The 55,865-nt window shown below is 65.4% G+C and carries 53 protein-coding genes and 1 pseudogene (2 of these 54 only partly in view); 36 read left to right on the top strand and 18 right to left on the bottom strand.

Annotated features, from left to right (window positions below; all coding sequences use genetic code 11):
• Positions 1-631, top strand: partial view of a bifunctional diguanylate cyclase/phosphodiesterase gene (locus ACVJ19_RS36950; RefSeq protein WP_453953958.1) — the 3' portion only. The gene continues 1,769 nt to the left of window position 1, outside the view; 631 of the gene's 2,400 nt are visible here — the last part of the coding sequence; its start codon lies beyond the left edge, outside the window; its stop codon occupies positions 629-631.
• 4 nt (positions 632-635) lie between these two features.
• Here ACVJ19_RS36950 and ACVJ19_RS36945 read toward each other — a convergent pair whose 3' ends face one another.
• Entirely contained in the window at positions 636-1,070 is a 435-nt protein-coding gene (locus ACVJ19_RS36945; protein WP_018642849.1) for a hypothetical protein, read from the bottom strand.
• Between the two features lie 64 nt (positions 1,071-1,134).
• On the opposite strand from ACVJ19_RS36945, the gene ACVJ19_RS36940 reads away from it, so the two are divergent.
• Complete coding sequence (locus ACVJ19_RS36940; RefSeq protein ID WP_453953957.1) at positions 1,135-1,716, top strand: hypothetical protein; 582 nt, start codon at positions 1,135-1,137, stop codon at positions 1,714-1,716.
• A 13-nt stretch (positions 1,717-1,729) separates the two neighbouring features.
• On the opposite strand, the gene ACVJ19_RS36935 is transcribed toward ACVJ19_RS36940, so the two are convergent.
• Positions 1,730-3,073 carry an aminotransferase-like domain-containing protein gene (locus tag ACVJ19_RS36935; protein ID WP_453953956.1) on the bottom strand — a complete coding sequence of 448 codons (1,344 nt, stop codon included), beginning with the start codon at positions 3,071-3,073 and terminating at the stop codon, positions 1,730-1,732.
• Positions 3,074-3,259: 186 nt separating this feature from the next.
• On the opposite strand from ACVJ19_RS36935, the gene ACVJ19_RS36930 reads away from it, so the two are divergent.
• On the top strand, positions 3,260-3,496 hold the full coding sequence (locus ACVJ19_RS36930; RefSeq protein ID WP_183240111.1) for a DUF1127 domain-containing protein: 237 nt from the start codon (positions 3,260-3,262) through the stop codon (positions 3,494-3,496).
• Between the two features lie 1,245 nt (positions 3,497-4,741).
• On the opposite strand, the gene ACVJ19_RS36925 is transcribed toward ACVJ19_RS36930, so the two are convergent.
• Together ACVJ19_RS36925 and ACVJ19_RS36920 are read right to left on the bottom strand one after the other, a co-directional pair.
• Positions 4,742-5,167: a universal stress protein gene (locus ACVJ19_RS36925; protein WP_453953955.1), complete on the bottom strand. Its 426-nt coding sequence runs from the start codon at positions 5,165-5,167 to the stop codon at positions 4,742-4,744.
• A gap of 174 nt (positions 5,168-5,341) precedes the next feature.
• Complete coding sequence (locus ACVJ19_RS36920; protein ID WP_453953954.1) at positions 5,342-5,878, bottom strand: SixA phosphatase family protein; 537 nt, start codon at positions 5,876-5,878, stop codon at positions 5,342-5,344.
• Positions 5,879-6,074: 196 nt separating this feature from the next.
• Here ACVJ19_RS36920 and ACVJ19_RS36915 point away from each other — a divergent pair, with 196 nt between their 5' ends.
• From ACVJ19_RS36915 to ACVJ19_RS36875, 9 genes are all read left to right on the top strand, one after another.
• Positions 6,075-7,544, top strand: a complete 1,470-nt coding sequence (locus ACVJ19_RS36915) for an NAD(P)/FAD-dependent oxidoreductase (RefSeq protein ID WP_453953953.1) — start codon at positions 6,075-6,077, stop codon at positions 7,542-7,544.
• An 87-nt stretch (positions 7,545-7,631) separates the two neighbouring features.
• Complete coding sequence (msrB, locus tag ACVJ19_RS36910; RefSeq protein ID WP_453953952.1) at positions 7,632-8,144, top strand: peptide-methionine (R)-S-oxide reductase MsrB; 513 nt, start codon at positions 7,632-7,634, stop codon at positions 8,142-8,144.
• A 289-nt stretch (positions 8,145-8,433) separates the two neighbouring features.
• The gene (locus tag ACVJ19_RS36905; RefSeq protein WP_453953950.1) at positions 8,434-10,695 is read left to right on the top strand and encodes a flagellar hook-basal body complex protein; all 2,262 of its coding nucleotides are present in this window, start codon (positions 8,434-8,436) and stop codon (positions 10,693-10,695) included.
• Positions 10,696-10,731: 36 nt separating this feature from the next.
• Complete coding sequence (gene flgK, locus ACVJ19_RS36900; protein ID WP_453953949.1) at positions 10,732-12,615, top strand: flagellar hook-associated protein FlgK; 1,884 nt, start codon at positions 10,732-10,734, stop codon at positions 12,613-12,615.
• Between the two features lie 21 nt (positions 12,616-12,636).
• A complete protein-coding gene (locus ACVJ19_RS36895; protein WP_453953947.1) occupies positions 12,637-14,511 on the top strand; it encodes a flagellar protein in 1,875 nt (624 codons plus the stop codon).
• A 73-nt stretch (positions 14,512-14,584) separates the two neighbouring features.
• Positions 14,585-15,367 carry a hypothetical protein gene (locus ACVJ19_RS36890; RefSeq protein WP_453953945.1) on the top strand — a complete coding sequence of 261 codons (783 nt, stop codon included), beginning with the start codon at positions 14,585-14,587 and terminating at the stop codon, positions 15,365-15,367.
• A 10-nt stretch (positions 15,368-15,377) separates the two neighbouring features.
• Positions 15,378-17,000, top strand: coding sequence for a hypothetical protein (locus tag ACVJ19_RS36885; RefSeq protein WP_453953944.1), 1,623 nt, complete (start codon positions 15,378-15,380; stop codon positions 16,998-17,000).
• Between the two features lies 1 nt (position 17,001).
• A complete protein-coding gene (locus tag ACVJ19_RS36880; protein ID WP_453953943.1) occupies positions 17,002-18,255 on the top strand; it encodes an ATP-grasp domain-containing protein in 1,254 nt (417 codons plus the stop codon).
• Entirely contained in the window at positions 18,252-19,748 is a 1,497-nt protein-coding gene (locus tag ACVJ19_RS36875) for a pyridoxal phosphate-dependent decarboxylase family protein (protein WP_453953942.1), read from the top strand. The genes ACVJ19_RS36880 and ACVJ19_RS36875 overlap by 4 nt, the downstream gene beginning before the upstream one ends.
• A 91-nt stretch (positions 19,749-19,839) precedes the next feature.
• Here ACVJ19_RS36875 and flbT read toward each other — a convergent pair whose 3' ends face one another.
• Positions 19,840-20,280: a flagellar biosynthesis repressor FlbT gene (flbT, locus tag ACVJ19_RS36870; RefSeq protein ID WP_453953941.1), complete on the bottom strand. Its 441-nt coding sequence runs from the start codon at positions 20,278-20,280 to the stop codon at positions 19,840-19,842.
• A gap of 324 nt (positions 20,281-20,604) precedes the next feature.
• On the opposite strand from flbT, the gene ACVJ19_RS36865 reads away from it, so the two are divergent.
• From ACVJ19_RS36865 to ACVJ19_RS36850, 4 genes are all read left to right on the top strand, one after another.
• Complete coding sequence (locus ACVJ19_RS36865) at positions 20,605-22,209, top strand: flagellin N-terminal helical domain-containing protein (RefSeq protein ID WP_453953939.1); 1,605 nt, start codon at positions 20,605-20,607, stop codon at positions 22,207-22,209.
• Positions 22,210-22,446: 237 nt separating this feature from the next.
• Positions 22,447-24,057 carry a flagellin N-terminal helical domain-containing protein gene (locus ACVJ19_RS36860; protein WP_453953938.1) on the top strand — a complete coding sequence of 537 codons (1,611 nt, stop codon included), beginning with the start codon at positions 22,447-22,449 and terminating at the stop codon, positions 24,055-24,057.
• 286 nt (positions 24,058-24,343) lie between these two features.
• Positions 24,344-24,712 carry a flagellar biosynthesis regulator FlaF gene (flaF, locus tag ACVJ19_RS36855; RefSeq protein WP_183240137.1) on the top strand — a complete coding sequence of 123 codons (369 nt, stop codon included), beginning with the start codon at positions 24,344-24,346 and terminating at the stop codon, positions 24,710-24,712.
• A gap of 13 nt (positions 24,713-24,725) precedes the next feature.
• Positions 24,726-25,091 carry a hypothetical protein gene (locus ACVJ19_RS36850; RefSeq protein WP_453953937.1) on the top strand — a complete coding sequence of 122 codons (366 nt, stop codon included), beginning with the start codon at positions 24,726-24,728 and terminating at the stop codon, positions 25,089-25,091.
• Here ACVJ19_RS36850 and ACVJ19_RS36845 read toward each other — a convergent pair.
• From ACVJ19_RS36845 to ACVJ19_RS36830, 4 genes and pseudogenes are all read right to left on the bottom strand, one after another.
• Positions 25,092-25,452: pseudogene (locus ACVJ19_RS36845) on the bottom strand (hypothetical protein). It lies immediately after the preceding gene.
• A gap of 159 nt (positions 25,453-25,611) precedes the next feature.
• Positions 25,612-26,109: a hypothetical protein gene (locus tag ACVJ19_RS36840; RefSeq protein ID WP_453953935.1), complete on the bottom strand. Its 498-nt coding sequence runs from the start codon at positions 26,107-26,109 to the stop codon at positions 25,612-25,614.
• Positions 26,110-26,120: 11 nt separating this feature from the next.
• Positions 26,121-26,495: a flagellar assembly peptidoglycan hydrolase FlgJ gene (gene flgJ / locus ACVJ19_RS36835; protein ID WP_453953933.1), complete on the bottom strand. Its 375-nt coding sequence runs from the start codon at positions 26,493-26,495 to the stop codon at positions 26,121-26,123.
• On the bottom strand, positions 26,495-27,619 hold the full coding sequence (locus ACVJ19_RS36830; RefSeq protein ID WP_271584776.1) for a flagellar basal body P-ring protein FlgI: 1,125 nt from the start codon (positions 27,617-27,619) through the stop codon (positions 26,495-26,497). Before ACVJ19_RS36830 ends, flgJ begins: the two co-directional genes overlap by 1 nt.
• 283 nt (positions 27,620-27,902) lie before the next feature.
• Here ACVJ19_RS36830 and ACVJ19_RS36825 point away from each other — a divergent pair, with 283 nt between their 5' ends.
• Entirely contained in the window at positions 27,903-28,316 is a 414-nt protein-coding gene (locus tag ACVJ19_RS36825; protein WP_453953932.1) for a flagellar assembly protein FliX, read from the top strand.
• A 152-nt stretch (positions 28,317-28,468) separates the two neighbouring features.
• On the opposite strand, the gene ACVJ19_RS36820 is transcribed toward ACVJ19_RS36825, so the two are convergent.
• Entirely contained in the window at positions 28,469-28,840 is a 372-nt protein-coding gene (locus ACVJ19_RS36820) for a winged helix-turn-helix transcriptional regulator (protein ID WP_453953931.1), read from the bottom strand.
• A gap of 153 nt (positions 28,841-28,993) precedes the next feature.
• On the opposite strand from ACVJ19_RS36820, the gene ACVJ19_RS36815 reads away from it, so the two are divergent.
• Together ACVJ19_RS36815 and dksA are read left to right on the top strand one after the other, a co-directional pair.
• Positions 28,994-29,605 (top strand): NAD(P)-dependent oxidoreductase, encoded by a 612-nt coding sequence (locus ACVJ19_RS36815; RefSeq protein WP_453953930.1) that lies wholly within the window; start codon positions 28,994-28,996, stop codon positions 29,603-29,605.
• Between the two features lie 215 nt (positions 29,606-29,820).
• Entirely contained in the window at positions 29,821-30,186 is a 366-nt protein-coding gene (dksA, locus tag ACVJ19_RS36810; protein ID WP_008554760.1) for an RNA polymerase-binding protein DksA, read from the top strand.
• A gap of 282 nt (positions 30,187-30,468) precedes the next feature.
• Here dksA and ACVJ19_RS36805 read toward each other — a convergent pair whose 3' ends face one another.
• The gene (locus tag ACVJ19_RS36805) at positions 30,469-30,867 is read right to left on the bottom strand and encodes a winged helix-turn-helix transcriptional regulator (protein ID WP_453953929.1); all 399 of its coding nucleotides are present in this window, start codon (positions 30,865-30,867) and stop codon (positions 30,469-30,471) included.
• A 95-nt stretch (positions 30,868-30,962) separates the two neighbouring features.
• Here ACVJ19_RS36805 and ACVJ19_RS36800 point away from each other — a divergent pair, with 95 nt between their 5' ends.
• The 3 genes from ACVJ19_RS36800 to ACVJ19_RS36790 all read left to right on the top strand — a co-directional run bounded on the left by ACVJ19_RS36800 (position 30,963) and on the right by ACVJ19_RS36790 (position 34,441).
• Complete coding sequence (locus tag ACVJ19_RS36800) at positions 30,963-31,991, top strand: SDR family oxidoreductase (protein WP_453955277.1); 1,029 nt, start codon at positions 30,963-30,965, stop codon at positions 31,989-31,991.
• Between the two features lie 85 nt (positions 31,992-32,076).
• Complete coding sequence (locus tag ACVJ19_RS36795; protein ID WP_453953928.1) at positions 32,077-32,856, top strand: 2-keto-4-pentenoate hydratase; 780 nt, start codon at positions 32,077-32,079, stop codon at positions 32,854-32,856.
• Positions 32,857-33,280: 424 nt separating this feature from the next.
• Positions 33,281-34,441, top strand: coding sequence for a PcfJ domain-containing protein (locus ACVJ19_RS36790; protein ID WP_453953927.1), 1,161 nt, complete (start codon positions 33,281-33,283; stop codon positions 34,439-34,441).
• Between the two features lie 133 nt (positions 34,442-34,574).
• Here the strand turns inward: ACVJ19_RS36790 and flgH are convergent, their stop codons facing one another.
• From flgH to flgF, 4 genes are read right to left on the bottom strand one after another with little or no spacing between them, the layout of a single operon-like run.
• Complete coding sequence (gene flgH, locus ACVJ19_RS36785; RefSeq protein ID WP_453953926.1) at positions 34,575-35,336, bottom strand: flagellar basal body L-ring protein FlgH; 762 nt, start codon at positions 35,334-35,336, stop codon at positions 34,575-34,577.
• 3 nt (positions 35,337-35,339) lie between these two features.
• Positions 35,340-36,494, bottom strand: a complete 1,155-nt coding sequence (flgA, locus tag ACVJ19_RS36780) for a flagellar basal body P-ring formation chaperone FlgA (RefSeq protein ID WP_453953925.1) — start codon at positions 36,492-36,494, stop codon at positions 35,340-35,342.
• Positions 36,495-36,504: 10 nt separating this feature from the next.
• Positions 36,505-37,293: a flagellar basal-body rod protein FlgG gene (gene flgG, locus ACVJ19_RS36775; protein WP_453953924.1), complete on the bottom strand. Its 789-nt coding sequence runs from the start codon at positions 37,291-37,293 to the stop codon at positions 36,505-36,507.
• Between the two features lie 16 nt (positions 37,294-37,309).
• Positions 37,310-38,071, bottom strand: coding sequence for a flagellar basal-body rod protein FlgF (gene flgF / locus ACVJ19_RS36770; protein ID WP_453953922.1), 762 nt, complete (start codon positions 38,069-38,071; stop codon positions 37,310-37,312).
• A gap of 385 nt (positions 38,072-38,456) precedes the next feature.
• Here flgF and fliL point away from each other — a divergent pair, with 385 nt between their 5' ends.
• From fliL to ACVJ19_RS36740, 6 genes are all read left to right on the top strand, one after another.
• On the top strand, positions 38,457-38,954 hold the full coding sequence (gene fliL, locus ACVJ19_RS36765; RefSeq protein ID WP_453953920.1) for a flagellar basal body-associated protein FliL: 498 nt from the start codon (positions 38,457-38,459) through the stop codon (positions 38,952-38,954).
• A 30-nt stretch (positions 38,955-38,984) separates the two neighbouring features.
• A complete protein-coding gene (gene fliM, locus ACVJ19_RS36760) occupies positions 38,985-40,187 on the top strand; it encodes a flagellar motor switch protein FliM (RefSeq protein ID WP_453953919.1) in 1,203 nt (400 codons plus the stop codon).
• The gene (locus ACVJ19_RS36755; protein WP_453953917.1) at positions 40,184-40,630 is read left to right on the top strand and encodes a DUF6468 domain-containing protein; all 447 of its coding nucleotides are present in this window, start codon (positions 40,184-40,186) and stop codon (positions 40,628-40,630) included. The genes fliM and ACVJ19_RS36755 overlap by 4 nt, the downstream gene beginning before the upstream one ends.
• A gap of 9 nt (positions 40,631-40,639) precedes the next feature.
• A complete protein-coding gene (locus ACVJ19_RS36750; RefSeq protein WP_453953916.1) occupies positions 40,640-41,401 on the top strand; it encodes a MotE family protein in 762 nt (253 codons plus the stop codon).
• Between the two features lie 103 nt (positions 41,402-41,504).
• Positions 41,505-45,236, top strand: a complete 3,732-nt coding sequence (locus tag ACVJ19_RS36745) for a tetratricopeptide repeat protein (protein WP_453953915.1) — start codon at positions 41,505-41,507, stop codon at positions 45,234-45,236.
• A gap of 82 nt (positions 45,237-45,318) precedes the next feature.
• The gene (locus tag ACVJ19_RS36740) at positions 45,319-45,555 is read left to right on the top strand and encodes a hypothetical protein (RefSeq protein ID WP_453953914.1); all 237 of its coding nucleotides are present in this window, start codon (positions 45,319-45,321) and stop codon (positions 45,553-45,555) included.
• A 23-nt stretch (positions 45,556-45,578) separates the two neighbouring features.
• Here the strand turns inward: ACVJ19_RS36740 and fliP are convergent, their stop codons facing one another.
• Together fliP and ACVJ19_RS36730 are read right to left on the bottom strand one after the other, a co-directional pair.
• A complete protein-coding gene (fliP, locus tag ACVJ19_RS36735) occupies positions 45,579-46,331 on the bottom strand; it encodes a flagellar type III secretion system pore protein FliP (RefSeq protein WP_453953913.1) in 753 nt (250 codons plus the stop codon).
• The gene (locus ACVJ19_RS36730; RefSeq protein ID WP_453953912.1) at positions 46,328-47,305 is read right to left on the bottom strand and encodes a flagellar biosynthetic protein FliO; all 978 of its coding nucleotides are present in this window, start codon (positions 47,303-47,305) and stop codon (positions 46,328-46,330) included. The genes fliP and ACVJ19_RS36730 overlap by 4 nt, the downstream gene beginning before the upstream one ends.
• Positions 47,306-47,651: 346 nt before the next feature.
• Here ACVJ19_RS36730 and flgB point away from each other — a divergent pair, with 346 nt between their 5' ends.
• From flgB to cckA, 7 genes are all read left to right on the top strand, one after another.
• Positions 47,652-48,056, top strand: a complete 405-nt coding sequence (gene flgB / locus ACVJ19_RS36725) for a flagellar basal body rod protein FlgB (protein ID WP_018642807.1) — start codon at positions 47,652-47,654, stop codon at positions 48,054-48,056.
• Between the two features lie 19 nt (positions 48,057-48,075).
• Complete coding sequence (gene flgC, locus ACVJ19_RS36720; RefSeq protein WP_212343005.1) at positions 48,076-48,501, top strand: flagellar basal body rod protein FlgC; 426 nt, start codon at positions 48,076-48,078, stop codon at positions 48,499-48,501.
• A gap of 16 nt (positions 48,502-48,517) precedes the next feature.
• Positions 48,518-48,829 (top strand): flagellar hook-basal body complex protein FliE, encoded by a 312-nt coding sequence (gene fliE / locus ACVJ19_RS36715; protein ID WP_453953910.1) that lies wholly within the window; start codon positions 48,518-48,520, stop codon positions 48,827-48,829.
• Positions 48,830-48,941: 112 nt separating this feature from the next.
• On the top strand, positions 48,942-49,205 hold the full coding sequence (fliQ, locus tag ACVJ19_RS36710; RefSeq protein ID WP_011088555.1) for a flagellar biosynthesis protein FliQ: 264 nt from the start codon (positions 48,942-48,944) through the stop codon (positions 49,203-49,205).
• A 17-nt stretch (positions 49,206-49,222) separates the two neighbouring features.
• Entirely contained in the window at positions 49,223-49,993 is a 771-nt protein-coding gene (gene fliR / locus ACVJ19_RS36705; RefSeq protein WP_122402439.1) for a flagellar biosynthetic protein FliR, read from the top strand.
• 7 nt (positions 49,994-50,000) lie between these two features.
• On the top strand, positions 50,001-51,080 hold the full coding sequence (flhB, locus tag ACVJ19_RS36700) for a flagellar biosynthesis protein FlhB (protein ID WP_453953909.1): 1,080 nt from the start codon (positions 50,001-50,003) through the stop codon (positions 51,078-51,080).
• Positions 51,081-51,234: 154 nt separating this feature from the next.
• Positions 51,235-53,814, top strand: a complete 2,580-nt coding sequence (gene cckA, locus ACVJ19_RS36695; RefSeq protein WP_453953908.1) for a cell cycle histidine kinase CckA — start codon at positions 51,235-51,237, stop codon at positions 53,812-53,814.
• A gap of 226 nt (positions 53,815-54,040) precedes the next feature.
• Here cckA and ACVJ19_RS36690 read toward each other — a convergent pair whose 3' ends face one another.
• Positions 54,041-55,144 (bottom strand): IS4 family transposase, encoded by a 1,104-nt coding sequence (locus ACVJ19_RS36690; RefSeq protein WP_453947895.1) that lies wholly within the window; start codon positions 55,142-55,144, stop codon positions 54,041-54,043.
• Between the two features lie 438 nt (positions 55,145-55,582).
• Here ACVJ19_RS36690 and ACVJ19_RS36685 point away from each other — a divergent pair, with 438 nt between their 5' ends.
• Positions 55,583-55,865, top strand: the start of a protein-coding gene (locus ACVJ19_RS36685; RefSeq protein WP_453953907.1) for a Tim44 domain-containing protein. The gene runs 722 nt beyond the window's last position; the window shows 283 of its 1,005 coding nt (coding positions 1-283); its start codon is at positions 55,583-55,585; its stop codon lies beyond the right edge, outside the window.

Genomic DNA, 55,865 nt, shown 5'->3' with positions numbered 1-55,865 from the left:
CCTGATCGCTCCCATCAGCTTCATTCCGCTGGCCGAGGAAACCGGACTCATCGTTCAGCTCGGCGAATTCGTGCTGCGCTCCGCCTGCACCGATGCGGCCAGCTGGCCCGACGATATCGACGTCGCCGTCAATTTGTCGCCGGTGCAGTTCAAGAGCCCGAACCTGATCGCATCCGTGACGGCGGCGCTGGCCGCCTCGGGACTTGAGGCGCACCGCCTCGAGCTCGAGATCACCGAATCCGTGCTGCTCCAGAACAGCGAGGCGACGCTGACGACGCTGCACGAGCTGCGCGCCATGGGCGTGCGGATCTCGCTTGACGATTTCGGCACCGGCTATTCGTCGCTGAGCTATCTGCGCAGCTTCCCGTTCGACAAGATCAAGATCGACCGCTCCTTCGTGTCGGAGCTTGCGACGCGCGAGGATTCCATGGCGATCATCCGCGCCGTGACCGGCCTTGGCCGCAGCCTCGGCATCGTCACCACGGCGGAAGGCGTCGAGAACGATGCACAGCTCGAACTGCTCCGGCGCGAGGGCTGCACCCAGGCGCAGGGCTATCTGTTCAGCAAGCCGCGACCGGCTTCCGATGTGGCGATGATGCTGGACCGCCCGCGACTGCGCGTCTCGGCCTAAAGGATCAGCCGCGGCGCAACGCGAAATGCGCGCCGCAGAATGCCATCACGGCGCCGAGGCACAGCGCGGCAAGCCCGGCCAGCACGCCCGAGACGGTCGGGATCGGGCTCGGTGCCGAGGCCACCTGGCCGGCACCGGCAAGCAGGAGCACGCCGACCGCGATCAGGAATTGGCGCATGCGCTGCGGGATCTGGCCGGAGACGGCGCTCTGCATCAGGCTGGCGGTGAAATAGCCGCCGGAGAAGCCGACCGTTGCGATCAGCCACCACGCGATCGCTGCGCCGGCCGGAATGAACTCATGCGTGTCGGAGCGCCAGAGGCCGCCGAGGTCCAGCCCATAGCGCGCGCCCAGCATGTGCACCGCGAGCGCGAGCAGCACGCCGGAGATCATTGCGGCACCGAGAATCAGGCGGCGCGGAAAAAAGGTCGTCTCAGCCATGCCTCGCTTGTAGGATGGGCGAGGGCGATCGCGCAAGCGGATCGCAGACGGGATTGATTTCGAGATGCAGGTTTCGGGAGCCGAGGCGGTCACGAGCTACGCCTACAAGGCCTCGCTGATCGGCTCGGCGCATCGCTTCGAGCTGACGGCGGAGGGGCTGTCCTGGCACATCGGCGGCCGTTCTGGCCTGTGGCGCTATGACGAGATCTCGGCGATCCGGCTGTCGTTCCGCCCGGTGTCGATGCAGCAGCACCGCTTTCGCGCGGATGTCAGCCACAATGGTGGCGGCCGCATCGCGATCCTGTCGACGAGCTGGCAGACCGCGGCCCTGATGGCGCCGCAGGACAACGGTTTTCGCGATTTTCTGATCGAGCTCCATGCGCGGATGGCGAAAGCGGGCAGCCGCGCGGAATTGACCGCAGGACTCGGCCGCAAGACCTATGCGGCGGTGCTGGCGTTCCTGGCGGTGCTCGCCGTGGCTATGGCCGGGCTGTTGATCCGCGCCCTCATGATCGGCGAATTCGCCGGCGTGCTGTTCATCCTCGGCTTCGCGGCGCTGTTCGCCTGGCAGGTCGGCGGCTTCGTGCGGCGCAACCAGCCGCAGAGCTACAGTTTCGATCGCGTTCCGAGGGCCCTGCTGCCTTAGTCCTCACAGCGCGCTACTCCGTCGAGTCGAAATCCTCTTCCTTGGTGCCGAGCAGCGACACGATCGTGCGCAGGCCGGCATCGAGCTGTTCGGGCGTCGGCGGAGCGAGCGCAAGCCGCACCGCATTCGGTGCGTGTCCATGCGCGATCGCGAAGGTCGAGGACGGCGTCAGCGCGATGCCGCGCCTCGCTGCGGCCGCGACGAAGGTCTGCGAGCGCCAGTGCGGCGGCAACGTCAACCACAGATGATATGCGCGTGTGTCGGCCGCAATCTGGTAGCCGGCGAGCAGCCTTGCCGCGGTCTGCTGGCGGCGTGCGGCGTCGATGCGCTTCAGCCGCGTCAGCTCGGCGACGGTGCCGTCGGCCATCAGCCGCTGGCCGGACGCGAGCGCGTGGCCCGAGGCGATCCAGCCGCCGGTGCGGACCGCGCTCATCACGCTCTCGCGCAAGTGAGGCGGGGTGACGAGGATGCCGAGTGCAAGGCCCGGCGCGACCTTCTTGGACAGGCTGTCGATCACGATGCAGCGGTCCGGCCCGAGCGCGGCCAGCGGCGTGTCGTCGGCGAGGAAGCCGTAGACGGCGTCCTCGATGATGGTGAGATCGAGCTTCTCGGCGACGCGCATGATGTCGGCGCGCCGCGTCGCGTTCATGGTGACGCCGAGCGGGTTCTGGATGATCGGCTGGAGGTACAGCGCCGACAGATGCGCCTCGCGATGCGCTTTCTGAATCGCATCGGGACGCGCGCCGAATTCGTCCATCGGTATAGGCACCAGCGTAATGCCGAGCCGCGCCGCGATGCTCTTGACGTAAGGATAGGTCAGCGCCTCGACGCCGCAGCGTCCGCCGGTAGGGACGAGGGCGGCGAGCGCGGCTGCGAGAGATTGCTTGCCGTTGGCGGTGAAGACGATCTGCTCGGCCTGCGGCGTGAAATCCTTGCGCGCGAGATAGGCGGCGGCCGCATTGCGCGCGCTCTTGGTGCCGGTGCTGGTCGAGACCCGCAGTGCGGATTCGAGCGCGTCGACACGCTCCAGTCCCGCAAGGCTCTTGGCGATCATCGCCCATTGCTGCGGCAGTAACGGATAATTGACCTCGAAGTCGATCCGCGCGTCGCGCGGCTCGCTCAGCGCCTCGACCTCGCGCTTGATGGCGCCGGAGATGAAGGTGCCGCGGCCGACCTCGCCGACCACGAGGCCGCGGCGGAGCAACTCCGTATAAACCCGGCTCGCGGTCGAGACGGCAATGCCGCGATCATAGGCAAAATTGCGCTGCGGCGGCAGCCGGTCGCCGGGCCTTAACGTGCCATTAGAGATATCCGAGGCAATGGCATCGGCAAGCTTCACGTACTCGAACTTGGACATTATTGCACCGAGAGCAATGTTTTACTTGCTCCGAGGAGTGTACTGGAGCATTTAAGTTCCATCAAGTTCCGCGATTGAGCCGAGGGGAGCGAGAGCAATCCGATGGCAAATGAGGTGCAGGCGCTGACAGCGTCCGCGCCAACGGCACCTGCTTCGCCGCGCGGAACAGCACGCCGGAGAAGAAGAATGACCACGATCTCGCAAACTGCCGGGCGGAGTTTACGCCCATCCTCCTCGAGCGGATTTTTTGGCACGCTCGTCACCGCCGCCTATGCCCTGTTCGATCGCCTGGAGCGCCGCTCCGCCGTCAAGACCCTGAACGAGCTCGACGACCGCGCCCTGCGCGACATCGGCATCAATCGCAGCCAGATCGAGGACGCCGTCTACGGGCAGTTCAAGACCGAGCTGTCGCGGTATCTGTGAGCTTCCTCTGTTGCTACGCCCGGCAGGTCCGGGCGTGGTGAAGCTCGTCCCGCTCGTGTCCCGGACGCGACGCAGCGCGTAGCGGTGTGGCGCAGAGCCGGGATCCAGGAAGCCAAGGCGCTCGGTGCTGCATGGGCCCCGGCTCAGCAGCGCACCGTCGAAGAGACGCTGCGCTGCGTCCGGGGCACGAGACCCAGTTTTCGCGCACACTTGCCTCAACATCGTCGTTGCGAGCGCAGCGACTTGTCCGCCGAAGCTTGAGCGAGGGCGGAAGCAATCCGGAATCCCGCCGCGGAGACAGTACCCATTCCGTCATCCTGAGGTGCGAGGCTTGTGATGCAAACGCATCGCAAGCCGAGCCTCGAAGGATGAACGGCCGAGATGCAGCCGGGCCGTCGCCCTTCGAGGCCCGACTTGCGGCGCAGGCGCGCCGCAAGTCGAGCACCTCAGGGTGACGGTGTTGGATTGGTGTTCGCGGCATCGTCTGGCATCGCTTTTCAAATAACAGACACACCTTCGCATCCTCGCGGCTCATATCGCCCGAGCTTTGCCTCAATGCCTTGCCCTCAATGAAAGAGGGCGCAGGGAAGGCCGGGAGCCGGCTGGCACCCGCGGTCCACTGTGCGAAGTTTGGTAGTCGAAAAATCTGCACAGCGGCATACAGGTGAAGCCCGGACATCCCGGCCTTCCCTGCGCAGTGGTTTTACGGCTTATGTCGTGCTCTCCCCGGGGAGCGATGCACTATTGCCCCCGTCGCCTCGTGGATGGCTGATGCGCGGACCCGGTCGGGCCGCCACATCACCGCAAGACTTGGCGCACAGACCCCGGGCGCCAGGACCACACGATTTGGCCGTACGCTGATGGCACCGGTCGTATGCGCGAGGTCTTTGCTCACGGTCTCCCGCCCTGCAAACCCGTTCGCGCCAACGCCATCTGCGTCCACCGCCGCCCGGCCCGCGTTCGTGACGATCGCGATACGCCCCTCTTCCTTGGGCCGGGTTGCGGCGACACATATGCCGTTTCCGAATTTCGGTAAAGTGGAATATTTTTGACTGGGCGTCTTGACCGATCGTTTGGGTGTTTTGCCCGTCGAGCAACACAAGGACTTGTAAGTGCGTAGGGTGGATTGGCCGAAGGCGTAATCCACCTCTTCTGCTTCCGCGGAGAGAGACAGTGGAGGATTACGCAGCGGACTGCGCTTCGCGCAGCCGCGCGCTAACTACCCTACGAGACCGGGTGCAACGCTCAGTGCCTGACCACCAGCACGGAGCACTTGGCATAGCGCACGACGTGCCCGGCATTCGAGCCGAGGAAATAGGTGCGCATCGCCGGCCGGTGCGAGGTCATCACGATCAGGTCGGCCTTCATGTGCACGGCTTCTTCCAGGATCTCGTGGTAGATGCCGCCCTGGCGCACCACGCTGGAGATGCGGGAAGCGTCGATGCCGGATTCGCGTGCGACGATGGCGAGGGCTTCTTCCGAGGTCTGGCGCTGCTGCTCGTCGAAATCGGCCGGCACGTATTCGGCCAGCATCACCGGCGTCATCGGCAGCACGTTGAGCAGGCGCACCGTGCCGCTCCAGGTCTCCGATAGCGTTGCCGCGGTCGCGATCGCCGGCTTGGCGAGATCGGTGTCGGCGAGGTCGATGGGCACGAGGATGGACTTGAACATCTGCGCCTCCAGTCTTCCAGACAGGAAGTCTAGAGCCTTTTCCGTTCCGATGGAATCGGAACGGAGTTCTGGCTTCTTGTTTGGACGCGTTTTCTTCGCGAACCGGTGTCCACTTCGCTCGAAAACGCTCATGTGACCAGGCTGGTCAACCGGTCGAGCCAGCGCCCGCGCGTCTCAGGCCGATCGAAGCAGCTTGGGGCTGACGAACAGCACCAGCTTGCCGCGGCGGTAGGCCACGTCCCCCCAATCCTTGACGTCAAAGTCGAAGATCGCAAGCCCCGCCGTGGGCAGGTTGTGGGCAAGCGCCTTGGCGCCGGCATGATCGCCGCCGCCGATCAGCATCAGGGCGATCTCGTGCATGCCGGGATTGTGGCCGACCAGCAGCAATCGCTTCGGATCGGCGGGAATCGTTGCAGTGCGAATGGCCTCCAGGATCTGCGCGGGATGGGCGCCATAGAGCTCCGGCAGGACCTCGACCTGCGGCGCCGGGACGCGGTCCTTCATCGTGCCCCAGGCGATGTCCCAGGTCTGCCGGGCGCGGACGGCATGCGACACCAGCACGGCATTGGGGAAGGGCGGATGGTCGGCAATCCAGTCGCCCATCTGGGCGGCATCCTTGTGGCCGCGGTCGTCGAGGCGGCGATCCTGGTCACGGCCGCTTGGCGCGTCCGTCTCTGTCTTGGCGTGACGCAGCAGCATCAAACGGCGCATGGCATTCTCGAATCGTTCCACGTCCAGGATAATCTACAGGCGCCGGTTGAGGACAAGGTGACAGGCGCCCGATCGGTTCTTTAAAGCGGCGATGGGATTAGAACAAATCGTCATCGCGATTTAAGTTGTTGTTTTGAGCATGATCTTTTCGGAAAACCGCTGCACACTTTTCCGGATCATGCTCTAAGAAAACGACATGAGCGAGACTTTCACAAGCGTGCCCCAGGAAGAAGCCGGCTTTCGCGAGCGCGCGCGGCTGTCGTTCGAACTCGACGCCGACATCTGCGTGATCGGGGCCGGGCTTGCGGGGCTCTCCATCGCGCTGGAAGCAGCCCGGCTCGGGGCCAGCGTCGCGGTGCTCGAGGGGCGCCATATCGGCTGGAACGCCTCCGGCAACCAGCTCGGCACCGTGATGCCGGGCTTTGCGCTGCCGCTCACCGAGCTGATCGAGCGCATCGGCTTCGAGGACGCCCGCGAATTGTGGGCACTGTCGAAGGAGGGTACCGAATTCGTCCGCGCCAACGCCACCGAGGAGAACATGCCGGGGATCGCCCCCAGCGACGGTGTGCTGGAAGTCTCCAACGTCGATGCCGGCGACCGGCTGATCAGCCGGCTGCAGATGCTGAACGAGGATTTCGACACCGAGGTCGAGGGCTGGCAAGTCGATCGCGTCCGCGAGATGCTGAAGACGGATCGTTACTTCCACGGCGTGTATTACCCAAGGGCGTTCCAGGTCGACGGCCGCAAATACGTGCACGGCCTTGCGGCGCTGGCGCGGCGGGCGGGCGCTCGCATCTTCGAGGAGACGCCGGTCGTCAGCATCGATCATTCCGGCATCCGCAAGCGCATCGTCACACCCTCGGCGCGGCTGCGCGCCACCCACATCGTGCTCGCCGGCAACATCCATCTCGGCGCGCCCTTGCGGCGCCTGTCGGAGACGCTGCTGCCGGTCTGGCGTTATGCCGGGATCACCGCGCCGCTCGGCGACCGCGTGCATGAGTTCATCGCCTTCAAGGGATCGGTGATGGATTCCGATGGCGTCGACCATTTTCGCATCGTCGATGGCGACCGCCTGATGTGGGAGAGTCCGGAGACCACCTGGGCCGCGCGACCGCAGCGTTTTGCAGGCAGCGTCAAGCGGCGGATCCGCACGATCTTCCCTGAGCTCGGCAACGTCGAGATCACCGAGACGTTCGGCGGCGCCACCGGACAGACCGTGCACGGCATGCCGCAAATCGGCCAGTTGCGCAAAGGCCTGTGGGTGGCGAGCGGGTTCGGCCGCCAGGGCATGAACACCTCGGCCATGGCCGGACAGCTGATCGTGCGCAGCATCCTGTGGGGCGATGACCGCTGGAAGCTGTTCTCGCCGTTCGAGCTGGTCTGGGCGGGCGGGGCGACCGGCCGCGTCGCCGGCCAGTTGGTCGGGATCTGGGGCAGGGCGAGCTCCGCCGCCGCGGGCTCGCTGGCCCGCTACCGCGAACGTGCCAGGGTCAAGGACAGGGAGCGCGAGGCCCGTCTCGCCGAGGCCAACCGCGCCGCCGGCACCGGTCCGCGCCGTCTGCCGCCGGGTGTGCGGCCGCGGCTGGCGCCTGCACCGGAACATGCCGCCCAAAGCGTGAAACAGGTTGCGGAACCTGCCTCGCAGGACGCCAGCGTCCCGCAATAAGCGCGAGAAAAATTCCGCCCGGAAGTGTAACGTCGGCCGTTAGAGCCCGTATCTCAGGGCGTGGACTTCCCGCGCACGGAGAATGAGATGTTTGACCGCCGCATCCTGCTGACGACTGTCGCCGGCCTGTTCGGCCTTTCGGCCTTGCCCTGGCTGAGAGGATCACCTGCCGAGGCTGGCGAGAAGGCCGCGGAAAAGTTCGAGATCACGAAGACGGAGGCCGAATGGCGTGCCCAGCTCACGCCGCAGCAATATGAGATCCTGCGCAATCACGGCACCGAGCGGCCCGGCTCCAGCCCACTCCTGAAGGAGCACCGCAAGGGCATTTTCGCATGCGCCGGCTGCGACCTGCCGCTGTTCTCGTCCGAGACCAAGTTCGAGAGCGGCACGGGCTGGCCGAGCTTCTACCAGCCGATCGAGGGCAATGTCGGCAAGACCGAGGACCGCACCTACGGCATGGTGCGCACCGAGGTGCATTGCCGGCGCTGCGGCGGCCATCTCGGCCACGTCTTCGACGACGGTCCAAAGCCGACCGGATTGCGATACTGCATCGACGGCTTCGGGCTGGTTTTCCACCCGGCTGCGGCCTCGGCGACGTAAGTAGTTGAGGTGTCATTCCGGAGCGATGCGTGAGCATCGAATCCGGAATCTCGAGATTCTCAGGTGCGCAATTGCGCACCAGAGTTCGGTCCTGCGGACCGCCCCGGAACGACAATCGTCCCGGCAATAGTTGCCGGCCGGCAATTGTGCCCCGGTCATTCGACCGGGGGCTTCCTGTTTAAGTCATTGATTTCCTGAGGATACCCGCATTGGCATAGCCCTTGCGACTGTCTCTTCCGACTGCGGCCATGGTCGACCGGCCGCCGGGATCGGATTTGGAGACAAAGTTATGGGTATCTTCGATGCAATGAACACCTCGGTGGGTGGCCTGCAGGCGCAGTCCTACGCGCTGCAGAACATTTCAGGCAACATCGCGAACTCATCCACCACCGGTTACAAGGGCATCGGCACCAGCTTCGTCGATCTCATTCCCGACGCCTCGGTGCCCAGCAAGCAGGTCGCGGGCGGCGTGACGGCCAACGCCAAGGCGACCATCACCACCCAGGGCACGATCTCGTCCTCCACCGTCGCCACCAACATGGCCATCACCGGCGACGGCTTCTTCTCGATCCAGAAGGCGACCGGCGTCGTCGACAACGTTCCGGTGTTCAGCGGCGTCACCTACTACACCCGCCGAGGCGACTTCCAGCTCAATGCCAACGGCAACCTGGTCAACGGCGCCGGCTATTATCTGATGGGCACCACGGTCGACCCCAAGACCGGCAACCCGACCGGCAACGTGGCGACGGTCCTGAAATTCCAGAACAACTTCATCCCGGCCCAGGCGACCACCTCGATCCAGTACGCCGCGAACCTGCCGTCCCAGCCGAACACGGCGGCGAGCTCGACCGCGGCGAGCAAGACGCTGCTGGCGGCCGGCGGCCTGAACCCGTCCGACTTCCAGGCCAACCCGCTGCCGGTGGGCACGCCGCCTGCACCCTATACCAACGCGACGGTCTCCGGCGCGGCCGCCACCGGCAACATTCGCTCGGCCTATTCCTCGACGACCGGGACGGGCACGGTTGCGCTCCAGAACAATTCGTCCGCGGTGGCCTCGACCACCACGTCTCTCGACAACACCGTGGGCACGCATCTCGCCTCCAGCATTCTCACCGCGCTGAGCGGCCAGACGCTGACCATCAACGGCAACACGATCACCTTCAACGCCGGCACCACGGTGACGATCGGCACCAACTCCACGATTGGTCTTGGCGCAGGTACCACCGCAACGGTTGCCGACATCCTGAACGCGATTCAGTCGGCGGGCGGTGCCGGTGTCACGGCCTCTCTCTCTGCCAGCGGCAACATCCAGATCTCGAGCGGCACCGGCACCGACGTGGCGGTCAACAGCGGCACGGCAGCGACGGCCCTCGGCATCAGCAGCGTGACGCGCGGCGGCAACGTGCTGTCCTCGCCCGCCATCTCGGGCTCCACGGTGCTGAGCGGCACCGCGACCGCCGGCGGCGCCCAGGTGCTGTCGTCGGGCTTTTCGGCAGGCCCGCCCGCGGACACGATCACCGTGAACGGTCAGACGCTCACCTTCGTCGCGTCGGGTGCTTCGGGTCCGAACCAGATCAACGTCACCGACAACATCACGACACTGCTCGGCAAGATCGACGCTCTTGCCGGCGCGTCAGGCTCGTCGGTCAGCAGCAGCGGCGTGATCACGCTCAACACCGGCACCGCTTCCAACCTGCAGGTGTCCAGCTCCAACAGTGCGGCCTTCGCCGCGCTCGGCTTCACCTCGACCATCACCAAGAACCGCGACGGCGGCGGCACGGCCGGTACGGGCGCTGTGATGGGCGCCGATGTCGCTACCTTCACCAAGGAATCGATCAGCGGCGGTGCAGTGACCGCGTACAATGCAGCCGGCACGCCGGTGAACCTGCAATTGCGCTGGGCCAAGACCGACAGCGCTTCGCTGGGCCCCGGACACACTGATAGCTGGAACCTGTTCTACCAAACCGATCCGGCCGCAACGGGTGCGGCGCAGCCGGCCTGGGTCAACACCGGCCAGACCTTCACCTTCGCCGCCGACGGCTCGCTGACCTCGCCGAGCGGCTCGGGCATCACCATCAACAACGTCTCCGTCAGCGGCCAGCAGCTCGGCTCGGTCGCCTTTAACATCTCCTCGGGCGGCCTGACGCAATACGCCAGCACCAGCGGCGCGGTGACCATCAACACCATCACCCAGAACGGCTACGCCGCCGGTCAGCTCCGCTCGGTCTCCGTCAACAACAACGGCCTCGTGGTCGGCACCTTCTCCAACGGCCAGAACCTCGACCTCGCACAGGTCTCGTTGTCGCACTTCAACGGCACCAACTACCTGAAGGCCCTCGATGGCGGCGCCTATGCCGCGACCGAACAGTCGGGCCCTGCCATCGACGGCGCTTCGGGCACCATCAGCGGCTCGTCGCTGGAGGGATCCAACACCGACATCGCCGACGAGTTCACCAAGCTGATCGTGACCCAGCAGGCCTATTCGGCCAACACCAAGGTGATCACGACAGCGAATTCAATGGTGCAGGACCTCCTGAACGTGTTGCGCTGATCGACGCGTGACGTAACCAAAGGCGGGTAAGTACACATGGGTTTGAGTTCAGCCCTTGCCAGCGCGATGAGCGGTCTGCGTGCCAACCAGGCCGCGCTCTCGATCGTCTCCTCCAACGTGGCCAACTCGCAGACGCCGGGTTACGTCGTCCAGACGGCGAACCAGATCGAGGTCACCACCGGCGACTTCGGCTCGACGGCGATGACGACCGGCGTCAGCCGGGAGCTCGACACCTTTGTGTTGAACCAGCTGCGCACCGAGACCGGCGGCAGCGGTTACGCCGACCAGATGGCCAACATCCTGAAGCAGCTTCAGAGTGTCTATGGCACGCCCGGCAATAACGGCACGCTCGAAACCGCGCTGAACAATTTCACCAAGGCGCTGCAGGCGCTGTCGACGAGCTCGGGCTCGTCGTCGGCGCAGACCGTTGCGCTGGGCGCGGCGCAGGCGCTGGCGCAGCAGCTCAACGTCACCACCAAGGGCATCCAGTCGCTGCGCTCCAACGTGGAGCAGGATCTCGGCACCTCGGCGCAAGCCGCCAACGCGGCGATGCAGCAGATCGCCGACATCAACACCAAGCTCCAGGGCCTGTCAGCCAACGATCCCTCGGCCGCGACGCTGATGGACCAGCGCGATCAGGCCATCAACACGCTGTCGAAATTCGTCGACGTGCGCGTCACCACCGACGGTTCGAACCAGGCTAGCATCTACACCACGACCGGCGTCCAGCTGGTCGGCGCCGGGCTCGCTTCGCAGTTCACCTTTGCCTCCGCCGGCGCACTGTCGGCGACCTCGCTCTACAACATCGACCCGGCCAAGTCCGGCGTCGGCGCGCTCAACATCAAGCTGCCGAACGGCTCGCAGCTCGACGTCGTCGCCAACAACGTGGTCTCGTCCGGCCAGATCGCGGCCGACCTGAAGCTGCGCGATCAGACGCTGGTGCAGGCGCAGACCCAGATCGACCAGCTCGCCGCAACGATGTCGAGCGCGCTGTCGGACAAGACTACGGCCGGCAGCACGGTCTCGGGCCCGCCGGCCGGTTTCGACCTGGACCTTGCCGGTGCGCAGCCGGGCAATACGGTCAACATCACCTACACGGATGCGGCGACCAACACCCAGCGCCAGATCACGCTGGTCAACGTGACCGATCCGGCGGCGCTGCCGCTCCAGAACGCCACCAACGCCAATCCGATGCGGGTGGGCGTCAATTTTTCCGGTGGCATGAGCGCGATCGCCGCCGCACTCAATACCGCGCTGTCAGGCTCGCATCTGTCGTTCTCCGCCGCGCCGTCGCCGGCGACGGCCACGACGCTGCGGGTGACCGATGACAATACCGGCCTTGCCAAGGTCAATTCGGCCTCGACCACCAAGACGATCTCGTCGCTGACCTCGGGCAGCCCGCAGCTGGCGGTGTTCACCGACGGCGGGCAGGCGCTCTACACCGGCGCGATCACGGCGTCGGGCTCGCAGATGACCGGGCTTGCCGGGCGCATCGCCGTGAGCACGCAGCTGGTCAGCGATCCCACGCGGCTGTCGGTCTACAACACCTCGCCGGTGACGCCCGCTGGTGACACCACGCGTTCGGACTATCTCTATTCGCAGCTCACCAATGCGGTGTTCTCCTATTCGCCGACGACCGGCCTCGGCTCCGCGAACCAGCCCTTCACGGGCAGCGTCTCGAACTACCTCCAGCAGTTCCTGAGCATCCAGGCCAACGCCTCGACCCAGGCCACCCAGCTGCAGCAGGGCCAGAGCGTCGTGGTCTCGACGCTGCAGGCCAAGTTCAACTCGACCTCCAGCGTCAATCTGGACTCGGAGATGTCGAACCTGATCCAGCTCCAGAATGCCTATGCCGCCAACGCCCACGTGATGTCGGTGGTGCAGAGCATGATGAACACCTTGCTCCAGGCTCAAGTGTAAAAAGTAACAGGGCTCTGAAAGATGTCGATCAGCAGCATCAACTACTCCTCGTCGGTTCTGGGCTCGCAGATCCGCAACATCAATCAGCAGCTCACCGACCTGTCGACGCAGCTCTCGACCGGCAAGCTGTCGCAGAATTATGCCGGCATGGGCACCAACGAGGGCTTCGCGATCGCCTCGCGCGCGCAGCTCTCCAACATCGCCGCCTATACCGACACGATCACCAACGTCAACGTCAACATCAACCTCGCCAACACCGCGCTGCAGTCGCTGACGACGATCCGCAACACGGTGCAGACCGGCTCGGCCAACACCGCGCAGGATCTCAACGTCAACGGACAGACGATCGCGCAGAATACCGCCGCCGCCCAGTTCGGCTCGATGGTCGGCGTGCTCAACACGCAGACGGGCAACCGCTATCTGTTTTCGGGAACGGCGGTCAACACGCAGTCGGTCGCCAATGCCGGCGACATCATCAACGGCACCACGACGCAGGCTGGGTTCAAGACCGTCATGGCGGAGCGCCAGGCCGCCGACTTAGGGGCCAACGGCATGGGGCGGCTGGTGCAGACGCAGCCGACGCCGAGCTCGGTGCAGGTGTCGGAGGACGTCGCCGGCTCGCCGTTCGGGCTCAAGATCAAGGCGGTGTCCTCGACGCTGACGGGTGCGACCGTCACCGGCCCGAGCGGCTCGCTGGTGTCCTTCTCGGTCGATCTCAACGGCGTCAATCCGAACAACGGCGACAAGCTCAGCATCCAGTTCACGCTGCCAGATGGTACGACCGAGCAGATCGATCTGACCGCCTCGACCGCCACGCCGACGCCGGTCGGCAGCTTTGCGATCGATACGACCACTCCGGGCAACACCGCGACCAATCTCAACACGGCGCTGAACACGGCGATCAAGAAGCTCGCCAACACCTCGCTGGTCGCGGCGTCCGCCGTGACCGCCGGCGACAATTTCTTCAACACAGCCAGCTCCGCGATCGGCGCTCCCAAGACCAACCAGGCGGTGCCCGCCGCACCGATCAGCGGTGCGACCGCGCTGTCCGGCACGAGCCCCTCGGACTCGATCTCGCCGGGCTTCGTTGCCGGCGACACCATCACCGTCAACGGCACCACGCTCACCTTCGTCAGCTCGGGGGCGACCGGCGACCAGCTCAACGTCACCGACAGCATCCAGACCCTGCTGAGCAAGATCGACGCGATCACGGGGACCTCGAAGCCGTCGACGGTTCATGGCGGCGCGATCACGATCAACACCGACGATGCGGCGAGCCTGAACATCACGAGCTCGAACACGGGTGCGCTGGGCTCGCTCGGCTTCAGCGCGACGCCGGTGACCGCCACGCAGCCGCCGCTGCGCGTCGGCTCCTCGCCGGCGAGCTCGGCGACGACGCTGGTGAACGGCTCGGCCAACACCGTGAAATGGTACCTCGGCAATGACGGGCCCGGCTCGCCGCGCTCCACCGCGATGGCGCGGGTCGACGATTCCGTCACGGTGCAGTACGGCGCGCAGGCGAACGAGGACGCGATCCGCCGCCAGTTGCAGGCGATCGCCGTGTTCGGGACCTTCTCGACCTCGCCGACTGGCCAGTATTCGGGCGGGCAGGTCTCGGCGCTGAGCCTGCGGGTGACGCAGGCGCTGACCCAGCAGCCGGGCCAGCAGCGCATCGAGGACATCCAGACCGACATCGCGATGGCACAGAACACGATGAAGGACGCGACCACGCGCCAGACCCAGGCCAAGGCGCAGCTCCAGACCATCGTCGACCAGGCGGAATCGGCTTCGCCCGACCAGGTCGCGAGCGAGATCCTGGCGCTCCAGAACGCGCTCCAGGCGTCCTACCAGGTGACCTCGAACCTCGCGCAGCTCTCGCTCGTCAAGTTCCTGTAAGGATGCGTTAAGACGCCGTTAACCATGCCTGTTTACCTCTTGGTGAGGATTGCAAGCGGGGGCGGAGCGGGCGATGTCTGACAGGATGCAGCTGGTGGTGGCGACGCCTTGCTTCGGCGGGCAGGTGTCGAGCATCTATGCGAGCTCGATCTTCGCGCTCCAGCGCGCCGTGCACGGCATGGCCAATCTCGATCTCAAGGTGCACTTGCGCGACGGCGATGCGCTGATCACGCGGGCGCGGGCCAACCTCGTCGCGATGTTCCTGGACGATCCCAGGGCGACGCATTTCCTGTTCATCGATGCCGATATCGGCTTCAAGCCGGAGCAGGTGTTCCGGCTGATCGAATGCGGCGCGGATGTCGTTGCGGGCTGCTATCCGATCAAGCGGGTGAACTGGGACAAGGCCGCGCGTGCGATCCAGTCGGGTCGGGCCGACGTGCCGGCCGCCTCGCTCGACTACGTGCTCGAGATCGAGGATCCCGACCGCATCGTGGTGGTCAACGGCTTTACCCGCGTGCGTTACGCCGGCACGGGCTTCCTGATGATCCGGCGCCACGTGCTGGAGGCGATGTGCCGCCATCCGGACTATGCGAACCTTCAGTTTTTCCGCGAGCATTCGCACGACACGCTGGCGGCGAGCCAGAACCGGTTCGCGCTGTTCGAATGCATGATTGACCCTGCGACCGGCACCTATCTCTCCGAGGACTTCGCCTTCTGCAAGCGCTGGACCGATATCGGCGGCGAGATCTGGGCCGACATCCAGAGCTCGCTCGATCACGTCGGGCCGTCGGTCTTCCACGGCGATATCGCCTCGCAGTTCGCGCCGGCGCCCGCGGCGGCGGCCGACGCGGCCTGAGCGCTCCGGGATGAGCACCGGCGCATCCCGTCTGCCAGACATCGAGCGAGCGCCCGACGGCGCCTCGCGCTATCGCTTGCGCGATCTCTTCACGCCACTCGACACGCTGCTGGTCTCCGGCGGCGATCCGCGCCTGACGCTCGACCCTGACGATCGCGTCAACGTCTATGGCTGTGGGCCATCGCCGGAGCCGGAGATCTGGAATTTCGCCTCCTCGACCGCGTCTACGATCTCGCAAGTCGCTTACGATCGCGCCGCGCTGGCGCGCGAAGAGCTGATGCACAAGTGCCTGTTCGACGAGGTCGAGGTCGCCTTCGACGCACGCTGCGAGAGCATGCGCGAGGAGCTGCGCGGGCATCTCCAGCTCTCGCCGCGGGTCGACATCGTGTTCTCGCCGTCAGGCACCGACTCCCAGCTTCATGCCCTGTTCCTGGCGCGGGCGGTGCTCGGCGCACCGCCGGTGACGATCGTGGTTGGCGCCGATCAGACCGGAAGCGGGACGACCCATACCGCGGCCGGCCGCCATTTCAGCACCATGACGGCGAGCGGCCTCGCGGTGCGCAAGGACGGCGCGGTGGCGGGGCTCGCCGGCGACAGCATTGCGGTGCCGCTGCTCGACGCGGCGCCGGACATCGCGATGCGCGCCGATGCGGATGCCGCGGTGATGCGTGCAATCGAGAACAGCCTCGCGCAAGGCCGGTGCGTTCTTCTGCACATCATGGATTCGTCAAAACTCGGCTGGCGCGCGCCGAGTGCTGCCTGCCTCGATGAGATCGCGCGGCGCTGGCCGCGCAAGGTTCAGGTGGTCGTCGATGCCTGCCAGGCGCGACTCGGTCGCCGCCGGCTGCGTTCCTATCTCGATCGCGGCTACATGGTTCTGATGACGGGCTCGAAATTCTTCGGCGGCCCCGCCTTCAGCGGCGCGCTGCTGGTGCCGAAGGGCCTGTCGCGGTCGATCGACCGGATTGGCGCGATGGCGCCGGGCATCTTTGACTATGCCGGCCGCTGCGACTGGCCGATGGCCTGGACGGCGCTGCGCTCGCGCTTCGAGCGCCGGCCGAATTTCGGTCAATGGCTGCGCTGGGAGGCGGCGCTGGCGGAGATCGGCAGCTACTATGCCGTGCCCGGCGCATTCCGCGCCAAGGCGCTGACCGAGCTCGCGTCCGGCATCGACAGCATGATCGCGCTGTCGCCGGCGCTTCGCCCCGTTCCGAACGCATCCGAGAAGGGCGGCGTCGACGACGAGGAATTCGCGCGAGGCACAATCTTTCCATTCACGCTGCTGCGCGACGGGAAGCCAGTCTCCATCGCCGACACCAGCGCCGTGCATCGCGCTCTGGCCCGCGATATGAGCGACGAGATCGACGGCAGTGCGGCGGACCGGCAGATCGCCGCACAGCGCTGTCTCATCGGCCAGCCGGTGCGGCTGGAGCGGACGGACGGCAAGCCGCAAGGATTGCTGCGGCTGTGCGTCGGCGCGCGGCTCGTCACCGAAGCCTGGTCGGCGGACGCCGCTCAAGCGCAACGCAATTTGCAAGCTATGCTCGATCGCATCGCCCACGTGCTGGCGAAGATCGAGCTGCTGCTCGACCATACGGCGACCGCGCCGGGAAAGTCTGTGCTCGAGACCTAAGATGCTGCTTCCTGTTTCCGCGCCGAACGGCATGACCACACCGAACCATTCCGACCGCATCGGCTTTGCGCAGTTGACGCGCCGGGCCTTCGAGGGCGGCGATCTGCATCCGCTGCGCGAGCATCTTCTGGCGCGGATTGCGGAGGGAACCGCGGAGGCCGGCGAAGGGCTGGACCTGTCGCTGATTGCCCAGCTTCTCGGCGAGAAGGAGGCCGGGCTGGTGATCCAGACCGAGGTGCTTGCCTTCCATCAATTGTTTCGCACGCCTTGCGCGGTCGCGAAACCGCGCATGCGTGTGCTCGCGCTCGCGGCCGATATCGACATGGGCGGCAACACCCCGATCGAATTCCTGCTCGAAGGCTCCGACATCGAGCTCTTGACGCTCTACGTGGTGAAGGGCGTCGGCCTGCCCGAGACATTGCCCGATCACGACATCGCCATCGTAGTCGCCTCCGATTCCGCGGAATGCCGCGAGGCGCTCGCCGTCATCGAACAGGCCGCACCGCGCTGGCCGCGGCCTCTGCTCAATCGCCCCGAGCTGATTGGCAATCTCGATCGCGACAAGCTCTATCGGTTGCTGGCTGATATCCCCGGTCTCGATATTCCCGTGACCGCCAACGCGACCCGTGCGCAATTGACGGGTCTCTCAGAGGGACGGATCGCCTGCGCGGAGATTACGAGCGAATTGCATTTTCCAATGATCATACGGCCGCGCGGCACGCACGCCGGCGTCGGGCTCGCGAAGGTCGACGATGCTGCGGCGCTGAAGGCCTATCTGGCCGAGCGACAGGAGCAGGACTTTTTCGTCGCGCGTTTCGTCAACTACGCGAGCCCCGACGGGCTCTTTCGCAAGATCCGGCTCACCATGGTCGACGGCAAGCCTTATGCCTGTCACATGGCGATCGCCGATCGTTGGGACATCTGGTATCTCAACGCCTACATGGCGTTCAGCGAGGAGAAGCGCGCTGAAGAGGCCGTCTTCATGCAAGACTTCGATCACGCCTTCGCGGCTCGCCACAAGAATGCGCTCGACGAGATGAGCCGGCGCGTCGGGCTCGACTATTTCATCGTCGACTGCGCCGAGAACCAGGACGGCGAGCTGCTGGTGTTCGAGGCCGACAACACCGCCGTCGTGCACAACATGGATCCGCCCGCCGTGTTTCCATACAAGCCGCCGCAGATGCGCAAGATCTTCGCCGCGTTCACGGCGATGCTGTCGCGGCATGCGAACGCGGGCGAAGGGACTGCAGCATGAACGAGATCATCCGCAACGCGCAAGGCTCCGTCACGCACACCTCGCTCGATCCGCACGACTGGAGCGAGTTCCGCGCGCTCGCCCATCGCATGCTGGACGAGGCGATCGACGGCATCGCCAACGTCCGCGCGCGTCCGGTCTGGCAGCCGATCCCCGATGATGTCCGCGCGGTGTTCAAGGCAGACGTGCCGCGCGAGGCAACCGACCTCGCCGAAGTCTATCGCGAGTTCGCCGCGCATGTCGCGCCCTACGCGACCGGCAACGTTCATCCGGGCTTCATGGGCTGGGTGCATGGCGGCGGTACGGCTGTCGGCATGGTCGCGGAGATGCTTGCCGCGGGTCTCAACGCCAATCTCGGCGGGCGCGACCACATGCCGATCGAGGTCGAGCGCCAGATCGTCGACTGGATGCGCCGCCTGTTCGCTTTCCCTGAGAGCGCGAGCGGCATCTTCGTCACGGGCACGTCGATGGCCAATCTGATGGCGGTGCTGGTGGCGCGCACGGCTGCGCTCGGCACGCTGGCGCGACAATACGGCATCGGCAATGACGGTGCGCTGCTCACGGCCTACACGTCGCGGGCCGCGCATGGCTGTGTCTCCAGGGCGATGGACATCGCCGGGCTCGGCACCGATGCGCTGCGCAAGATCGGCGTCGATACCGACCATCGCATCGACGTCGGCGCTCTGCGTGCGCAGATCGCGGCCGATCGCGAGGTCGGCTTCAAGCCGTTCCTCGTCGTCGCTTCCGCCGGCACGGTCGATGTCGGCGCGATCGACGATCTCAGGGCCGTCGCTGAGCTGTGCCGCGAGGAGGGAATCTGGTTTCACGTCGACGGCGCTTTCGGCGCGCTCGCAATTCTCTCGCCCGAACTCGCGCCGTTGCTCGGCGGCATCGAGCTCGCCGATTCCATTGCGCTCGACTTCCATAAATGGGGACAGGTGCCCTACGACGCCGGCTTCCTGCTGGTGCGCGACGGCGAACAGCACCGGCAGGCCTTTGCGCAGCCGGCAGCCTATCTGAGCCGCGAGGCGAGGGGCCTTGCGGCGGGTACGGTCTGGCCCTGCGATCTCGGTCCCGATCTGTCGCGCGGCTTCCGCGCGCTGAAGACCTGGTTCACGCTGAAGACGTTCGGCACCGACCGGCTGGGTGCGGTGATCGCACGAAGCTGCGCGCTGGCCAAATATCTGGAGGCGCGCGTGCTGGCCGAACCGCGGCTGGAATTGCTGGCGCCGGTGAATCTCAACATCGTCTGCTTCCGCTATCGTAGCGGCGATGCGGTCAATCGCGAGGTCGTTGCCGACATCCAGGAGTCCGGCATCGCCGCGCCCTCGGGCACGACACTGGACGGCAAGTTTGCAATCCGTGCCGCGATCGTCAATCACCGCACCGAGGAAAGGGATATCGATGCGTTGGTTGCGGCCGTGCTGGAGTTCGGCGGACGACGCAGCGGCGGAGTGATCGAGGTCGAGGCGCCGTCGCTCGTGGCGCAATAACGCGATACATGGTTGAAACGACAACGGCCCCGGAGGCGATCCGGGGCCGTTGTCGTTCGTGTGGCTTGGTCGTTCGCGCGAACGCCTGTGCTCAGGCGGCGGTGCTGACGTCGCTCTTGTCCGCTACCGTCTTGGGATGCGTGGCCTCGAACTGGTTCCGCAGCTTCTCCTCATAGGCGATCAGCTTGCGGGCATCCTTCAGCGCGCGATAGAGATCGCCGCTCATGATGTTGTTGTTGATGTCTTCGATGATCGGCCAGGCGCTCGGCACCGCGGTAACAATGTCGCGCACCAGGCTGAAATAGGTGCCGTGCTGGGTCTGCGGGTCCGGCGAGATGTACATGAGCTGGACCGCCAGATAGACGAGCTTGGCCGGCGTGTCGGCGGTCTCGGGCGTGAGGATGTCGCGCTCGCGCAGGATCGGCACGTTGTCGCCATCGATCAGGAGGCGCGCGCGCTGGTCCGTGTTGGTGATCACGGAGTTGCCGACGATGATACGCTCGTGCGGTTTGAGCTCGACCTTGAGAGCCATGCCTGTTCTCCATCAATCCTTTTGCAGCAAGCGGTCGGTGCGCCCCTTCTATATGGCGACGATCGGCAGCGATTTGGGGCGATCGTCGCGCAACATGGTTAACGGGGAGTAAACGAATACGCTTGCGGCCGAAAGTTCAGTGATTTGAGCGTTGTAGCGGCATTTTGGTCGCCTCCGCGGTTGCTCCGGGAGGAGGCTCGCGCGCCGACGCAGAGAAAGCGCGGGTTTCATTTCACGGATTGTTAGAGGCTTGGACGCAGGTTCCGGCGGTCGTCTGATCAATCATGGTCAGATGGGACGCGTAGCTACCAGAAAGGTACCAGTATGTCCGTTGTCCTCTCCGCATCGGTTCGTCAGAACCTGCTCTCTCTCCAGTCCACCGCCGACCTGCTCGCCACCACCCAGTCCCGTCTTTCGACTGGCCGCAAGGTGAACTCGGCTCTCGACAATCCCACCAACTTCTTCACTGCGCAGGGCCTCGACAACCGCGCCAGCGACATCGGCAACCTGCTCGATGGCATCGGCAACGGCGTTCAGGTGCTGCAGGCCGCCAACACTGGTATCACCTCGCTGCAGAAACTGGTCGACAGCGCCAAGTCGATTGCAAACCAGGTGCTGCAGAGCCCGACGGGCTATTCCGCCAAGTCGAGCGTGACGTCAGCTGCGATCACCGGTGCGACTGCCGACAATCTGATCGGTACGGGCTACACGAACGCCACGGTCACCGGCGGCACCGTTACCAACGACAACACCGCGACTGCCGCCAACATCACGGCTTCCACCAGGCTGGTTGGTACGGCCGGCACTGGCTCCGACAACCTCGGCACGGCCATTACCAACGGTTCGGTCCTGACCGTCAACGGCAAGACCATCACCTTCTCGAATGCGCAGACCACCTCGACCACCGACGCTTCCGGCAACGTCACGATCGGCATCGGCTCGGGCAGCAACTTGACGGTGCAGAGCGTGCTGACCGCGATCGACGGTATCACGGGAGCGGCTACGGCTTCGACGGTCACCGGTGGCCAGCTTGTGCTGAGCACCGGCACGACCTCGGACCTGACGATCTCGGGAAGCGGTAACGTGCTCACCGCCCTCGGCTTGACGGCTGGTACCACCGCCCGTGTCCCGCCGGCCATCTCGGGCAAAACGTTGACGATCGGCGCAACCGCTGGCGGCACTGCGACCAACATCACGTTCGGCACCGGCGCCGGTCAGATCTCGACCCTGAACGGGCTGAATACGGCGCTCGCAGCCAACAACCTGCAGGCCTCGATCGACTCGAACGGCAAGATCACCATCACGACGACGAACGATGCGGCTTCCGCGACGATCGGCACGATCGGCGGCACTGCGGCTGGCGCCAGCCAGGCATTCAACGGCCTGACTGCGGCGGCTCCGGTTGCCGACCCGACCTCGCAGGCCCAGCGTGCCAGCCTGGTTGCGCAGTACAACAACGTGCTCGCGCAGATCAACACGACCGCCCAGGATGCCTCGTTCAACGGTGTCAACCTGCTGAACGGCGACACGCTGAAGCTGACGTTCAACGAAACCGGCAAGTCGACGTTGAGCATCACCGGCGTGACGTTCAACACCGCTGGTCTCGGCATCTCGTCCCTGACTTCGGGCACCGACTTCCTGGACAACGCTTCGGCCAACAAGGTTCTGACCACGCTCAACGCCGCCAGCAGCACGCTGCGGTCGGAAGCGTCGACGCTGGGTTCGAACCTCTCGGTCGTGCAGATCCGCCAGGACTTCAACAAGAACCTGATCAACGTTCTGCAGACCGGCTCGTCCAACCTGACGCTGGCCGACACCAACGAGGAAGCGGCCAACAGCCAGGCGCTGTCGACCCGCCAGTCGATCGCGGTCTCGGCGCTGTCGCTGGCCAACCAGTCGCAGCAGAGCGTGTTGCAGCTTCTGCGCTGATACGCGACGAAAGTCGTCACTCAAGGCATCGCGGCGGGGCTTTTGCCCCGCCGCTTTTTTTGTTGCGCGCTTGCGCGAGGCCGAGGGGAACCGGGGCGCGTTAACGCCTCGTTAACCTTGCTGCTTAAGCCGCCATTAACCTTAATTTAAAGGAGACCCCCTAAGACTGGACGAAAGTGCATTCCCCGATCGGCGAGCACCGATTCGTACAGCGTCGCGCAAGAGGAAGATCCGCCAATGTCCAACATCGTTCTCTCGGCATCAGTTCGCCAGAACCTGTTGTCGCTGCAGTCGACAGCCGACCTGCTCGCCACCACGCAGCAGCGTCTTGCGAGCGGCAAGAAGGTCAATACGGCGCTGGACAACCCGACCAACTTCTTTACCGCCCAGGGGCTCGACAATCGCGCCAACGACATCAGCAATCTCCTCGACGGCATCAGCAATGGCGTGCAGGTTCTGCAGGCCGCCAATACCGGCATCACCTCGTTGCAGAAGCTGGTCGACAGCGCAAAGTCGATCGCCAGCCAGGTGCTGCAAAGCCCGACGGGTTATTCGCCCAAGTCCAACGTGACGGCGGCCGCGATCACCGGTGCAACCGCCAACAACCTGCTGGGCACCGCCTACACCAACAACACGGTCAACGGCGGCACCGTTACCAACGACAATACCACCACTGCCGCCAACATCACCGCTGCGACCAAGTTGGTCGGCACGGCGGGCACGTCGTCCGACAACCTCGGCACGACCATCACCAACGGTTCGGTTCTGACCGTCAACGGCAAGACGATTACATTCTCGACCGCGCAAACCACCTCGACCACGGACTCATTCGGCAACGTCACGATCGGCATCGGCACCGGCAGCGCTCTCTCGGTGCAGACCGTGCTGGACGCGATCGACGGCATCACGGGCGCGGGTACGGCGTCGACCGTCAACGGTAGCGGTCAGCTCGTGCTCAGCACCGGCACGGCCCAGGATCTGGCGATCTCCGGTTCGGGCAACGTGCTCACGGCGCTCGGCCTCGCCGCCGGCACCACCGCCCGCGTCCCGCCTCCGCTCAGCGGCAAGACGTTGACGATCGGCGCGACCGGCAGCGGCAGCCCCGTCAGCATCACCTTCGGTACCGGCACCGGGCAGATTTCCACGCTCAATCAGCTCAATGCAGCCCTGGCGCCGAACAATCTGCAGGCAACGATCGACCCGACGGGGCATCTCAACATCGTAACCAGCAACGATGCCGCTTCGTTGACGATCGGCGCAATCGGCGGCACGGCCGCGGCGAGCGGTCAGCCCTTCTACGGTCTGATCGCGCAGCCGCCCGTCGCGGACGCGAATTCGCAGGCGACGCGCGCCAACCTCGTCGCGCAGTACAACAACGTGCTCGCGCAGATCAACACCACCGCGCAAGACTCCTCCTTCAACGGCGTCAACCTGCTGAACGGCGATACGCTCAAGCTCGTGTTCAATGAGACTGGACGTTCGACGCTGACCATTCAGGGCGTGACTCTCAACGACGCCGGCCTCAGCCTTGCGCCGTTGAACCAGGGCGTCGACTTCCTGGACTCGAATTCGGCGAACGCCATTCTGACTTCGCTCAACGCGGCCAGCACCACTCTGCGCGCGGAAGCGTCGACGCTCGGTTCGAACCTGTCGATCGTGCAGATCCGACAGGACTTCAGCAAGAACCTGATCAATGTGCTGCAAACCGGCTCCTCGAGCCTGACCCTCGCCGACACCAACGAGGAAGCGGCCAACAGCCAGGCGCTCTCGACCCGCCAGTCGATCGCCGTGTCCGCGCTGTCGCTCGCCAACCAGTCGCAGCAAAGCGTGCTTCAGCTCCTGCGCTAAGAGTAGCGCCGACGAAGTGACAGATGATGCAACGGCGAAGCTGAAAGCTTCGCCGTTGTTTTGAGCGAGATCGCTAACGCTCGATTAGTCGAGATCGGCGCAGGCTGCGATGCATCGTTTACAGTGCGCCTCTCGGATTTATCCTCGAAGCGACGATGAGATCCGGGCCCGTAATTGTCCGGAGACTGTCCGCACTCTCACGTAAGCAAATCTTAAACGGTGCTGCCTAGTGTCGGAATGAATCCTTAAGCCTGCATAATGGGCAAGGAAACTTCCAGGGTGATAAATGTCGAGTTCTGCTGCTTCGGCTTATGCGCGCGTCGCAACGACCACTGCGTCCCCTCGCGACATTGAGGCGCAAACGCTGCTGAAGGCCGCCAACAAGCTGCAAGACGCGATCAACAGTGACGACCCCTTCGGGGAGCAGACGATGCAGGCCCTGATGTTCAACCGCAAGCTCTGGACCATTTTCCTGAGCGAGGCGATGCGGGACACCAATCCGCAGCCGATCGACGTGCGGCAGAAGATCGCAAACATCAGCGTGTTCGTGCTGAGCCAGACCGCGGCGCTCCAGGCCAGTCCGCAGCTCGATCATTTCCGTCCGCTGATCGAGATCAACAGGAATATTGCCGCCGGTCTGTCCGGGCGGCCGTAGACGGAGACGAGTCGTGGCCGACGTGATGAGCATCCTGTCGAGCTCGTACAAGTCGGCCGGCATGTCGATTCCAAGCAAGACCAAATACGTTCCGGTCGATCCCTCGCTCTATCAGGGCGCGTGGACGGGCAAGTATCCCGACGGAAAGACGTTCTCGCTCAGCATCTCGCAGATCGATGGCTTCCGCGCGCAGGTCCACTATCAAAGTGGCAGCACGTCACAGTACCAGCAGGTGCTGATCAAGGACTCGGCGTTTCGGTTCGGCAACACCAAGTTCATACTGACGGGTAACGGCAAGGCCCAGATCAAGAACGTCGTCACCGACCCCGCGACCGGGTCGACCTACATCGACACCGCCCAAGCGACGCGGACCACTTGATCAGGCGCTGAGGTCCGTGTTGAGCGGACGCGTGGGTTCGGACTTCAAGTCCAGTGCATGGAAGTAGGCACGCCGCCGCAGCATGGCCTCATCGGGAAATTGGTTGACCACTGCGTCCGTCCTGTCATTGACGACCTGAAAGACGAAGGATGCCGCCGCCTGGTCGAACACGACCTGGCGCGAGACGTTGTCGTTGCTGTGCAGATCATTGCGCACGATCGCGCTCGCATCGCTCGCGGCGACCGTCTGGCTCACCGGAAGATCAGTTTGCACGGCTTCATTCGCCGCCGAATTCGACGTCGTTACGATCTGCACGGGGGCGCGGTATCCCCACCGGCCTGATGCTGAAATCTGTACTCATGGCAGCCTCCTGGTTGCCTTACTTGAGTCAAATCCCAACCCCTCTAATAACGCAACCTTGGAACACCAGGACTGAAGACCCGGTAAGCAAACGTGACTAACCACGCGACGACATCGCCGCGCGGTTTTTCCTAAAATTGTAGCCGGTCTTTGTGCGCGCTCAGAGCGAGCGGCTGACCGCGAGCGGGGTGATGTGGCGCGGGCCGGGAGCGGCGCGACGCCCGGCGGCGGTATAGGTATTCGGCACGTTGCGCTTCTGGATCTCGGCATTGACGCCGCGCACGACGCTCTCGGAGACCGCATGCGCGGTCGCGAGCACCGTGAGGTTGACCTGGAGCATCGCGCGGAACGCATCGTGATGCCGATGCAGCGTCGAGAGCAATTCGGGCGCGGATTTCGCGAGCTGGGCCTGGCTCGCCTTTAGCTGGCTGACGGCGCCGACGTAGTTTCGCGACAGCTCCTGCTTTCTGCTCTCGAGGGTCATGGCCTCGCGGACCTTGCCGGCGCGCACCAGCTCGGTCTCGCGCTCGATCAGGCCGAGCAGGGCGCTCATCGCGTCCATCAGGTCTTCGGCGAGCTTGCGCGCCTCGGCGCTGCCGGGCGCGTTGTTCGGGCGCTGCGCTTGCATCGGCTGACGTGAGGCGTTGAACTGGTTCATCTCGTTGGACCTTATGCCGTACGAAGAGTGGTTTTCGCCTGCTGGATGATCAGGGTGCGATAGACGTCGCGGGCGACACCGACGCCGCCGGCACTGGCGAAGTTCTTGGAATATTGCTCGGTCAGCATCGAGCGCCACACGCCGGTGCCGGGCGTGCTGCCGAACGGGCCATCGCCCTTCAGGCCCGACGTCATCTGCGAGAACATGCTGTTGAGGAACATCGCCTCGAAGTCGGTGGCGGTCTTCTGCGCCTTGGCCTGTTGCTGCGGCGCGACCTTTTGCAGGGCCGCCGCGAGCTCGAAGTCGGGCCGGCCGTTGCGGCTCTCGACGGAGAAGGCTGGCGCGTACGTCGTGAGGTGCGGGGTATTGATCGTGCTCGTCTGCATCACATCACCTCGATGTCGGCTTCGATCGCCCCGGCAGCCTTGATCGCCTGGAGGATGCTGATCATGTCGCGGGGGCCGATGCCGAGGCCGTTGAGGCCGTCGACGAGCTGCTGGAGCGAGACGCCGTTCTTGACGAGGGCCAGCTTCCTGCCGTCCTCGGTGACGGTGACGCTGCTGCGCGGCGCGACCACGGTGCGGCCGCGCGACAGCGGGTTGGGCTGGCTCACCTGCGGGCTCTCGGAGATCGTGACGGTGAGGTTGCCCTGCGCCACCGCGACTGTGGCGACGCGGACGTCGCGGCCCATCACGATGATGCCGCTGCGTTCGTCGATGACGATCTTGGCGGCGAGATCGGGATCGACCTGGAGCTGCTCGATCTCGGTAAGGAAGGCGACGACGTTGCCCTTGAACTCCGGCGGGACCGACAGTTGCACCGTCGAGGGATCGATCGGCTCGGCGGTCTTGACGCCGAGATAGTCGTTGACCGCGGCCGCGATGCGCTTGGCGGTGGTGAAGTCGGCGTTGCGCAGCGCGAGGCGGACGTTCGGCAGGCGATTGAGCGCGAACTCGATCTCGCGCTCGATGATGGCGCCGTTGGCGATGCGCCCCACGGTCGGCACGCCACGCACGATCTTGGCGGCCTCGCCCTCGGCCTGGAAGCCGGAGATCGCGAGCGAGCCCTGCGCCACCGCGTAGACATTGCCGTCAGCGCCGAGGAGGGGAGTGACGAGCAGGGTGCCGCCCTGCAGGTTCTTGGCGTCGCCGAGCGCGGACACCGTGACGTCCATGCGCGTGCCCTGGGTGGCGAAGGCCGGCAGATTGCCGGTCACCATCACGGCAGCGACGTTGCCGGTGCGGATGGTGGCGCCGCGGATGTTGACGCCCATGCGCTCGAGCATCGCCTGCAGCGACTGCTTGGTGAAGGGGATGTTGTTGAGGGTGTCGCCGGTGCCGTTGAGGCCGACGACGAGGCCGTAGCCGATGAGCTGGTTCTGCCGCACGCCTTCGATATTGGCGAGGTCCTTGATGCGCGAGGTCGCAGCCGCCGACGTGACCGACAACGCCAGCGCTGACAGCGCGGCGCAGGCCACCCCAACAATCCTCACCCAACGAACGCCTGGCATCCTCTGCTCCCCAAGGCTTCCAAAGAGCCTCCTCAAATCGACAAGACCTGCACGACACTCCCATGACGAGCTGGTCCGGTGCTTTCCTTGCGAGCGCTGTGCCAACGTGTGGCAGAGGGGTTAGGCGGTTGAATAGGTTGAATAAATCTGTTTCGACCGGTGTCAGCGGGCGTTGTCAATGAGGAGCGAAACTGCCGCCTGTCGGCAGATTTTGCCGGGCCGTTTACGGGCCGTTAACCATAAAACGGCGAATGTGGCGCATCGATCACCCGGATTGCTTCCGATGCGCATCTACGGACCGAACGGCACCACGCTTGGAACGCCGGCCAGCCAGGCCAGACGGACCGGCTCCGGCACCTTCGTGCTGCCCGACACGTCGTCAGCGCAGGAGACGCGGAGCGCCGCCGCACCGAAGGCGGCCGCCAACATCGATGCGCTGCTCGCACTGCAGGGCGTTGAGGAGGATCCGGTCGAGCGCCGCAAGCGCTCGGTCGCACGCGGCAAGACCGCGCTCGACGTGCTCGATGAGCTCAAGATGGGGCTCTTGTCCGGCAATCTCGGCGCCTCGACCGTGATGCGGCTGCGCGATGCCGCGGCGAACCTGAAATCGTCCTCGGGCGATCCCGGCCTGGACTCCGTGCTCTTGGAAATCGAGCTGCGCGTCGAGGTCGAGCTGGCGAAGGCGGGGCAGGCGTAGTCAGGCAGGCTGTCGTCGCCCGGCTTGACCGGGCGACCCAGTATTCCAGAGACAGTCATTATTGAATCGAGAGGCTGCGGCGTACTGGATGCCCCGCCTTCGCGGGGCATGACACCCAAGTTGGGTTGGCGAGCAAGGATCTCGCATCTGCCCTACGCCGCTTCCTCCTTCAACTGCGCGTCGTAGCGGCGCTGCGCGGCGAGCACGTCTTTCAGATTCTGTTCGGCCCAATCGCGCAGGGGATCGACGGCGGCCGCGAGCGTCAGCCCGAGCTGCGTGATCGAATACTCCACCGTCACAGGCACGGTGGCGATGGCGCGGCGTTTGATCAGCCCGTCGCGTTCGAGCGACTTGAGAACCTGGCTCAGCATCTTCTGCGAAATGCCTTCAATCGTGCGGCGCAACTGATTGAAGCGCATCGGCTCTTCGCGCAGCAGCAAGAGGATCAGCACCGCCCATTTGTCGCCGACGCGGTCGAGGATCTGGCGCGTGGGGCAATTCGCTGCATAGACGTCGGGCGTCATCGTCGGGTCCTCGATCCATACCGGTCGCCTGCGCGCGCCGGTTCGTTGTGCCGGTTACTCCAGCGTAATCAGGTAAGCACAAAGTGCTCTCTTAACACCAGCATTCTTTGCGATAGTCACCGTTAGTTACCACAGAAGCAAAGGAACCTTCCAATGAAAATCGCAGTCGCCGGCGCCTCGGGCCGGGCCGGATCGGAGATCACCAAGGAGCTGTCGCGCCGCGGCCATAGCGTTACCGCCATCGCCCGGAACCCGGAGAAGATCGCGACCCTCCCGAATGTCACGCCGACCAAGGGTGACGTGCTCGACCAGGCTGGCCTTGCCAAGCTGTGGGCTGGGCACGACGTCGCTGTGAGTTCCGTGCACTTCCTGGCCAGCGACCCGCTGAAGCTGATCGGCGCGGCCAAGGCCTCCGGGGTGGGCCGCTACCTCGTCGTCGGCGGAGCCGGCAGCCTCGAAGTCGCACCGGGCGTGAAACTGGTCACAACTCCCGGTTTCCCGGCCCAATACAAGGCCGAGGCGGAGGCGGGCTCCGCCTTTCTCGACCTGCTGCGTCAGGAAAAGGACCTGAACTGGACCTTCATCTCGCCGTCGGCGCTGTTCATCGAGGGGGAACGCACCGGCAAGTTCCGGCTCGGGACCGATCAGCTTCTCGCAGATGCGAACGGCAAGAGCTGGATCAGCTTCGCCGACTACGCCATCGCGCTGGCTGACGAGATCGAGAAGCCGGTCCATCTGAAGCAGCGTTTCACGGTCGGTTACTAGGCCTTCGGCCGCTCCCGGGCCCTTCAGGATAAACCTTCCTGTGCAAGGGCTTGGGAGCGGTAACCGGACGCTCAGGGAAATATTGTCTGTCACAGGAGGCCGCTATATAACGCCCCGCTCAACGGACCCCGTTCCGTTTGCGAGTCGTTGCTTAGACAGATAGGCCGCCCTTGGAAAAGTTGAAAAACTACCGACCGACCGAAAAAGAGCCTTTCATGAACGACCGGCAGAAGGAGTACTTCCGTTTGAAGCTCCTTGCCTGGAAGGATGAGATCCTCAAAGAGTCCAAGCTCACCCTGCAAGCCCTGCAGGAGGAGAACGTGAATCACCCCGATCTTGCCGATCGGGCATCGTCCGAAACCGACCGCGCCATCGAACTCCGCGCCCGCGACCGCCAGCGCAAGTTGATCGCCAAGATCGACGCCGCGCTCCAGCGTATCGAGGACAACACCTACGGCTATTGCGAGGACACCGGCGAGCCGATCTCATTGAAGCGGCTCGAAGCCCGGCCCATCGCGACGCTCTCGGTGGAAGCGCAGGAGCGCCACGAGAAACGCGAGAAGGTTTATCGCGACGAATAAGGTCCGAGCCGCAGAGATGCGGCTCTTTGTTTTTGGACGCAAGGCGCCATTTCGCGCCGTGCTGGTGATTTTGCCTGTCGCTTGCCACCGCGCGCATCAACGTGCGAGCGCAATCGCGAAAAGTGAATCGCGATCAATGGGCTAGACTCGATTCCTCCGAGCTCACGTGAGTTCGGATGAGAAGCAGCCTTCACTTCAGGTGCGGGAGGTTTTGCGAGTCGCATCAACGAGATCGGCTCGGATGCTGCGAGGCTGATCCAGCTGCATCATGCAGCGCTGCAATCAGGCCTCGCGCGACGCCGCGAGGCGTGCGTCCCCATAAAGCCTGGACCAACTCAATATTTCCTTAAGCGCCGGCAGCAGGCCGTAGGCCGCATCCGTCAGCTCGTACTCGACCCTTAGGGGTTTCTCCGCAAAGGCGGTTCGGGACACCAGCCCGTCCTGCTCGAGCTCGCGCAGCTGCGTGGTCAGCATGTGCTGGGTGATGCCGCCGATCGACCGCCGCAAGGCGCCGAAGCGAACCGCGCCGTTCATCAGCGAAAACAGGATCTCCAGCTTCCACTTGCCGCCGAGGGCATGGATGGCCCGCTTGAAGTCGGCGAGCAAAGCGGGGTCGGCCCTGCAATCGCAATCGCCGTCGCAGGCAGTGGTCAGGTTTTCCATACCGGTCTCGAAATCCATTCTACTTGTCCGCAGGCAGATAGTGACCAGATGCGGCCTTGAGCAGGGCCCGGTGGAACCAATTTGTGGACCTGCGCAACGCGGGGAATTTCGCAATGAGCACTGTTCTGGTCACCGGCGGGTCGGGCTTCGTCGGCATCCACGTCGTCCTGCAGCTTCTGGCCGCCGGCCATGCGGTGCGGACGACGGTGCGCCGGCCGGAGCGTCAAGCCGACGTGCTGGCCATGCTGCGCGAGGGCGGGGCGGCTTCGCCGGAGAGTCTGGCCTTCTTCACCGCCGATCTCACCCGGGACGACGGCTGGCAGGAGGCGGTCACGGGCTGCGACTACGTTCTCCATGTTGCGTCCCCGCTCTCGACCAGTGTTCCCAAGGACGAGAACGAGATGATCATCCCGGCCCGGGACGGAACGCTCCGGGTGCTCCGGGCCGCGCGCGGGGCCGGCGTCAAACGGGTGGTCATCACCTCGTCGCTGGGCGCGATCGGTTATGGCCATCCGCCGCGCGAAAAACCGTTCGACGAGACCGACTGGACCAACCTCGGCGGCGCCGACGTGCAGCCCTACATCAAGTCCAAGACGCTGGCCGAGCGGGCGGCCTGGGATTTTGTCGCGCGCGAGCGCGGCGGGCTGGAATTGTCGGTCGTCAATCCCGCCGGTATCTTCGGACCCGTGCTGGGGCCGGATTTCTCCGGGTCGATCGAGATCGTCAAATCGCTGCTCGACGGTGCCATGCCGGCGGTGCCGCGGGTCTATTTCGGCGTGGTTGACGTCCGTGATGTCGCCGATCTGCATCTGCGGGCGATGACGGCGCCGGAGGCCAAAGGCGAGCGCTTCATCGCGGTCTCCGGGGAGACGATGTCGATCCTCGACATCGGCAAGGTGCTGCGCCGGGAACTGGGGCCGGCCGCGCGCCGGGTTCCGCGGCTCCAGGCCCCGGACTGGCTGGTGCGGCTCGCCGCGAGCCGGATTCCGCTGCTGCGCGCGGTCGTGCCAATGCTCGGACGTGTCAGGCATTCCACCAGTGCCAAGGCACGGTCGCTGCTCGGCTGGCAGGCCCGTTCCAATGACGAAGCGATCCTTGCGACCGCCGAGAGCCTGATCCGGCTCGGCCTGGTCAAGGGGTGAGGCTGCGTCCCGCCCGCGCTTGTCAGGCCGGAGCGGGGATGCTGAAGTGCCATCCTCGATTTGCGTAGCGTGGGAGGCGGCGCCGATGGACAAGATTCTCGAAGCCGCAAAGGCGATCGCGCTGGCGCGCCGCAACCATGCGCCGCTTGCCGCGCTCGAGGTTCCACCGGCCGACGAGGCCGAGGGCTACCAGGTCCAGCGCGCGCTGCACGATCTCCTGCTTCCGCATGCAGGGCCGCTCGTCGGCTACAAGATCGGCTGCACCAGCCAGGTGATGCAGGATTACATCGGCATCCCGCATCCGTGCGGCGGCGGCGTGTTCCAGAAGGGCGTGCACGACAGCGGGGTGAAGCTCGCCGCCGCCGACTATGTCCGCGTCGGCGTCGAATGCGAGATCGCGGTGCGGCTTCAGCGTGACCTTGCCGCCGGCGAGGCGCCGTTCACGGCCGAATGGGTCGGCGAGGCCGTCGAGTCCTATCATCCCGCGATCGAGATCGTCGACGACCGCTACGTGAAATGGGAGACGATGGGCGCGCCGACGCTGATCGCCGACGATTTCTTCGCCGCCGGCTGCGTGCTGGGCCCGTCCGTGCCGCGCTCGTCGGTGCCGGACCTGAAATCGGTCAAGGGCCGCGCCATCGTCAACGGCGAGGAGGTCAGCCACGGCACCGGCGCCGACGTGCTCGGCCATCCCCACAACGCACTCGCCTGGCTCGCCAATCACCTCGCTGCCGAAGGCAAGGGGTTGCATGCGGGGCAGCTGGTTCTCACTGGAAGCCTGGTGAAGACGCTGTGGCTGAAGGCCGGCGACAAGGTGCGGATGGAGCTGGACGGGCTTGGCGTAGTGGAGGCGAAGTTCAGGTGAGCGGGCGCAGGCACCCTCCGCCGTCATTCCCCGCGAAGGCGGGGAATCCAGTACGCCGCGCTGTATCGGTTTAGCAACGAAGGTCTCGGAGTACTGGATCGTCCGCCCCTGTGCGCAATTGCGCACTAGGCGGACGATGACAGCGGGATGGCTCGAACGCTGTGTCCTCATCGACGCCGCCCTCGCAATTGGAGTAGCGGCGTTGCAATAATGTCGCGGATGTGTCTCGCTGTTTGCAGTTTCTGAATTTCAGACAGGGCGCATCTTGCGCCCGCCGGCGATCGGGTATATGAGCCCCGTCCCATTCAACCTGCGCGTTCAACAATGAGGAGACCAGCCGTGAACAGTCTGTGGCGATCGACACGCTCCGTGCCGACGCTCTCAGTGCGTCCGGCTGACAGTCATCCAATCATGTTGAACGACAATGGCACATTCATTGATTCAGCGCCGGCGGGAGGCCGAGCGCGCGCGGGTTGAAGCCTACGAGCTGTCGCTGCGGCATGTGTCGCAGCGGACGCGCCCCCCACCGGATTTCGAGACCGCGATCTACGAGGCCAGGCGTGGCTTCGAGGCGGACGTCGTGCGCGACGCCCAGGCCTGGAAGCCGCGGATGAAGACTCGCGATCCTGCGCGTCTTCGTCTTGCCGCTGCTCGCTATCTCTTCGCGCGTTATCCCGTCGCAGAACATCTGGAGCAGATCTGGATCGACGGCGCGGGACTGGGTGCGGACGAGATCCGTTTGCGCAAGCGCTGGTACGTCGTGGCGGCCAGCGGTGGTTCGCTCTACGGTGCCGGTGCGGCCGAATGGCTGTCTCGCAAGGAGGTCCATGCGTTCCTCAATCCCTTGGGGAAGGTCGGCTTCGAGGCTGCGATCTGGCAGGCTATTGCGCGGTCCTATGCGAACGATCCCGGCATTGCGCTGCGGATCGCGCGCACCAGGATCACGCAGACGCCCCGTGCCGAGCACGGCTTCTGGCGCGAGGTGGTGCACTTCTTCTGCGCGCATCCCACGACGGTCGAGGAGATGGACGATCTCCACGATTATCTTGCCGATTGCTACCGGCGTAATCGCATGTTCAGCCTCAAGGGGCGCTCGCTGGTCTCGCTCGGCAGGCAGATGCGCGAGTGGCATCGCGATCTCGATGCGATCGCTCGCATCGAGGCTGCCCGCCGTCGTGCCGAAGCTGCACGGAACCGTGCGCGTGGGCTGGCGGCGGAGCCCGTCGACGAGGCCTGGCGAGGTGCCGCGATCGCGGACTGGTCTTGGACCACGTCGTCCAAGGACCGGGCCAAGCGTGAAGAGTATGTCGTGGTCCAGCTGCGGACCGCGGACGATCTCGTGGCCGAGACGCGCGGCATGCGTCACTGCGTCGCCAGTTACGCGACAAAGTGCATTGCCGGGCATGCGTCGATCTGGTCGCTCCGCCGCCGTGCCGGGGGCAGTGTCCAGCGTCTGCTGACCATCGAACTGGATCGCCATTCCCGGGCGGTTCAGGTTCGCGGGTTTGCAAATCGTCCGCCGCTCGCCGAGGAGAGCAAGATCCTCGAGCGATGGGCGCAAGCTCGCGGGATCGTGCTCCTGTGAGAGTTGCCTGCGCCGCTTCACGCGGCGCAGGCAAAATACATGCGGCCCTCGCCAGGGGAGCTAGCGAGGGCCGCGTAGTACACCGTCGTTCGCGCCTAGGTTCGCGAACACGATGTGGGAGCTCGGGAGAAGCTTAGAAGGGCAGCAGCACGTCCATGACTTGCTGGCCGTAGCGCGGTTGCTGCACGTCCATGATCTGGCCGCGGCCGCCGTAGGCGATGCGGGCCTGCGCGATCTTGCTGGAGTCGATGGTGTTGTCGCTCTGGATGTCCTCGGGGCGAACGATGCCGGCGACCACGAGCTCGCGGATCTCGTAGTTGACGCGGATCTCCTGCTTGCCCTCGACCACGAGGTTTCCGTTCGGCAGCACTTGCGTCACGACCGCGGCGACGTTGGTCTGCAACGCTTCCTGGCGATTGACCGAGCCCTTGCCGTCGGCGGAGGATGTCGAGTCGGTGGTGAGAAGGCGGCCGGGCAGAACCTTGAGCGGCTGCGTGACCGTCTGGCTGCCGATAAAATCGGTAATTCCCGAATCTTCCTTGGCGGTGCGGCTGCGCTGGGTCTCGTTGGCGATGTTGGCCTTGTCGGTGATGTTCACGGTCACGGTCAGGAGGTCGCCGACCTGGTGGGCGCGCTGGTCCTTGAAGAAGGCGCGGCTGCCGTTGCGCCACAGCGAGTTCGGATTGTAGGAGGCGACTTCAGGCTTCGGCATCGGCATCTGCACCGGCTTGTAGCCGGGCTGCGTCGTCGGGTTGTCGATCGCGGACAATTTCGGTTGCTCGCCGATCTGCGACAGGCGGTCGATCGAGGAGCAGCCGCCCAGCGCGCAAGAGGCCAGCAGCAGGGCAGAGATCGCGATGCGACGAACACGGGAAGCCGAACTGAACGGGGACATGACTTACTCTGACTTGGTTGGAGCTTGCGAGATGCGGGCTTGCGGGATCTGGGCTTGTGCGATGTGAGCTTGAGCGGCTTGGGCCGGCGACGCCGGGGACTGGACCAGGCTCCGGACCAGGGCTGCAGTGTCGACGGGGGCGGGCGCCTCGTCGCGCTTGAGCGAGGAGGTCTGCTCGACCGCCGGCGCCATCGGCGCGGACTGGCTGGCCCCCAGCACGGTGACCTGGCCGCGGCCGGTGACGACACCGGTCAGCGTGCGCTTGGATTGCAGGTTGAGCACGGAGACGGTGTCGCCCTCGGCGCCGCTCTCGATCGCCTTGCCGCGCGTGGTGAGATAGAGGCCCGGCACCTGGTAGATGATGGTGACGCTCTGGTCGCGCTGCACGAAGTCGGGCTTGACGATGTCGGCGACGCGGATCGGCGTGCCCGCCCGCATCGGCCGGCGCAGCTGCATGCCGATGGTGCGATCGCGCGAGGCGGGCTCGCCGGTGACCTCGGCCTTGGGCCGGCGCTCCAGCGAGAGGTCCGAGGCTTTCAGCATGTCGGAGCGGTCGATGTCGCGGGTCAGCACGGCGACTTCCACGGTCTCGATCGCGGTGCCGGTGAAGCGCAGCTTGGTCGGCGTCGGGTTGTTGTCGTTGTTGATCTCGAAGGCGATGTCGAAACGGCCGCTGCGCGCATCGTAGCGGGTTGCGACCGGCTGCAATGCACCGGTGTTGGAGGCATCCAGCCGCATGTCGGAGACGCCGCGGTCGAAGGTGACGGTGATGTTGGCGGCATCGCCAAGGCCGAAGCGGCGCTCGAGCGCGGACGCCACCGCGTTTTCGAGATCCCTGTTGGCGAGGGTGCGGGCGAGGCGGGTGACCTGGACCTCCTTGATGTCGCCGGTCATCACGCCGATCACCTGCTTTGCGCGCAGCACGCCCAGGACCTGGGCGACCGGCAGCGCACCGGTGGTGCCGAGATCGGGCGAGCGGTAGACCGGGATCAGCGCGGCCGAACCGGCATTGTCGATGAGGTCGCCGACCCGAACCACGTCCGAGGTCACGGTGACGTTCGCGCGCAGCGTCGGCGCGGCGATGCCGTCGTCGGCGGCCTCTGCCGGCAGTGCCAGCAGCAGGAGAGCTGAGATCGTGGCGAGGGTGGTGCGGATCATCGTCATTGCCTCAGCGGAACAGCGCCGTGGTCGACTGCATCATCTGGTCGGCGGCGCTGATGACCTTGGCGTTCATCTCGTAGGCGCGCTGGGCGGCGATCAGGTCGCTCATCTCCGAGACGACGTCGACATTGGCCTGTTCCAGGCTTCCTTGCGTGATCTTGCCGTAGCCTTCGGAGTTCGCGGTGCCGTCCTGCGGCGGGCCGGAGGAGGGCGTCTCGGTGAACTGATTGCTGCCGACCGGCTGCAGGCCTGCCTTGTTGATGAAACGGGTCACGCCGATCTGGCCGATGATCGAGGAGGTCGACGAGCCCGGCAGCGTCACCGAGACCTGGCCCTGCTCGCTGACGGTGATGCCCGAGGCGTTGTTCGGGATGGTGATGGTCGGCTGCACCGGGTTGCCCTGCGCGGTGACGATGCGGCCCTGATTGTCCATCTGGAAGGTGCCGTCGCGGGTGTATTGATAGGTGCCGTCGGGCATCAGGATCTTGAAGAAGCCTTCGCCCGACATCGCGAGGTCGAGGTCGTTGCCGGTCTGCGACAGCGTGCCTTGCGTCATGCTGCGCGGCGTGCCGACGGTCTTGACGCCGCCGCCGATGTCGACGCCGACCGGCAGGATGGTGCCCTGGTCCGAGGCCTGCGCGCCGACCCGGCGCACGTGCTCGTAGATCAGGTCCTGGAACGCCGCGGTCTGCTTCTTGAAGCCGGTGGTGCGCAGGTTCGCGATGTTGTTGGAGATCACCTGAACGTTGAGTTCCTGTGCCGCCATTCCGGTCGCTGCGGTGTGAAGCGCCTGCATGTCAGTTCTCTCCTAATCAGGCCGGAACGTCGGCGAGCTTCTCGATCGCCGATTTGTGAAGGTCGCTCTGCTGCTGCAGCAGGTTGGCGACGGCGGTGTAGCTGCGCATGACTTCGACCATGCGGGTCATCTCGCCGACCGAGTTCACGTTCGACTTCTCGATGTAGCCCTGGCGCACGTTGGACTTGGTGTCGGCCTGCTGGACCGCGGAGCCGGCGTCATAGAGGTTGGTGCCGAGCTTGGTCAGCTTGGCCGGATCGTCGAACGAGACCATGCGGATCTTGCCGCGGATCGAGTCGGTCCTGGCCGTGCCCTCGAGCACCGTGACGGTGCCGTCGGGCGCGATGTTGATGTCGTGGTCGGTCGGCTGGAAGGTGATCGGGCCGCCGGTGCCGAGCACGAGGTTGCCGTCGGAGGTGACCAGCTGGCCGGTGCTGTTGAGCGAGAACTTGCCGTCGCGCGTGTAGCGCTCGCCGCCATTGGCCTGCACCGCGAAGAAGGCGTTGCCGTCGATTGCCATGTCGAGCGGGTTGTTGGTCGGCTCCATCGGCCCCTGGCCGACGTCGCGGAAGGTGCCGCGGTCCTGCACATAGGAGACCCGGCGGTCGGAGCCGATGAAATTGTCCTCGCGCGCGTTCGAGTTGAGGTACTCCTCGAACAGCGAATGGTCGGCCTTGAAGCCGTTGGTATTGGCATTGGCGACGTTGTTGGCGACGACATCCATCTGCCGTTCCAACGTCATCTGCCGTGACAAGCCGATCAGAAGCGCGTTCTGCATCGGAAGATCTCCCCTGAGTGAGATCTGCCACCTCGCTCTCCCAAGCGCCTTGGCCGACCCCGTGAACGAGACTGCCGGGTTCTCCCAAACCCTGCGGTCTTGGTCCTCTCTTAGCGAAAGCCGTGCCAACGTAGAAAGTTTTGTGATTTCAAAGATTTGGTGATTTTTAGCGGGCGCGGGGAGGCGGCAGAAAGGTTCTGTTAGCCATGTTTGCCCGGCAGATTTTTCCTAGCTGGGGCCCAATCGAAAGAAACCGTTAACCATTATTACCGTAGCGTTTGCGCATAAGAGGAGCGCATTGCGCTGGGGCATTTGTATCGCGTCACTGTCTGCCAGGAGGCTTCGCTCTTTCGACCCTCTATAAGATGAGCGAGCCCGGACGATCATGGCAGATGAAGCGGAAGGCGGCGCAGCCGCCGAAGGCGCGGAAGCCGCTGCCCCCAAGAGCAAGTTCAAGCTGATCCTGATCGTAGTCGCCGTGCTGGTCCTGCTCGGCGGCGGTGCCGCGACCTGGTTCCTGTTTTTCCGCCATGGCGACGACGAGCATCACGCCGAGGTGGCGCCTCCGCCGAAGCCGCCGGCCTTCGTCGACGTCCCCGACATCATGGTCAACCTCGCCGGCGCGCCGGGCGAGCGCGTGCAATATCTGAAGCTGAAGATCGTGCTGGAGCTGAAGGAAGAGAAGCAGATCGAGGCGATCAAGCCGACCATGCCGCGCGTCACCGACATCTTTCAGACCTATGTGCGCGAACTGCGCTCCTCCGACCTCAACGGCTCCGCCGGCATCTTCCGCCTCAAGGAAGAGCTGACCAAGCGCGTCAACGCGGCGGTCGCGCCGATCCAGGTCAGTGCGGTGCTGTTCAAGGAAGTCGTGATCCAGTGATGATGTCGCGGAAGGTAACGGGCTAGCGTCATGGCCGGCAACGAGCAAATGGACCAGGATGCGATTGCCGCCCAATGGGAGGCATCGCTCGATTCCGAGGATCCCGCGGAGGCGGCGAAGGCCGCTGCCGAAAACGAACTATCGGAAACCATGGCCCTGCAATGGGCGGCCATGGTCGAGGACGGCAGCCGCGATCTCGGCACCGGCAAGAACTCCGGCGAGCGGGTGCTGTCGCAGGAGGAGATCGACAACCTCCTCGGCTTCACCGTCGGCGACGTCACGATCGACGACCATTCCGGCATTCGCGCGATCATCGATTCGGCGATGGTCTCCTACGAGCGTCTGCCGATGCTCGAAATCGTCTTCGACCGCCTGGTGCGGCTGTTGACGACCTCCTTGCGCAATTTCACCTCCGACAACGTCGAAGTCTCGCTCGACCGAATCACCTCGGTGCGCTTCGGCGACTACATGAACTCGATCCCGCTGCCGGCCGTGCTCTCGGTGTTCAAGGCCGAGGAGTGGGACAATTTCGGCATGGCGACGGTTGATTCCAACCTGATCTACTCGATGATCGACGTGCTGCTCGGTGGCCGCCGCGGCACCAGCCAGCTTCGCATCGAGGGGCGGCCCTACACCACGATCGAGACCGAGCTGGTCAAGCGGCTGGTCGAGGTGGTTTTGATCGACGCCGAGCAGGCGTTCCGCCCGCTGTCGCCGGTGACCTTCACGATCGACCGGCTCGAGACCAATCCGCGTTTCGCCGCGATCAGCCGTCCCGCCAACGCCGCGATCCTGGTTCGCCTGCGCATCGACATGGAAGACCGCGGCGGCAACATCGAGCTGCTGCTGCCTTACGCCACCATCGAGCCGATCCGGGGCGTCCTGCTCCAGATGTTCATGGGCGAAAAGTTCGGCCGCGACCCGGTCTGGGAGGGCCATTTCGCCACCGAGATCAACCAGGCCGAGATCGCGGTCGATGCCGTGCTCTACGAGGCCGACATCCCGCTCAAGCAGCTGATGCGGCTCAAGGTCGGCGACACCCTGCCGCTCGACATGCGCGCCGATGCCAACGTCACCGTGCGCTGCGGCGACGTCACGCTGACCGAGGGGCGGATGGGCCGGGTCGGCGACCGCGTCGCGATCCGCGTGACGAAACCCCTGCGCAAGCCAAGTACGACACTTGCGATGTTCGAGAAGGTGGACGAGCAGAACAAGATGATGGAGGCCCCATGAACCACTCCCTGGGAATGGCGATCGAGACGCTGGTGGCTATCCTGCTGATGCTCACGATCGGCTACTGTATCCTGCTGAACAAGCGGCTGACGCGGCTGAAGGCGGACGAGCATTCGCTCAAGGCGGTCATCGCCGAGCTGATCACCGCGACCGAGATCGCCGAGCGCGCGATCGGCGGGCTGAAGCTCGCCGTGCGCGACGTCAACGAGAACCTCGGCAGCCAGCTTGCTGCGGCGACCCAGATGTCGGACCAGCTCTACAAGCAGCTCGGCGAAGCCGACAACGTGGTGCGGCGCCTGTCCAAGATCGCGATTGCCGCGCGCCCCGTGACCAATCCGGAAACGGTCGCCGCGCCCGTGGCCAAGCCTTCGTCGGCGAAGGCGGTGGCGGCTGCAGCCGAAGCCTTCTCCGAGCGCCGCCGATCCAACGGCCTTGCCGCATGAAGTCAGGGTATGAAGTCCTTTCGTAACATCCGCGTCATTCCGGTCGTCCTGGTCGCCGTCGCAGGTCTCGCCACGCTCAAGGTCGCGGGCCTCGTGGTCAATGGCGGCTATGTGTTCGACTACAAGCCGAACCAGGCGAAGAAGTCCTGGGCGCAGGAGAATCTGAACTTCCCGACCGGGCGCGAGGACCCTGACATCACCGGCTCGACCCATGGCGCGCCGAAGGAGGCGCCGAAGCCCGCCGCGCCCGAGACCAAGCCCGAAGGCACCGTGGTCAAGGTGGAGGAAGGCCAGCCGCAGGTCTCGGCCTCGGAGCGCGCGATCCTCGAGCGCCTGCAGGCGCGCCGCCAGGAGATCGAGGCTCGCCAGCGCGAGATCGACATCCGCGAGAGCCTGCTCAAATCCGCCGAGAAGCGCATCGAGAACAAGGTCGAGGAGATGAAGGCGGTGGAAACCCGCATCTCCGCGACCCAGGCCGAGCAGAAGGCCGCCGAAGCCCAGCGCATGAAGGGCCTCGTCACCATGTATGAGGGCATGAAGCCGAAGGACGCCGCGCGGGTGTTCGACCGGCTGGAGATGGGCGTGCTGATCGAGATCGCCTCGGCCATCGCGCCGCGAAAGATGTCGGACATCCTCGGACTGATGTCGCCGGAGGCCGCCGAGCGGCTCACGGTCGAGATGGCCCGCCGTGCCAATGGCGGCGGCGATCAATCCGCCTCGGCCGCCGACCTGCCCAAGATCGACGGCAAGCCGACGCAAAAGCCGAATTGAGGGCTCATACTTAAGAAGTCCTTAATTGGCAAAACCTACATTCGAGGGCATCGGCCGGCACCAGTTGCCGGCGTGAACCGCCGAACCGGAAGACATGCCGCAAATGGCGCGAGAGGCTGCCGCTGGATTTGTGTCGCGAGCCCGCGCTTTGCTGCGGGGATTGTCGCGGCATGTCCGCACGGCGCCGGTGCTGGCGGCCTGCCTCCTGATCGGCCTTCCGGCGCCTGCCCGGGCGGCCGATGCCGTCAGGGGCGAAGCGAGTTTTTCGGCCGGCGGCGGCTTTGCCCGTCTCGTCATCAAGCTCGGCGAGGATGTTCCGTCCGAGGTGACGACGGCCGGCTCCATCCTCATCATCCGCTTCGACCGTCCCGTCGACGTTCCCGTCGACCGGATTCCGGAAGGCGCGCCCGACTACGTCAACTCCGCCCGCCGCGATCCGGATGGCGGCGCCATCCGCCTGTCGCTGGCGCGGCGCGTCACCGTCAACACCATGAACGCCGGCGAGCGCACCTTCATCGACCTTCTGCCCGAGGGCTGGAAGGGGCCGCCGCCGAGCCTGCCCATGGACGTGGTCAAGGAGCTCGCCGAGCGTGCGCGTATCGCGGAACGGGCGCTGCGCGCCCAGCGCGCCGCAGCCGAGACCAAGAAGCGGCCGCAGATCCGCGTCCGCGCCTCGGTGCAGCCGACCTTCGTGCGCTTCGTGTTCGAGATGCCCGATGGCGTCGGCGTGTCCTCCGTGCTCAACGAGCAGAAGCTCACGCTGATGTTCAACGCCAACCTCAATTTCGACCTTGCGGACGCCGTCGTCGCCGCGCCGCCGAACGTCGCCTCGATCAAGCAGAAGGCCGACATCGACCAGACCAGCGTCGAGATCGCGCTGATCGGCGATTCCGACGTGCACTCCTTCCGCGACGATAAGAACTACGTCGTCGACGTCTCTTTCCAGCCGGACAAGGGCAAGACGGCCATGACGCCGGAGGCGGCGATCGCGCAGGCCAAGCCTGCGGGCCACGCACCGGCACCTGCGCCGGAAAAGCCGGCGGCCGAGAAGCCGAAGGAGGTCCGTCGCGAGATTACGCCGCCGACATCCGAGACGATCGCGCGCGAAGCCAAGATCGAAATGAAGCCCGAGGTGAAGCCGGAAGCTCCCGCCGCGATGCCGGTCGTCGAGCCGCCGAAAGCGGTGCCGGCGCCTGCCGCTGAGGCTGCCCACGCGGCGGAAGCGCCCAAGGAACCGCTGAAGGAAGTTCCGAAGCCGGCGCCTGTTGCCGAAGCGCCGGCCGTGCCTGCAACCGTCGAGGCGCCCAAAGAGGTCGTGAAGGAAGCGGCGAAGGAGCCGGTCAAGGAAGCCGCTAAGGCCGCGCCGGCCGAGGCGGCGGCGCCGCAACCCATTGTCGCCAGCGTCGATGCGCGCCGCGACAGCGATGGCCTGCGCGTCACGTTCCCGCTTCAGGTCTCGACCCCTGCGGCGGCGTTCCGCCGCGGAGACACCATCTGGCTGGTGTTCGATACGCCGAAGCCGATCGACGTCGAGGCGATCCGCCCCAAGGGCGGCGCGATGATCGGCGAGGTCGGCCGCATTCCGCTCGACAAGGGACAGGCGGTGCGCATCCGTCTCACGCGGCCGCTGGTCTACTCGCTGACAAGCGAGGAGGTCGGCAAAGAGACCAACTGGCTGCTGACGCTCGCCGACAAGATCCAGGCGACGCCGCTGCCGCTGATGATGTCGCGCAACATCACCGATCCCGCGCTCGCCAACATCGCGATCCCCTTTGCCAACCCGGGCCAGCTGCACAAGCTGACCGACCCCGATGCCGGCGACACGCTCTATGTCGTCACCGCGCAGCGGCCGGTCCGCGGCTTCATCAAGCGGCAAGACCTCGTCGATCTCTCGCTGCTGGAATCCGCGCACGGCATCGCGATCCGGCCGAACTCGGACGAGATCGGCGTCGAGGTCGGCTCCGACAAGGTCATCCTCGGCAAGAAGGGCGGGTTGACGCTGTCGCCGGTCGACATCTCCGCCGAGCGGGCACCGACCGCGGTGCGCCCGATCTTCAGCCCGGAAGGCTGGCGCAAGGGGCAGTCGGAGAATTTCTGGACGCGGCAGAGCGATCTGGTCATGGCGATTTCCGCCGTCGATCCGGCGCAGCGCTCGCTGCCGCGGCTCGACCTCGCACAGTTCTACATGTCCCGCGCCATGTATCACGAAGCCAAGGCCGTGACCGAATTGATGCTGGCCGATCCGCTCAACAAGGAGGAGAGCGGCGCCCTGATCATGCACGCGATCGCGAGCATCCTGATCGGCCGGCCGGCGCAGGGCCTGAAGGACCTCGCCAATCCCGTGATCGGCAACAGCCACGATTCCCAGCTCTGGAAGGCGCTCGCTTATGCGCGCCAGGGCAAATGGGCGGACGCGCGCGAGAAGTTCAAGAACGTCGAATTCGCCATTGCCTCGCTGCCGCTCGACATCCAGCGCATCGTGACGATGGACGCGATGCGGGCTTCGCTCGAAGTGAAGGACTATGCCGGCGCCTCCAAGCGCCGCAGCGAGCTCGAGGTCGTCGGCGTCTCGCCCGAGGCGGCGCCCGGCTTTGCGGTGTTGCGCGGCCGGCTCGCCGAGGCGCTCGGCCACGACAAGGATGCGCTCGACGACTACAAATTCGCGGTCGCCTCGAACGATCGCCTGGCTGCGGCGGAAGCCAAGCAGCTCGAGGTCGCGCTGCGCCAGAAGCGCGACGAGATCGGCAAGGAAGACGCGCTGCGCGAGCTCGAGACGCTGTCGATGACCTGGCGCGGCGATGCGATCGAGGTCAAGACGCTGCAGATGCTGTCGCAGCTGTATGCCGCGAACGGACGCTACCGTGACGCGCTCACGGCGGCGCGCACCGCGACGAGGCTGCAGCCGAACGCCGAAGCCTCGCGCCAGGCGCAGGACCTCGCCTCCGAGCTGTTCACGCAGATCTTCTTAGGCCCCAAGGGCGACGAGCTGCAGGTGGTCGAAGCGCTCGGCATGTTCTACGAGTTTCGCGAGCTGACGCCGATCGGCCGGCGCGGCGACGAGCTGATCAGGCGCCTGGCCGACCGTCTCGCCTCGATCGATCTGCTCGACCAGGCCGCCGAGCTCTTGCAATACCAGGTCGATCACCGCCTCGAAGGTGCCGCCCGCGCCCAGGTCGCGGCGCGCCTGTCCATGATCTATCTCGCCAACCGCAGGCCCGACAAGGCGATCTCGGCGCTGCGCGCAAGCCGCATCAGCGATCTCTCCGGCGAGCTCAGGCAGCAGCGCCTGCTGCTGGAAGCGCGCGCGCAGAGCGACGTCGGCCGCCACGATCTCGCGCTCGACATCGTCTCCAACGTCTCCGGGCGCGAGGTGCTCCGCTTGCGCTCCGACATCTTCTGGGCGGCGCGGCGCTGGCGCGAGTCCGCCGAGCAGATCGAGCTGTACTACGGCGAGCGCTTCCGCGACTTCAAGCCGCTCAACGCGGTGGAGAAGAGCGATATCATCCGCGCCGCCGTCGGCTATGCGCTCGCCGACGACTCGATCGGCCTGTCGCGCTTCCGCGAGAAATACGCGCCGCTGATGAGCGAGAGCGCCGACCGTCTCGCCTTCGACATCGCCAGCAAGCCGGCCGCGGCCTCCAGCGCCGAATTCGCCGAGATCGCCAAGCTCGCCGCCAGCGTCGATACGCTCGACGGCTTCCTGCGCGAGATGAAGCAGCGCTTCCCCGACGCCACCGCCCGCGCGCCGGCCTCGCCGCAGGCCAGGGACGAGAGCGACCACACCGGCTCGCTGCCCACGATCCCCGCCGTGCGGCAGATCAAGATGACGCGGTAGGAACCCTGCTACCTCTGGACCTCTCGACAGCTGCCGCGCGAGGCGGCAACCTGAAGCATCTTCATGCCGGGAGAGGGACGATATGAGCAAGCCTGCCAAGACCGAAGCCGAACTCATCGCCATGGCGCGGGCCGAATTGAAGGCCCATGTCGATGGCCCGGACGGCTTCGTCATCTCCATCGTTCGCGACGGCGGCAGCTGGGAGTTCCGCGCCGACGCCGATCAGGCCACGCGAGACCGCCCCGGCTTCCCCGAAAGCGTCGCCATGCTTGTCCAGATCGGCGACCACCTCAGCAAGCAGTATGACGTGAAGGGGTAGGGGCGGGCGCGAACCCAAGCACCTCACCCCCCGTAACTCTGCACCAAACTCCCCGCCACCAGCGACCAGCCGTCGACCAGCACGAAGAAGATCAGCTTGAACGGCAGCGAGATCGTCGCCGGCGGCAGCATCATCATGCCCATCGACATCAAGACCGAGGCGACGACGAGGTCGATGATCAGGAAGGGCAGGAACAAGAGGAAGCCGATCTCGAAGGCGCGCTTGAGCTCGGAGATCATGAAGGCGGGGACGAGGATACGCAGGGCGAGGTCGTCGGGGGTGGCGGGCGGCGCCTCGCCGGAGAGGTCCAGGAACAGCTTGAGATCCTTCTCGCGCACGTTCTTCTGCATGAAGCCGCGCAAGGGGACGGAGGCGCGCTGGAGCGCATCCTCGACACTGACCTGGTTGGCGACGAGCGGACGGATGCCCTCGTCGTAGGATTTCTGCAGCACCGGCCCCATCACGAAGAAGGTGAGGAACATCGCGAGCGCGATGATCACCGAGTTCGGCGGCGCGGTCGCCGTGCCCATCGCGGTGCGCAGCAGCGACAGCACGACCACGATGCGCGTGAACGACGTCATCATGATCAGGATCGACGGCGCGATCGAGAGTACCGTGAGCAGCGCGATCAGCTGGATCGCGCGCTCGGTGACGCCGCCGCCCTGGCCGCCGAGATTGATGCTGATGTCCTGCGCATGCGCGGGCATCGCGAGCGAAGCCGCACCGACCAGGACAGAAAGGTAAAGAACTCTACGCGGGAGGGCCGGCAGTCTCACGAAGACGGCTTCGGACGGCCGAGCAGCGAGGCCATCTCGTCTTCGAGATTTTCAAAGCTGGTCTTCTCCGCGGCAGGCTTCGCTGGCGGGGCCGGGGGCGCCGGCGGCTCGCTGCGTGCCACGCGCGCCGGAGCGGCGGGCGGCTCCGGCGCAACCGGAGGAGCGACCGTTTCGCCGGCCGGGCGGCGCAGGGCAGCCTCCAACCGCTGTGCCATTTCGGCGAGATTCTGCTCGGCGCTCGAGGGCGCAGCAGCGGCGGGTGCCGGCTGCGGAACGGCCGGGGCCTGCGGCACCGGCGGAGGCGGCGGCGGCGCGGCTGCGCGCTCGGCGCGCACCGGCGGCACCTTTGCCGGTTCGCTCTGGCGCGGCGGACGCGGCATCAGCGGCGGCTCGCTGCGGGCAATGCGCGGTGGCAGCGGTTCGGGGCGCGGCTCGCGTTCGGGACGCGGCGCCATCGGCTCCGGCGGAAAGCCGGGCAGGGCCGGCTCGCCGCGACGTTCGGCCAAAGCGGGCGCGGGCCGGCGCACTTCGTCGGCGAACGACGGGCGCGCGGGCCGCGGCGGCGGCTCGGGCATTTGCGGCTCGGGATGATCGAGCAGTTCCGGCCGTGGCGCTTCGTCGGCCCAGGCACCGGCATCCGGCATGGGGGCGAGGCGCGGCGGTTCGGCGACGTTGGGGCGCTGCGGGAACTGGTCGCGGCCGGGCGCGGCGCGCACGATGTTGGGCTCGACGACGATGTCGGTCGGGCCGCCGATCATCAGGAGATGCTCGACATTGTCGCGCCGGACCAGCACCAGGCGGCGCCGGCCATCGACCGCGGCAGCATCGATCACCGCGAGCCGGGGCATCCGGCCGCGCTGGGTGTTGGCGCCGAGCCGGCTGCTGGCGAATCGGCGAACCAGCCATGCAGCGACGCCGATCAACGCCAGAACGACGATGAACGCGACGATGAAGGTGATAGGGCTGCCTTGCATACTTGTCCCCGACAAATGGCGCTTTTCTCGCGCCCGTGGTCAGCTGTGCCAACCACCGGCGTACGATGCCCCAAACTGCGATCTCTTAACGTTCCACGGCAAGTTTTGCCGTCCCCAACTCTTAATAACCTATGAATCGCTCGATCCAAAACGACTTCTTGGCCCGTGCGTGTGCCGCCAAGCGGTTGGGTTAATGCCGCTTTTTGACGCGTAGAATCACGGGATCGCAAGTGGTGTCCCGCCCGGGACGCGTCCCGGCGGCATCCTTTAACCACCTGTTAACCATACAGGCGGCAAATTCTGCCTAGCTTCGGACACAGGTCCGACGGCGGAAGGAGCCGCAACGATGTCCATCAACGACCTCCCGGTGCTGTCGGCGCTTCGCACCAAGATGCAGTGGCATCAGGAGCGCCAGCGCGTCCTGTCCGAGAACGTCTCCAACTCCGATACGCCCAAATTCCGGCCGCGCGACCTGGTCGAGCCGAAGCTCGACAAATCCGGCGCGGTCACGGGCTCGATGGGCCCGCTGGCGATGGCCGTCACCAGCGCCTCGCACATGAAGCCGTCAGGCGCGGCCTCCGGATTCGACCAGAACAAGAATGCGGGCTTCGAGACCCGTCCCGCGGGCAATGCCGTCAATCTCGAAGAGGAGATGATGAAGTCCGCCAGCAACCAGATGGACTACGCGGCGGCGACCTCGCTCTATTCCAAGAGCCTGCATCTGCTCAAGACCGCGATTGGCAAGGGTTAAGAGCTAGGGGAGCCGCATCATGGCGAATGACAGCAGCGACTTTGCCCGCTCGATGGCGATCGCGACCTCCGGCTTGCGCGCGCAGGCCGGCCGCATGCGGGTGATCTCGGAAAACATCGCGAATGCGGATTCGACGTCGCAGAGCGCCGGCGGCGATCCCTACCGGCGCAAGGTTCCGACCTTCTCCTCCGCGCTCGACCGCACGCTTGACGCTCAGGTCGTCACCCTCGGCAGGATCAAGCCCGACCAGTCCGCCTTCCGCGTCAGATACGAGCCGAACAATCCGGCGGCGGACGCAACCGGCAACGTCAAATATCCCAACGTGAACTCGGTGGTCGAGATGACCGACATGCGCGATGCGCAGCGGTCCTACGAGGCCAATCTCAACATCATCAGTGCGACGCGCCGGATGATCCAGCGCACGCTCGACATCCTCAAGAGCTGAACAGGACATTTGAGCCATGGCATCACCGAGAATCGCCGCCAACGCCTATGCCAACCTTGCCCGGGTGCTGGAGAACAGTGGCGGCGCCGGCAAGGGCAGCGAAGCGAGCGGGCAGTCCTTCGCCTCGCTGCTGAAAGACGCCGTCGGCAGCGTCATGGAGTCCGGGCGCAAGTCCGATGCGCAGACGGTGGCGATGGCCGCCGGCAAGGCCAACGTGATGGACGTGGTGACGGCGGTCGCCGACACCGACGTCGCCGTCTCCACGCTGGTCTCGGTCCGCGACCGCGTGATCTCGGCGTATGAAGACATCATGAAGATGCCGATCTGACGAGGTTGTCATTCCGGGGCGGTGCGAAGCGCCGATCCCGGAATCTCGAGATTCCGGGTTCTCGCTTCGCGAGCCCCGGAATGACGGAAATTACTGGAAGCGAGAATTCAAAATGACCGGACCCGAGACCCTCGACGTCGCGCGTGACGCGATCTGGACCATCGTGATCGTGTCCTCGCCGCTGATGGTGGTCGGCCTCGTGGTCGGCGTGATCGTGTCGCTGTTCCAGGCGCTGACGCAGATCCAGGAGCAGACGCTGATCTACGTGCCGAAGATCCTGGCCATCTTCGCCACGATGCTATTGGCGCTACCGTTCATGGCCGACTCGCTCCACGCCCACATGCTGCGGATCTCGTCGCGAATCATCGGTGGCTGAGGCACAATGCGCCCGCTATGCGCATCGACGTCTCGCTGCTGCCGGCGCTCGCCGCGTCCTTCATGCTCGCCTTCGCCCGGGTCGGCGCGATGGTGATGCTGCTGCCCGGCCTCGGCGAGACCAACATCCCGACGCGAATCAAGCTGTCGATCGCGCTGCTGCTCACGCTGATCATCCTGCCGCTGCATCGCAACGCCTACCACGTCGACATGGGGTCGCTGGCGCCGCTGCTGGTGCTGATGCTGCATGAGATCGCGATCGGCATCGTGCTGGGCGCGACCGCGCGCGTGACGCTGTCGGCGCTCCAGGTCGCGGGATCCGTGATCGCGCAGCAGATGGGGCTAGGCTTCGTCACCTCGGTCGATCCGACCCAGGGGCAGCAGGGCGTGCTGGTCGGCAACTTCCTGACCATGCTCGGCGTGACGCTGCTGTTCGCCACCGACAGCCATCACCTGGTGATCGCGGCGCTGAACGACAGCTACACCATCTTCTCGCCGGGCGAGACCGTGTCGAGCGGCGACGTCGCTTCGCTGGCAACGCGCGCCTTCGCCGCGGCGTTCCGGCTCGGCCTGCAGCTCTCCGGGCCGTTCCTGGTGTTCGGCCTCGTCTTCAACATCGGACTTGGCGTGCTGGCGCGGCTGATGCCGCAAATGCAGGTCTATTTCGTCGGCGTGCCGCTCTCGATCTTCGCGGGCTTTCTGGTGCTCGCCGTGGTGCTCACCGCGATGATGGGCACGTTTCTCGATTACTTCATCGGTGTGATGCACCAGATGATGCCGCTTAAGTGAGGGATCGATGGCGGAAGACAACGATCCAGAGAGTCAAACAGAAGACCCGACGCAAAAACGTCTCGACGATGCGCTCGAACGCGGCGACGTCGCCAAGAGCCAGGAGATCAACACCTGGTTCATGATCGCGGGCGGCACGCTCGTGGTCTCGACCTTCTCGGGCTCGGTCGGCAGCGGGCTGGTGACGCCGATGCGCAACCTGCTCGCCAATTCCTGGATGATCAAGACCGACGGCGGGAACCTGCTCAAGCTGATGCAGCAGATCGAAGTTGCCGTGCTCGCCGCGATCGGCGTGCCGCTCCTGATGCTGGTGCTGGCGGCGATCGCCGGCAACATGCTGCAGCACCGCCTGGTGTGGTCGGCCGAATCCCTGAAGCCCAAGTTCAGCAAGATCTCGCCCGGCGCCGGCTTCAAGCGCATCTTCGGCAAGCAGGCGGCGGCGAACTTCCTCAAGGGCCTCGGCAAGCTGATCGCGCTCGGTGTGGTCATGACCATGATCCTGTGGCCGGAACGGCATCGCATGGAGGCGATGGTCAGGCTCGATCCGGCCGCCATGCTCGGCGCCAGCACCAGCATGACCGTCCACCTGCTCGGCGCGGTGGTCGCGGCGCTCGCGATCATCGCCATCGCCGACTATTTCTTCCAGTACCGCAGCTGGTTCCAGCGGCAGAAGATGTCGCTCCAGGAGATCAAGGAAGAGTTCAAGCAGTCCGAAGGCGACCCGCACATCAAGGGCAAGATCAGGCAACTCCGGCAGCAGCGTGCCAAGAAGCGCATGATGGCGGCGGTTCCCAAGGCCTCGGTGATCATCACCAACCCGACCCACTATTCGGTGGCGCTGTCCTACGAGCGCGGCATGTCGGCGCCGATCTGCGTCGCCAAGGGCGTCGACAACCTCGCCTTCAAGATCCGGGAGATCGCGCGCGAGCACGACATCCCGATCGTGGAGAACGTGCCGCTGGCCCGTGCGCTCTACGCCACCGTCGACATCGACCAGGAAATCCCGACCGAGCACTACCATGCGGTCGCCGAGGTCATCGGCTACGTCATGCGGCTGAAACAGGGATTCCGCGCCGGGCGTGGCTAAAACCCCCGAAAAGTACCGGAAATGGCTGTAATCTGGGAATCAGCGTACCTTTCAACCCTGCTGCCCTTGCGCCTGCGGGTCCGATTGAGGCAGGGAAGGCCCTGCGCGCGCGGCAGCGCGTTGATTCTCTGCCAACAGGCTGCGCCAGCTCGAGATGACTGCTGAGACCGACCACGACCTCACACGCGAGCCCGTTGCGGCGCACGAGCCGTCGCCGCGCTCGGGCAGCATTGCGCTGGTCCTGCTGGTGGCCGCCGGCCTCGTCGCCGTCGCGGTCGGGCTGATGACGCTCGGGCGCGCGCAGGCGCAGCCCTATATCCTCGGCATCCTCGCCGTGCTGGCGATGGTCGGCCTCTTCAACCTGTTCGCCTTTGCCGCCGGCATCATCCGCTTCGCCGACCGTAGTCTCGATGATCCCATCATTGGCCGCATCTCCGATCACGCGTTCGACGGGCTCGCTGTGACCGATGCGCGCGGACACGTGGTCTATTCCAACGCGGCCTATCTGACGCTGACCGGCGCGAGCGGCCCGCAGGACGTGCGCCCCGTGGAGCGCGTCTTCATCGGCAACCCCGACGTCTCCGAAGCCGTGTTCCGCCTGCTCAAGGCCGCCCGCGAGGGCAAGCGCCAGCAGGAGGAGGTGCGCATCTCCGGCCATGACGGCAGCCAGGGCCGCTGGCTGCGCATGCGCGTGCGCCCACTCGGCACCGGCAAGCGCGAGGCGAAATACGCGGTGTGGTCGATCGCCGACATCACCCGCGACCGCGAGCGCCAGGAGGACGTATTCCAGGAGCTCCAGCACGCCATCGAATATCTCGACCACGCGCCGTGCGGCTTCTTCTCGGTCAACCCGGCCGGCGAGCTCGCCTATGTCAACGCGACGCTGGCGAACTGGCTCGACTACGACCTCGCCGAGATCGGCTCGGGCGGCCTGAAGCTCACCGACATCGTCTCCGGCGACGGCGCCTCGCTTTTGACCGCGATCGTGGCGGTGCCGGGCGAGGTGAAGACCGAGGTCTTCGACATCGACCTGCGCATGCGGACCGGCAGGACCATGCCGGTGCGCCTCTATCACAAGCTCGCCTTCGGCGCCGACGGCGCGCCGGGGCCATCGCGCACCCTCGTCATCAGCCGCGCCCGCGACGAGCGCAGCGATCCCGATCGCGCCGCCGAAGTCCGCTTCATGCGCTTCTTCGACCACACGCCGATGGCGATCGCGACCGTCGACCGCGCCGGCAACGTCGTGCGCGCCAATGCGCGCTATGCCAAGCTCGGGCAGGCGCTCGGGCTCGACAGTGCCTCCAAGTCGATCTTCCGCGCGGTCAATTCGCGCGATCGTCACCTGTTGATCGCGGCCATCAACCAGGCCGCCGAGGGCCAGGCCGACATTGCGCCGGTCGAGGTGGCGCTGGAAGGGACCAAGGAACGCTGGGGCCAGTTCTTCGTCACGCCGGTGGACGCGGCCGAGAACGAGGCGGAAGCTGCCATCGTGCACATGCTCGAGACCACCGAGCGTCGCGCGCTGGAGAACCAGATCAACCAGTCGCAGAAGATGGAGACGGTCGGCCAGCTCGCCGGCGGCATCGCCCACGACTTCAATAACGTGCTCTCCGCCATCATGATGGCGAACGACTTCCTGCTGAACGCGCACAAGCCGACCGACCCGTCCTTCCAGGACATCATGCAGATCAAGCAGAACGCAACGCGCGCCGCGACGCTGGTGCGGCAGCTGCTGGCGTTCTCGCGGCGGCAGACGCTGCGCCCGCAGGTGCTCGATCTCGGCGACGCCTTGAGCGATCTCACCATGCTGCTGCGCCGGCTGATCGGCGAGAAGGTCAAGCTCGACCTGATCCACGGCCGCGACCTCTGGCCGGTGAAGGTCGACGTCTCCCAGTTCGAGCAGGTGATCGTCAACCTCGCGGTCAACGCGCGCGACGCCATGCCCGACGGCGGCAAGCTGATCATCCGCACCGCCAACGTCGCGACCGAGGACGCGGGCAAGCTCGCCTACAAGGGCATGCCGGCGGCGGACTATGTCCGGATCGAGGTCGCCGACACTGGGACCGGCATTCCCGCCGACATCCGCGACAAGATTTTTGAGCCGTTCTTTTCGACCAAGGAAGTGGGCAAAGGCACCGGCCTCGGCCTCTCCACCGTCTACGGCATCGTCAAGCAGACCGGCGGCTTCATCTACGTCGATTCCGAGCCGGGGCAGGGCACCTCGTTCCACATCTTCCTGCCGCGCCACCACGCCGAGGCCGAAGTCCAGGTCGAGCAGCCCGCAGCCGCGGCCAGCGCGACCAATGGCGCCGCGAAGGAAGCCGCGCCGGCAGAGGCGAAGCCGCGCACTGATCTCACCGGGCAGGGCACCATCCTTCTGGTCGAGGACGAGGAGGGCTTGCGCGCCCTCAACGCCCGCGGCCTGCGCTCGCGCGGCTATACCGTGGTCGAGGCCGAGAACGGCGTCGAGGCGATGGAGGTGCTGGAGGAGCAGAGCGGCGCGATCGATCTCGTCGTCTCCGACGTCGTGATGCCGGAGATGGACGGCCCGACGCTGCTCAAGGCGATGCGCGAGAAGAACCCCGACATCAAGTTCATCTTCGTCTCCGGCTACGCCGAGGACGCCTTCGAGAAGAGCCTGCCCGAAGGCCAGCAGTTCGACTTCCTGCCAAAGCCGTTCACCCTCAGCCAGCTCGTGGCGGCGGTGAAGGAGACTATGACGAAGCAGGGGTGAGGGTGCTTGCGAGGGATCGCAATCTCCGCCGTCGTCCTGGCGAACGCCCATGGGCGCTAAAATAGTTGCATAGCTTGATAGCGACGTTTTCGTCTTGGTGGTTCGTGTAGGTGCCGTCCGAGCGTGGAGCGAAGTCTGCGCAGGCAAGCAATCGCGGGTTGGGGCATGATTGCTTGTCGAAGCGAGGCGACGAGTTGGCGGAGCAGACGCCAGGTCCCTGGACGGGTCAGGCGGCCTCGGCCAAGCGGGGAGAGTCCTCGAGTTCGTCGACGAGTGGCTCGAGCAGGAGAATGATCAGCAGATGAGCGAGGATGTGGGGCCTGGCGGACCGCTCGTCAGTTCCGGGAGGGCCCTTCAGGCCAATCAAACTCTTGAGCCGCTTGAAGCCGAGTTCAATGCGCCATCGCAGCCGATAGAGGGCAAGGACATCGCTCGTTGAGAAGTCCTCCGGTGCGAGCGAGGTCACCAGGATCACCCAATCTGCAGCGTCAAGTGTTTGCCTGGAGAGCTGGTGGCCTCCCTTTTGGGCCGTTCGGCGCGCCTTGCGTCGTGCGACCGCGGCCGCTTGCGCCGGCTTCTTGACGGCAACCAGACGCAGAGCGAGCAGCGGTGCGCCAGACTTGCGTTTTATCCAGATCGGTCGATCGATCAGGCCACATGCCGAAGCCTTGCGCAGTTCGGCCGTCAGATCGACCAGACCACCTTTGGCATCAACCCAACGCGCGCTCTTCCAGCCGGACCGGATCACGAAGTCCGCGCCGGCATCGACGAGACGTGCCATGCGCTCCGGTTGCAGATAAGCGCGGTCGCCAAGACGGATTTCGCCGGCAATCACCGGTATCCGGTCCAGCGTCTCGCCCGCTCGCTGATCGGTCAGCTCGAAGTGACCAAAGCGCTCCTGCGGAAGATCGAACGCGCTGTGTATGCGCCACACCGCGTTCTTGTTCCTGCCGCTCGTCCCAGCCTTCGGGACCGTCGTGGCGTCAACAATGCGGATCAGGCGGCCGTGGCTCGCCTTCGGCGCACCGCTCGCCAGTGCTTGGCCTATCAACTTCGCCAGCCAATCTCCGCACTGACGCAACCGATACAACAGAGCCACGTTGGAGATATCGACAAGGCCCACCGACGTGGCCCATGCCGCCGTCAACCGCAGACCTCGCTCGCCAAGGCAATACGCCAGGATCAAGCGCAGCAAATCCACCGCATTGCTGATTTCCCGCGGGCGGACAAACGCCTTCGTCTCGCGCGCGCTAACGTTGAGCGCTTCGGCGCCGCCAAGCCGGGCGACTACGCGCGCCCAGTCCTCGTTCACAAGCGATTCGTGTGCCATCCCAATTTGGAATCACAAGCGAATCCAACGCGCAAATCCTATTTTAGCGCCCATGGGCGAACGCCAGGACCCATACCGCGTGATCTCTCGGTCGCGCACGCCGCCAATCCCGAACGACCGGTCTTCGCCAAACCGCCTCTTGGGGGAATGGGTCCTGGCTTTCGCCAGGACGACATTGGGGTGGCATGTGCGCTCAACTTCTCCGCGGCGGCCGTCTGGATTGCTAAAGGCTCCTCGCCATGACGAGGACGCGAGGAAAAAGCGGAATTCATCTTGTTAAGCGACCGGTACCCGGAGACCACGGTTCCCTCCGGCACCCCGGGCAAACCCCCGTCAAATATGGGCTTTTGCCACATCCCCGCGACTGAGGGCCGCAGCCATGGGGGCCGAAACCGGCTTCACTTTTCGGGAAGTCTGCCCATCTTAGGGCACGTCCCCATGCCGGGGATTTGGGAAACGCACATGACTTTCTCGCAACGATCCCGCTCTCTCTTCAAGACGATCGCCGTCGTGCTGGCGCTTGCGCTGCCGACTGCGCTGGCAATCTCGTCCGCCGACGCCCGCGTTGGTGGCGGCATGTCGTCGGGTTCGCGCGGCTCGCGCACCTATTCGGCCCCGCCGTCGACCACGACCGCGCCTGGCTCGCCCTCGCAGTTCAACCGCACCTACACCCAGCCGGGCGCAGGCATGAATTCGGCTGCAGCTGCGCCGGCGCGTGGCG

This window comes from Bradyrhizobium sp. USDA 376, assembly GCF_054063675.1.
The sequence above is the reverse complement of the archived record's forward strand: the minus strand, read 5'-3'. Positions and strand labels throughout refer to the sequence as shown.

What these genes read in the sequence shown, in the direction of transcription:
- ACVJ19_RS36945 (WP_018642849.1), bottom strand. Translation starts at nt 1,070, where the DNA reads ATGGCTGAGACGACCTTTTTTCCGCGCCGCCTGATTCTCGGTGCCGCA.
- ACVJ19_RS36940 (WP_453953957.1), top strand. Translation starts at nt 1,135, where the DNA reads ATGCAGGTTTCGGGAGCCGAGGCGGTCACGAGCTACGCCTACAAGGCC.
- ACVJ19_RS36935 (WP_453953956.1), bottom strand. Translation starts at nt 3,073, where the DNA reads ATGTCCAAGTTCGAGTACGTGAAGCTTGCCGATGCCATTGCCTCGGAT.
- ACVJ19_RS36930 (WP_183240111.1), top strand. Translation starts at nt 3,260, where the DNA reads ATGACCACGATCTCGCAAACTGCCGGGCGGAGTTTACGCCCATCCTCC.
- ACVJ19_RS36925 (WP_453953955.1), bottom strand. Translation starts at nt 5,167, where the DNA reads ATGTTCAAGTCCATCCTCGTGCCCATCGACCTCGCCGACACCGATCTC.
- ACVJ19_RS36920 (WP_453953954.1), bottom strand. Translation starts at nt 5,878, where the DNA reads ATGCGCCGTTTGATGCTGCTGCGTCACGCCAAGACAGAGACGGACGCG.
- ACVJ19_RS36915 (WP_453953953.1), top strand. Translation starts at nt 6,075, where the DNA reads ATGAGCGAGACTTTCACAAGCGTGCCCCAGGAAGAAGCCGGCTTTCGC.
- msrB (WP_453953952.1), top strand. Translation starts at nt 7,632, where the DNA reads ATGTTTGACCGCCGCATCCTGCTGACGACTGTCGCCGGCCTGTTCGGC.
- ACVJ19_RS36905 (WP_453953950.1), top strand. Translation starts at nt 8,434, where the DNA reads ATGGGTATCTTCGATGCAATGAACACCTCGGTGGGTGGCCTGCAGGCG.
- flgK (WP_453953949.1), top strand. Translation starts at nt 10,732, where the DNA reads ATGGGTTTGAGTTCAGCCCTTGCCAGCGCGATGAGCGGTCTGCGTGCC.
- ACVJ19_RS36895 (WP_453953947.1), top strand. Translation starts at nt 12,637, where the DNA reads ATGTCGATCAGCAGCATCAACTACTCCTCGTCGGTTCTGGGCTCGCAG.
- ACVJ19_RS36890 (WP_453953945.1), top strand. Translation starts at nt 14,585, where the DNA reads ATGTCTGACAGGATGCAGCTGGTGGTGGCGACGCCTTGCTTCGGCGGG.
- ACVJ19_RS36885 (WP_453953944.1), top strand. Translation starts at nt 15,378, where the DNA reads ATGAGCACCGGCGCATCCCGTCTGCCAGACATCGAGCGAGCGCCCGAC.
- ACVJ19_RS36880 (WP_453953943.1), top strand. Translation starts at nt 17,002, where the DNA reads ATGCTGCTTCCTGTTTCCGCGCCGAACGGCATGACCACACCGAACCAT.
- ACVJ19_RS36875 (WP_453953942.1), top strand. Translation starts at nt 18,252, where the DNA reads ATGAACGAGATCATCCGCAACGCGCAAGGCTCCGTCACGCACACCTCG.
- flbT (WP_453953941.1), bottom strand. Translation starts at nt 20,280, where the DNA reads ATGGCTCTCAAGGTCGAGCTCAAACCGCACGAGCGTATCATCGTCGGC.
- ACVJ19_RS36865 (WP_453953939.1), top strand. Translation starts at nt 20,605, where the DNA reads ATGTCCGTTGTCCTCTCCGCATCGGTTCGTCAGAACCTGCTCTCTCTC.
- ACVJ19_RS36860 (WP_453953938.1), top strand. Translation starts at nt 22,447, where the DNA reads ATGTCCAACATCGTTCTCTCGGCATCAGTTCGCCAGAACCTGTTGTCG.
- flaF (WP_183240137.1), top strand. Translation starts at nt 24,344, where the DNA reads ATGTCGAGTTCTGCTGCTTCGGCTTATGCGCGCGTCGCAACGACCACT.
- ACVJ19_RS36840 (WP_453953935.1), bottom strand. Translation starts at nt 26,109, where the DNA reads ATGAACCAGTTCAACGCCTCACGTCAGCCGATGCAAGCGCAGCGCCCG.
- flgJ (WP_453953933.1), bottom strand. Translation starts at nt 26,495, where the DNA reads ATGCAGACGAGCACGATCAATACCCCGCACCTCACGACGTACGCGCCA.
- ACVJ19_RS36830 (WP_271584776.1), bottom strand. Translation starts at nt 27,619, where the DNA reads ATGCCAGGCGTTCGTTGGGTGAGGATTGTTGGGGTGGCCTGCGCCGCG.
- ACVJ19_RS36825 (WP_453953932.1), top strand. Translation starts at nt 27,903, where the DNA reads ATGCGCATCTACGGACCGAACGGCACCACGCTTGGAACGCCGGCCAGC.
- ACVJ19_RS36820 (WP_453953931.1), bottom strand. Translation starts at nt 28,840, where the DNA reads ATGACGCCCGACGTCTATGCAGCGAATTGCCCCACGCGCCAGATCCTC.
- ACVJ19_RS36815 (WP_453953930.1), top strand. Translation starts at nt 28,994, where the DNA reads ATGAAAATCGCAGTCGCCGGCGCCTCGGGCCGGGCCGGATCGGAGATC.
- dksA (WP_008554760.1), top strand. Translation starts at nt 29,821, where the DNA reads ATGAACGACCGGCAGAAGGAGTACTTCCGTTTGAAGCTCCTTGCCTGG.
- ACVJ19_RS36805 (WP_453953929.1), bottom strand. Translation starts at nt 30,867, where the DNA reads ATGGATTTCGAGACCGGTATGGAAAACCTGACCACTGCCTGCGACGGC.
- ACVJ19_RS36800 (WP_453955277.1), top strand. Translation starts at nt 30,963, where the DNA reads ATGAGCACTGTTCTGGTCACCGGCGGGTCGGGCTTCGTCGGCATCCAC.
- ACVJ19_RS36795 (WP_453953928.1), top strand. Translation starts at nt 32,077, where the DNA reads ATGGACAAGATTCTCGAAGCCGCAAAGGCGATCGCGCTGGCGCGCCGC.
- ACVJ19_RS36790 (WP_453953927.1), top strand. Translation starts at nt 33,281, where the DNA reads ATGGCACATTCATTGATTCAGCGCCGGCGGGAGGCCGAGCGCGCGCGG.
- flgH (WP_453953926.1), bottom strand. Translation starts at nt 35,336, where the DNA reads ATGTCCCCGTTCAGTTCGGCTTCCCGTGTTCGTCGCATCGCGATCTCT.
- flgA (WP_453953925.1), bottom strand. Translation starts at nt 36,494, where the DNA reads ATGATCCGCACCACCCTCGCCACGATCTCAGCTCTCCTGCTGCTGGCA.
- flgG (WP_453953924.1), bottom strand. Translation starts at nt 37,293, where the DNA reads ATGCAGGCGCTTCACACCGCAGCGACCGGAATGGCGGCACAGGAACTC.
- flgF (WP_453953922.1), bottom strand. Translation starts at nt 38,071, where the DNA reads ATGCAGAACGCGCTTCTGATCGGCTTGTCACGGCAGATGACGTTGGAA.
- fliL (WP_453953920.1), top strand. Translation starts at nt 38,457, where the DNA reads ATGGCAGATGAAGCGGAAGGCGGCGCAGCCGCCGAAGGCGCGGAAGCC.
- fliM (WP_453953919.1), top strand. Translation starts at nt 38,985, where the DNA reads ATGGCCGGCAACGAGCAAATGGACCAGGATGCGATTGCCGCCCAATGG.
- ACVJ19_RS36755 (WP_453953917.1), top strand. Translation starts at nt 40,184, where the DNA reads ATGAACCACTCCCTGGGAATGGCGATCGAGACGCTGGTGGCTATCCTG.
- ACVJ19_RS36750 (WP_453953916.1), top strand. Translation starts at nt 40,640, where the DNA reads ATGAAGTCCTTTCGTAACATCCGCGTCATTCCGGTCGTCCTGGTCGCC.
- ACVJ19_RS36745 (WP_453953915.1), top strand. Translation starts at nt 41,505, where the DNA reads ATGGCGCGAGAGGCTGCCGCTGGATTTGTGTCGCGAGCCCGCGCTTTG.
- ACVJ19_RS36740 (WP_453953914.1), top strand. Translation starts at nt 45,319, where the DNA reads ATGAGCAAGCCTGCCAAGACCGAAGCCGAACTCATCGCCATGGCGCGG.
- ACVJ19_RS36730 (WP_453953912.1), bottom strand. Translation starts at nt 47,305, where the DNA reads ATGCAAGGCAGCCCTATCACCTTCATCGTCGCGTTCATCGTCGTTCTG.
- flgB (WP_018642807.1), top strand. Translation starts at nt 47,652, where the DNA reads ATGTCCATCAACGACCTCCCGGTGCTGTCGGCGCTTCGCACCAAGATG.
- flgC (WP_212343005.1), top strand. Translation starts at nt 48,076, where the DNA reads ATGGCGAATGACAGCAGCGACTTTGCCCGCTCGATGGCGATCGCGACC.
- fliE (WP_453953910.1), top strand. Translation starts at nt 48,518, where the DNA reads ATGGCATCACCGAGAATCGCCGCCAACGCCTATGCCAACCTTGCCCGG.
- fliQ (WP_011088555.1), top strand. Translation starts at nt 48,942, where the DNA reads ATGACCGGACCCGAGACCCTCGACGTCGCGCGTGACGCGATCTGGACC.
- fliR (WP_122402439.1), top strand. Translation starts at nt 49,223, where the DNA reads ATGCGCATCGACGTCTCGCTGCTGCCGGCGCTCGCCGCGTCCTTCATG.
- flhB (WP_453953909.1), top strand. Translation starts at nt 50,001, where the DNA reads ATGGCGGAAGACAACGATCCAGAGAGTCAAACAGAAGACCCGACGCAA.
- cckA (WP_453953908.1), top strand. Translation starts at nt 51,235, where the DNA reads ATGACTGCTGAGACCGACCACGACCTCACACGCGAGCCCGTTGCGGCG.
- ACVJ19_RS36690 (WP_453947895.1), bottom strand. Translation starts at nt 55,144, where the DNA reads ATGGCACACGAATCGCTTGTGAACGAGGACTGGGCGCGCGTAGTCGCC.